Here is a 53,943-nt window from a genome sequence, read left to right as displayed (position 1 = left end):
GGTGGTGATCGGCTCCGCGATGGCGGTGGCCGCGCTGTCCATCGTGCAGAACATCGCGGTGCTGCGGATCGAGAGCCGCTCCACCGCCGCGATGCAGGTCGGCGTCTGGACCAGACTGCTGTCGCTGCCCGCGCCGTTCTTCGCCGGCTACTCCACCGGCGAGCTGGGCACCACGGTGCTCGGCGTCAGCGCCGCCCAGGAAACCCTCTCCGGGATGATGACCACGGCGACCCTCGGGCTGCTGACCGGTCTGGCCAACCTGGTGCTGGTCTTCTTCTACGACCTGCGGCTCGCCGGACTGGCCACCCTGCTGGTGCTGGTCGGTGTCGGCGTCGGCCTGGCCGCCGGACGGCTGGAGGTCCGCTGGCAGCGCAAGCTGTACGCGCACGAGCAGACCATGTCCGCCCGGGTCTTCCAACTGCTCACCGCCGTCCCCAAGTTGCGGGTCACCGCGGCCGAGGACCGGGTGTTCGGGGTGTGGGCCGCCGAACTCGGCAAGGGCCGCGGCCTGGCCGCCTCCTCGCGCCGGGTGCAGAACGCCGTCACCACCTTCAACGCGGGCTTCCCACTGGTCTGTTCGGTGGTCATCTTCGGCATCATCGCCGGCCCGCTGGACGGCGCGGTGCCGATCCCCGTCTTCCTCTCCTTCTTCACCGCCTTCAACCTGCTGATCGCCTCCAGCCTGCAGTTCACCTCGGCGGCGGTCACCGCGATGGGCGTGGTGCCGATGCTGGAGCGGCTGCGACCAATACTCGAGGAGAAGCCCGAGGTCGACGACAGCAAGGCCGACCCGGGCGACCTCTCCGGCCGGCTCGGCCTGAGCCACGTCACCTTCCGCTACGGCGAGGACGGCCCGGCGGCCCTCCAGGACGTCACGCTGAGCATCGAGCCCGGCGAGTTCGTGGCGGTCGTCGGCCCGTCCGGCAGCGGCAAGTCCACCGTGCTGCGGCTGCTGCTCGGCTTCGAGCGGCCGGAGAGCGGCACCGTGCTGTACGACGGCCAGGACCTCGGGGAGCTGGAGGTCTCCGCGGTGCGCCGCCAGTGCGGGGTGGTGCTCCAGAACGGCGCGCTGCTGGCCGGCGACATCAAGGCCAACATCGTCGGCTCGACCAACCACACCCTGGACGACGCCTGGGCGGCCGCCGAGATGGCCGGCATCGACAAGGACATCGCGGCCATGCCGATGGGCATGAACACCGTGCTCTCGGAGGGCACCAGCACCCTCAGCGGCGGCCAGCGGCAGCGCCTGATGATCGCCCGCGCACTGGTCTCCCGGCCCCGCATCGTCTTCTTCGACGAGGCGACGAGTGCGCTGGACAACCCGACCCAGCGGCTGGTCACCGAGTCCACCCGACGGCTCAACGCGACCCGGGTGGTGATCGCCCACCGGCTGTCGACGGTCGCCGAGGCTGACCGGATCATCGTGATGGACCAGGGCCGGGTGGTGCAGCAGGGCCGGTACGAGGAGCTGTTGGCGGACCGGGACGGGCTGTTCGCCCGCCTGGCACACCGGCAGATGTAGCTGGCGCTTCGCTTCGGGAGGGGACATGGACTACGCACTGCTGGTCTTCGGCCAGGAGACGGACTGGGACCGGATGACGCCCGAGGAGCGCGAGCAGCGCTTCACCGCCAACCGGGCCTTCGGGCGCGAGCTGGCCGAGGCCGGCGTGCGGATCGTCTACGGCGCGCGGCTGGCCAGACCGGCCGCCGCCGAGGGCGAGGCCCGGGCCGCGGCGGGCGTGCTGGAGGTCGGCGGCCTGTGGGTGATCGACGTGCCCTCCGAGGAGGAGGCGCTGAGCTGGGCGGCGAAACTGCCGGTCAGCGAATCGGGCCGGGTGGAGGTCCGTCGCTGCGACGGGCCTCCGCGCACCAACCGGCCGGTGGGAACGGAGAACTGAGGATCATGGAATACACCCTGCTCATTCACGGCGACGAGCGGGTCTGGGACGCGCTGAGCGAGGCCGAGGAAGCCGAACTCGACGCCGCGCACGCCCGGTTCGGCCGCGAGATGTACGAGGCCGGGGTCGCTGTGCGGTACGGCGGCGGGCTGCGGCGCGCGTGCAGTGCGCGCCTGGTGGTGCCGGGCGGCCCGTCGGAGACGCCGGTCTCCGACGGGCCGTACCGGGAGGGGCACGAGCACATCGGGGGGATCTGGGTCATCGACGTGGCCGACGAGGCAGAGGCGGTCGCCTGGGCCCGCCGGATGCCTGCGGCCCCGGGCGACCTCGTCGAGGTCCGGCCGGTGCGGGTGACCTGAGCCAGCCAACGGCGGCCTCTCGCGGGGAGCGAGAGGCCGCCGGAACGATTCGCTCAGGCGTCGGCGATCAAGTGGTCGAACTCGCCGGCCTTGGCGCCCTGGAGAAACGCTGCGAACTTGGGGGAGGTCATGCGGACGATGACGTCGCCCTCGTCAGACTCGCGGAACTCGATCAACCCATCGATGGCGCGTACCTCAACACAGTTGTCGCTTGAGGCCGAGTAGCTGGACTTCTGCCACGCTGAGCTAGACATGCTGGCCTGCCATTTCTTCCTTGATCGACTGCATGAGGTCACGTGACTTCTCCTCGGAGAGTGCCGTGGAGTCCATCATGGCAAGGAGGGCACGGAACCTTGCGAGATGGGCCGGGCTGTCGAACAGCTGCCCGCCATGCCCTGTGTCCATCTGCGCGGCGTCCAGCTCGGTGATCGGGCCTTCGGCATAGGTGAAGTTCTCGCACGGGCTGGGCACCGCACCGGCAGCGAACGGCACAACTCGCACTGAGATGCTGGGCTGCTCCGAGTCGGCGATGAGAGCGTCGATCTGCTCGATGTTGACCTTCGGATCAATGAACTGCATGCGCAGGGCTGCCTCGTGGATGAAGGCAGAGTATGGCGTCACTCCAGATCGGATGATGCGCTGTCGCTGCATTCGGAAGGCCGTCTTGAGATCGACCTCGTGACGCAGCGGCGGTGGGTAGGCCTGAGCGAACAACGCAGCCGTGTAGGACCCAGTCTGGATCAGGCCGGGGACGAAGGTGGTCCCGTAGACCGAGAGCCGACGGGCGTGACCCTCCAGTTCGGCGATGTCGAGGAAGTCTGTTGCCAGGGTTTCTCGGTACTCCTCCCACCACCCGGGCTTGCCTCGCTCGGTGATGATGTCGGCGAGCGCGTCGATCAGAGGCTGGTTCGAGCACATGCACGTCGTGGCGATCGTGTGCAACCGATCCACGCTGATCCCGATCTTCCCCGACTCCATCTGCGTCACCTGGGCCGGGTTCATGCCGACCGCCCGACCGAGCTGGCTACCGCCGAGGCCGACCTGCTCTCGCATCCTCCGCAGTTCTGTTCCCAGCCTGCGCTGACGAAGTGTGGGGTTCGTACGAGCCATGGTTCCTTCCGAGGCGAGGGTGGTCCCAGTCTGCCGCGCTGGCCTGACATGGGTCCATCTGAGGCCAGCCAGCCACGATCGAGGGAATATCAGGGTTCCATGGAAATTTTGTCATGGATCTGAGTTATCGTCGCTCTCAGATCGATCCGACGGATCGTCAGTAATGCCTGCATTCCGGGCAGTAGGCGCCTGCCGCCCCGGCACCGAAGAGCAACCAGCCCCACCTTGGCCTGGCTCACGGCGACGCCCGTCATCGCCTCTCCCACACCACCGCCTCACGGAGGTTCCCGTGTGCACCCGTAACACCCCCTCGCTCACCCTCTCGAAGCAGGCCCTGCGGGACGCCCTGACCCGCAACGGCTGGGACTCCGAGACCATCTTCAACGCCGAACTCGCCCTCGCCGAGCTCATCGTCAACGCCTGGCGCCACGGCGACACCACCGCCCCCGTCGTCTGGTTCTCGCTCCTCCACCACACCCTCCGCGTCACCGTCTCCGACGAGTCCGACGCCCTCCCCCACCAGCGCACCCCCGCCGACTTCGCCGAGACCGGCCGGGGTCTCCAGCTCGTGGAGGGCCTCACCCACCGCTGGGGCGTCGACCCCCAGAAGCACGGCAAAACCGTCTGGTACGAGCTGGACTTCGCCTCGTGACCCGCGAACCCGTCCCGCCGGACGACCCCCGGATGCGGGACTACACCGAGCCCCACATCACCGCCCTCCTCGGCGAACTGCACAGGCGCGGACTCCCGTACGGGCTTCTCTGGGGCTCCGCCGCGCCCGGCGAGACCACCCTCGACGGCCGCATCCTCGTCGACTTCGGCAACTCCCCCGTGAGCACCTTGCTCAACCTCCTCCACCTCCTCCGCGACCTCGACCGGAACGAGGCCTGGACCCCGTGAAGTTCTTCGTCGGCGCCGTCCTCGTCGCCCTCCTCGCGCTCGCGCTCGCCACCGTCGCCCTCGGCATCATCGCGACCCTCAAGATGCCCCACCCCGAGGAGCAGAACGAGCAGCACTGACACACACGAAGGCCCTCGCCCACCCAGGACGAGGGCCTCTTCGGGGCGTCATCACGCCTTCCACCTGGTACGGCGATTCACCCAACACCCAATCCTGCCAAGGCTCTTGCTCGGCTCATGACAGTCCGCCATCCTGTACTGCCACCCCTCACAGCCACCCCACGGCTGGGGCCGGCGTGTGAACCTCCTGCTCGTCCCCCACGAAGGAGCCAGCATGCGCAGATTCCTGATACGCGTCGCCACCCTCGCGGCAGCGGCCACCACCCTCGCCGTCCCCGCCGCGCCGACCACTGCGGTGGCCGCGCAGGGACTGTCGTTCCGCCCCCTGCAGTACAACACCAACGGCTACAACTGGGGCGGCTACGCCGCCACGGGCAGCGGCTTCACCTCGGTCTCGGCGTCCTGGACCGAGCCGAACGCGACCTGCAACTCCACCAACGACCTCTACGCCCCCTGGGTCGGCATCGACGGGTACGGCTCCTCCACCGTTGAGCAGACCGGGGTGGCGACCGACTGCTCCAGCGGCAGCCCGGTCCACCAGGCCTGGTACGAGATGTACCCGGCCAACCCGGTCTACCTGAGCCTCAGTTCGTACCCGGTGTCGGCCGGCGACCACATCACCGCCTCGGTGACCTACGCCGGGAGCAGCAGGTACACCCTGAAGCTGACCGACTCCACGCGAGGCTGGACCTACAGCACCACCAAGTCCCTCTCCGCGAAGCGGGCCAGCGCCGAGGTCATCATCGAGTCGCCGACCGGGTCCTATCCCAACTTCGGCACCCTGAGCTTCACCTCGGCCACCGTCAACGGCAAGTCCCTCGGCTCCTCCGGCCCGGTCGCCCTCGACCCCAGCGCCAACGGCACCTACGAGGCCCGCACCAGCGCACTCGGCTCCAGCGGCACCAGCTTCACCGAAACGTTCCTGCACCAGTAACCGCCCCGCATGGCGCGAGGAGCGGGAAGTCGGCGAGGCCGACTTCCCGCTCCTCGGCGCTTCATGGGGTGGCGACACTCGGACTTGAAGTGGGGTTCCGAGTCGGGCGGTTGTGGTGGTCGCCCCAGGCGAGCAGCGCGAGGAGGAGCGCGAAGGGCAGGAGGGTGCAGAGGATCGCCCTGCCCGGGCTATGGCGGGGTTCAGGAGGCATCGGTGAGGTCGAGTTCGGCCCAGACGGTCTTCGAGTTGGGGTGACGGGGGATGGTGCCCCATCGGTCGCAGAGCGCGTCGATGAGGGTGAGGCCCCGGCCGGACTGGGCGTTTGGCGCGTGGACGGTGGGGAGGGCGGGAAGCTTGTCGCCCCTGGGGTCGCTGATCTCGATGCGAAGGGTGGTGCCCCGGTGCGCGGTGGTGGTGATCGTGAGATGCAGCTCGAAGCCGCGCCCCGGAACGCGTCCGTGCGTGATCGCGTTCGCGGCGAGCTCCGCGACGATGAGGAGGGCGGAGTAGAACGACTCGGTGTGCGTGGAGTGCAGCCCCCAGACGGCGAGTTGGCGTCTGGCGATGCGCCGGCAGATCGCCGCACCCTTGGGAGTACCCGCGAGAGTGGTGGTGTGACTGCGGGGGCTGTCGAGAGGAATCTCGGTCGTCATGGGCAAAAGCGTGACGATGCGGACGTACGCTGACCATGCGTTCGGCGCGCACTCTGTGTGCATGTGCGAGTGCGGACAGCTTGCACCTCCTGGCGCGCCATTCGCGCCGCGACCCGCCGACTCCCCACGCGGAGTACCAGCCCGCCTGATTCAGCACCGCACTATGGCCGTCTCGCCGTCATCAAATGTCCGACGCGCCCATCAAAACTTCGCCGACGGCCCCCTACGAGACGCCTGTACGCGCGGCGAGCTCCCGCACGCCGGCCACCGTAACCGGCGCGTACAGCAGGTCCGCTGTGAGCGCCCGCAAGGCCGGGCGGCGCACTTCCTCCGGGGCGACCTGCTCGGTGAACCGCAGCGACGCGAACGTCTTGCGATGGTCGCCGAGGTGGTGCCACATGCGCGCACAGTCCGTGCCGTACCGGGCCTGGCGCTCGGCGGTCGGCAGCTGTCCCGGCGCGATCCGCGCCGCGTACGGCACGCCCTCGTCGGGGGTGCCCAGCGCCGTGTGAACGCCGATCCAGTACAGGTCCGCCTGCGCGCTGGTGGCGTCGACCGTGAACAGCGGGGTGCTCGGGCAAAGTTCGGCGCTGCTCAGGCGGTCGACCACTTCCGCCGCGCCCGCCATGAGATCGAGGGCGTCCCCTCGGCGCTGCCCGCACGCAGCCGTGTAGGCGCCCGTCATCAGCAGGGTCGCTGCCACGGCCCTGGACACGTCGTTTCGGTCCTGCGAGAGCGAGTCGGCGGTGCGCCGCAGGAGATCGACAGCGGCGGCCGGGCGTCCGGAACGCCGCATCGTGATCGCCAGAACCCGAGCCGCTTCCCCGTGCACCACCGGGTCGCCGCTGGCCTGGGCCGCGGCCAAAGCCCGGTCTGCGGCCGGCCACGCGACATCGCAGTGGGCCTTCAACGCAAGCTCCGTCGCCAGTACCCAGGCGCGGGCCACACACGCATGGGCCTCCTCGCGGGATCGACCGGATAGAGCCTCGCGGGTCGCCTGCGCCGAGCCCAGCAGGCCCGGCAGAGAGTCGCCGAGGTCCCGGTAGCGGGCCGCCGTGAACTGCGCGCGTGCCGAGGCCAGCGACGCCTTGAGCTGCTGCAACGATGTGGGCGCAGCCAGTTCGGGCTCGTACAGGGCTCCGACGATCCGGGCCGACGCGTCCGGGCGCGCGGCAGCCGCCGAGGCGGATGGAAGCACTGACACTCCGGCCGCCGCCATGCCGGCCACGAGCAGCTGCCTGCGGAGCATGACGTCCTCCTGATCCGGGGTCATATCTTGCGCCAGCGTAGCCGGTCGACCCAGCCCGACGGCGTCAAGCGGCAGGTCCAACGCCTGGGCGATCAGCAGAAGCGCCTGCCCGGTCGGGCGGAGCGCGCCCGCCTCAATCCGACTGATCGCAGACGCCGAGTAGCCACATGCCCGGCCCAGCTGGGTCTGAGTCATCCGCTGTGCACACCGAGCAGCCCTGAGGACCGTCCCAAGCCGATGTTGACGTGACACTGAGCAACCCTTCGAGCGCGCAGAGTGGCCAACATATCGACAAGACGGCACTCCCAGGGAGGGCGTGCACGAGGTGTGCGGGGCACGCACACGGCGTGCGGGAGCCCCCCGACGGCATCCACATCTGGGCCACAGCCGGGTTCTCTGAGTGATGCCCGGCCGGCGTACCTCTGCCACTCCATCCCGAGGGGAGACGCCATGAGCACCAGCCTGCTCGACAAGCCCGTCACCGAGACTGAGCCCACCACCACCCCGACGCCCAGTACCCTGCTGGAGCGGGCCGACGAGCCGAGCGCCCGCGCCTGCCCGGTCTGCGGATCGGGTGCGACCTACCAGACCATGGACGGCCGATGGGGCTGCACCGCGTGCGGCTCCACCTGGGCCTGACGCCGGGGAGGACCCGATGGCGGACTGCACGCAGTGTTCTGCTCCTGCAGTGATCGAGGATCTCGACGTGCAGCCGCCGCAGCCCTGGTGCCTCGGATGTGCGACCACCCTCGTGCGAGCCGGCGATCCGGTGATCAACTACCGCTCACTCGACGGCGAGCGCGAGTACCAGCGTGTCTTGGCCGGCGGCAGCACCCAGGTCCTGCCCTTCGGCTGACAGGCGCACCGAAGCGGCCCGCTCCCTGCGCGCAGGGAGCGGGCCGCTCTCGTACGGCTTTCCTACCGGTCCCGCGAGGCGGAAACGTGCGCCACCGCCGCGGCGACGAGCGCGATGCATCCCCCGACCACCATCACCACCGACGTCGACGAGGCGTCGACGACCACCCCGCCGGCCAGGGCGCCGATCGAGATGGTGGCCTGGAACGAGGCTGTGAAAACCGCGGTGGCCGCCTCCGGAGCGTGCGGTGCCGCGCGGACGAACCAGGTCTGGGCGCAGACCGGGACTGCCCCGTATGCGAGGCCCCACACCACGAGCAGCAGCGCCGCTCCCGGCCGCGTGGTCCCGAGGACGGGGAGCAGCAGCACGGACGCCGCGAGCAGCCCGATGGCGGTGGTGAACGTGGAACGCCACCGCCCGGCCCAGGCCCCGCCCGCGAAGTTGCCCACGACGCCCGCGATCCCGTACACGAGCAGGAAGACGGTGACGGCGTCCGGTCCGGCGTGCGTGACGTCCTCCAGGAACGGCGTGACGTAGGTGTACGTGCCGAAGTGGGCGGTCACGAGGAGGAGCGTGACCGCGAGGCCGGCACGGACCGCCCGCGTACGGAGCAGCCCGCGCAGGACGGCGAGGTGGGCGGGGGCCTGCGGCGGCAGCGGGGGCAGGGTCGCGGCGAGTGCGGCGAACACGGCGAGGCTCAGCACCGCCATGGCCGCGAAGGCCGCCCGCCACCCGGCCAGGTGGCCGAGGAGGACCCCGGTGGGCACGCCGAGGACCGACCCCAACGGAACCGCCGAGAAGATGACCGTGTTGGCCCGCCCCTGCCGCTCCGCGGCCACCAGGCGCGGGGCGAGCCCGGCCCCGATCGACCAGAACGCGCCGATGACGACCCCGAGCACGACCCGCGCCGCGAGCACCGCCCAGTAACCGGGGGCGAGCGCGTTGACGAGGTCGGCGAGCGCGAGGGCGAGCATGAGGCCGCAGAGCACGCCGCGCCGGTCGGCCCGCCGGACGGCGACCGTGACGACCGGGGCAGCGACGGCGGCGACGATGCCCGGCAGGGTCATCATCAGCCCGGCGGTGCCGTCCGGGATCCGGAAGGTGGCGCCGATCGGGGTGAGCAGGCCGATCGGCAGGAGCTCGGTGGTGACGATGGAGAAGATCCCCGTCATCACGGAGACGACGGCGAGCCAGCCGCGAACCGGGCCCCGGGCGGGCATACGGACGGCAGCGGACGACGTGGGGACAGAGGTGGTGGGCACGCGGCCAGTCCATCAGCGGCCCTGTCCCGGGGGCTGGCGCGATTGCGACCTCAACGTCCGGGCCGTTCTCGGCAGTGGGCGAGGGATCGCACATCGCCGGCTGACCCCGGCGAGAAGCATGCCGGGCGAGCTCGCTCAATACGTGGGCGGCTTCGATTGTGGTCGGCTGTTCGGTGGTCGACTCCGCTCCTCGTGCCGGGAGTTGGCCCTTCGGTCGGCCAGGCAAGGGGGGAGCGTGCTCTGCGAGGATGGCCGCATGCCTCGGTTCACCTCGTATGACGGAACGACGTTGTCCTATTCGGTTGCCGGAAGGGGACCCGCGCTGGTCTGTCTGGCCGGCGGGCCCGGGGCGGACGTGCGCGACCTCGGTCGTCTCGGTGGGCTGGACGGCTTCCGCACTCTGGTCATGCTGGATGCCCGTGCCGCAGGGCGGTCGGAGGTGCCGTCGGACCGTGCCAGTTGTGCTTTCACCGAGCAGGCCCGCGACCTGGAGGAGCTGCGGCGGCGGCTGGAGATCGAACGCCTGGATGTGGTCGCCCACTCGGCAGGCACTCTGACCGCCCAGGCGTTCGCGGCCGACCACCCGGAGAAGTTGGGCAAGCTCGTCCTGATCACTCCTGCCGGCCTGGTCTCCCGGGAGGTGGACGAAGTGGAGGTGGCGGCGATCCGGGCGCGACGTGCCGATGAGCCGGGCAGTGCCGAAGCGTTGGCGGCCGGGGCACAGCCTTGGAGCTACGGCGCGTGGTCGGACACGACGCGCAGGCACCACGAGGCCGAGGCCACCTATCCGCAGCCGCCGTCGTGGCTGCGTGACGCCTTCTACGTGCGCCCGGCCTCCGAGGCGGCCGCTGCGACCGAGGTCGCCCGTCGTGCTGCCGTACTCAGCCCGGTGCTGGTGGTCGCCGGTTCGGAGGACGGGGTGGCGGGCGTCAGGGCGGCTCGGCGCGTCGCGTCCTGCTACCCGGTCGGCCGCTTGGAGGTGCTCGCCGGCTGCGGGCACTGGCCCTGGATCGACGAACCGACGGCGTTCCGCGAGCTGGTCAGCGGCTTTCTGGACGGCTGAGGCTCCGGTCGGTCTCCGTCGACTCCCGCCCTCCTCGCTGGCCAGGAGGCTTTCAGGCCAGGTGGGCGGCGATCAGCGGGGCGCACGCGTCCGGGCGCTCCAGCAGCGGGAGGTGGCCGGTTTCAGGGAGGGTCTCCAGGTGGCAGTCGGGGACGGTGTCGCGCAGCAGTTCGGCGTTGCGGACGAAGGCGGGCATGTCCTCGTCGCCGAGGACGACCAGGGTGCGGGCGGCGATGCGGCGCAGGTCGTCCTCCGTGTGCTGGTGGGCGGTGAGGGCGTCCATGGCCCGGTTGCCCAGCTCGGCCCAACTGTGGCGGACGACCACCGCCCTGAGTGCGGCGCGGAGTTCGGGGTGGCGCTCGGTGCCGGTGAAGATGTCGGGCGGGGACTGCATCCACAGGTCGGCGAGCTGCTCGCCGGGGCCGGCGAAGCGGTAGAGCATCGACAGCTGCTTGTAGCGGACCCGGGCGGAGTCCTCGTTGGGGGTGCCGGCCAGGGTGGGGGCGGCGAGCACCAGGCGGTCGAGCGAACCGGGCTCTTGGATGGCGAGTTGCAGGGCGGACATCGAGCCGAAGGAGAGCGCGACCACCCTGCGGGCACCGTTCTCCTTCGCCACCTCAGCCAACTGCCCGGCCAACGCCGTGAGCGTCAGCCCCGGCCGGAACGGCGCGGAGCCACCGTGGCCGGGCAGGTCGACGCCGATGTGGGTCCAGCCGGGCAGGCGGTCCCACAGCGGCTGCCAGGTGGTGGAGTCCATCGTGTAGCCGTGGATCCACAGCACGGCCGGACCACTGCCCCGGCGGTGCAGGTGCAGGCCCTCAGGCACCGTTGCCTCCGTAGAAGTCCTCGCAGAAGGCCCGGAAGGCGAGCACCGGCTCGTCCCGGGCGTCGTAGCGCGGAGTCATGTCGTGGTCCAGGTGCTCCCAGACCACCTTGTCCTCGGCGAGCGCCTTCTCGCTGCCGCCCAGCAACACCGGCAGGGCGGCCCGCTGGTTCTCGCGCACGCCGATGGCGACCCGGGCGACGCAGCCGCCGTCGGCGGTCGGCACCGAGCCGGTGACGATCACCTGCCGCTCCGCCTCCGGGCCGAACTCGGTGACCACCACGTTGGGGCTGAACGCCTGGGCGTGGAAGCGCGGCTTGAAGTCCCACCGAACCCGTCCGGTCCGGACCGCCTCCCAGCGGATCTCCTCCAGCTTGCGGGCTTCCTGCCAGGGCGAGGTCTGCATCAGGAACTCGCCCTCGATGACCAGCTCGCCGTGCTCGCCGGTCCGCGTGGCCATCCCCCGGGTGCCGGGCACCCCGTGTACGGCCTTGAAGTGGTCCGGGTCGAAGGCGTTCTCCACCACGTACTCGCCCGCCACCGCGACCGGCAGGCTGACGGCCGCGACCAGCGGGTAGTCGTCCCGCCAGCCCTTGAACGCCTGCTCGAAGCCGCGGTCGCCGGCCGGGTCGTCCGACAGGCGGACGAACAGCGCGTCACCCCACTCCAGCACCCGGTGCTCGGCGACCGACCAGTGCTTGGACGGATCCCCCAGGGCGATCCGCTTGCCGTGGAAGGGGCAGACCACGCAGTCGCCCTCGCGCCGCCCGCCGTAGCCCAGGTGAGCACCGCGGTGCGGGCAGGAGGCGTCCAGGACGCGGATCCGCTCCCCCTCGCGGACGGCGATCAGGCGGCGCGGGCCGATCGCCAACGGGGTGATCCCGTCGCTCAGTTCGGATCGGAAGGCCAGCAGGTACCAGCCGTCGTGCACAGTCATCGGACTCACGTTCATCGGTTCGCCAACGCTTTGAGCAGGTCTTCGGCGGCCCGCTCCCCGCTCTCCAGGGCGCCCTGCACCCAGGGCAGCCGTTCACCCGCCACGGTCGCCTCGCCGGCGAAGAAGAGCGTGCCGTCCACCGGTTCCGCCCACTGCCGGGCGGCCTCCTCCAGCCCGGCCCGGGGCGCGGTGAACGCCCCGCCGGCGTACGGGTCCCGCCCCCAGTCGGCGAAGGCGAGGTCCAGCACGGCGGCGCCGGAAGTCCAGGGCAGCACGGTGGCCAGCAGCCCGGCCAGCGCCGTACGGTCGGCGGCGGCCGCGCGCAGTTCGGCGGCGGCCCCTGCCTTGGCGACCACCAGCACCTCGGGACGGCCGGCGGCGCAGCGGGTGAAGCCGGTGCGGCCGTCCACGTCGAAGACGATCACGGTGTCGGGCGCGGGCCGGTCCAGGGTGACCACCGCGCAGTAGCCGTCCCCGGCAGGCAGTCGGGCGGCCGCGGCGAGCTTGTTCTCGGGCAGCCCGGCGATCGCTCCGCCCGCGAGGACGGCCGGCGGGACGGTGAGCACGGCCGCGCGGGCGACGGCCGCCCCGGTGCCGGTCCGTACGGTGACCCGCCCGGGCTCGTACGCCAGCTCCCGGACGGGTTCTCCGAGCCGGACCTCCAAGCCCCCGGCCAGCCGCTCGGGCAGCCGGGCGAAGCCGCCCTCGACAGCGAACTCGCCCTCGCCGACGGTGTCCTGTCGGTGCGCCTCGGCGACGGCGGCGGCGCTCAGCTGCTCCGGCTCGGCGGCCCAGTTCTGCCGGAACCACTCGATGACGGCCGCGGCCTCGGGGCCGGTGCTGCCGTGGGCGCGCAGCCAGGTACCGACCGACAGGCCGGTGACGCCGGGGGCACGGTGCAGCATGGCCTCCAGCTGCCAGGGTGCGCGACGGCCTATACTCAGCGTGCCCATCGGCCGGTCGGCGCCGTCCTCGACGATCCGGGCGGTGACCCGGCGCGGTACGGCGGCGGTGCGGCCGGGGCCGAGCAGCTCGTGCACCGGGTTGTGCTCCCCGTGCACGACCTGGGCGCCGAGCTCCAGCGGCGGGCCGCCGTCGGCGGGCTGGAAGGTGTGGATCCGGCCGCCGAGCCGCTCCCGGGCCTCGTACACCACGACGTCCAGGCCCTGCCGACGCAGCAGTCGGGCGCAGTTCAGGCCGGACGCGCCGGCGCCCACCACGATCACGTCGTGCGTCGTCACCGTGTTCACAGCTCACCCCCGAGCTCGATCGGAAGCGCCCGCAGCCGGCGCGGGACGAGGCACTGGTCCCAGTTCGGGGCTCCGGCCGGGCCGCGCAGCGCCGGGAAGCGGCTCACCAGGCGCGGTAGCAGCAGTGCGGCGGTCTGGCGGACCAGCGGGGCGGCCAGGCAGAAGTGCGGGCCGCCGCCGAAGCCGAGGTGCGGGTTGGGGCTGCGGTCCAGGCGCAGCGCGTCCGGGTCGGCGAAGACCTCCGGGTCGCGGTTGGCGGCGGTGAGCACCGCGAGCACCCTGGCGCCGGGCGGCAGCACGCCGCCGCTGAGCTCGACCCGGTCGGTGGTGACCCGGGCGGTGAAGGGGATCGGCGCCTCCAGCCGCAGCAGTTCGTCCACCGCGAGGCGAGCGAGATCCTCGTCGGCCTCGGCAAGCCGGGCGACCGCGGCACGGTCGGGCAGCAGCAGGTGCAGCGCGTTGCCGATGAACTCGGCGAGCGGCTGCCAGCCGCCGATCACGGCCAGGTTGAGGATGCCGAGCGTCTCGGCGCGGCTGAGCCGGTCGTCGGCGGCCAGGGCGGTCAGCGGTACCCGGGCGCCCTCGGCCACCAGGCGGGCGGTGTGGCCGTCCAGGTAGTGGGTGAGCGCGGTCGCGGCGCTGCGGCCGAGGGCGGCGCGGGCTGGCGGCACCATCGGGTCGAGGTTGACGGACGCGGCCCGGGCGAGCGCCTCGAAGCGCTTCGACTCCCCTGCGGGCAGACCGAAGAGGCGGGCGTACACGGCCGTGGCGAGCGGCCGTCCGAGGTCCGCGACGGCGTCCATCCTCCCGCCCACGGGCAGCCGGTCGAGCAGCGCGTCCACGTCGGCGGCCAGCCCCTCGAAGAGGGAACGGACGGCCGCCGGCCCCAGGAGCAGCGCCCCCGGGGCCCGGAGCCGGTGGTGGTCCGGCGGGTCGGTGGTGAGCATGGACGGCGGCAGCGCGTCGTCCCGGGCCCGCTCCCGCTGGCCCTGTGCGGCGGAGAAGCGCGGGTCGCGCAGCACCGTCGCGCAGTCGGCGTGCGCGGTGACGAGCCAGAGCCGGGACGCGGCGTCGTGGTGGACCGGGTCGTTGGCCCGGAGCCACCGGTACGCCGGGTGCGGGTTCGCCCGCCCGGCCGGGGCGAACGGGTGGATCAGGTGCTCTGGCAGGCGCACCGACGCCGTCGTCATGGTCCAGCTCCGTTCATCGGATCACACGGTCAGCGGACCCTGGGTCCGCGCCAGCGGAAGGAGAAGGCGGTCAGCACCAGGCCGGCCAGCGACCAGGCCACCAGGACCATCGCGATGTGCCCCAGTTCCCAGTTCCCGGCCGGTTCCACGGCGGTGAAGGAGTCCGGCAGGAAGACCGAGCGGAAGCCCTGGGCCATCCACTTGACCGGGAAGAACGCGGCCACCGTCTGCATCCAGGCGGGCAGTTGGCCGAACGGGAAGAACACGCCGGAGATGAACTGCAGCACCATGAAGACCGGGGTGACGATCGCCGCCGCCGACCGGCTGTTGGGGATCAGCGCCGAGTACGCGGCGCCGGCCATCGCGCAGGCGACGGTGCCGAGCGCGAGGTCCCAGCCGAGGGTGAACCAGCGCTCCGGGGTGCTGGGCAGCGGCAGTCCGAACAGTGCCAGCGCGATGCCGATCAGCAGCACCGCCTCCAGCACGGTGGTGACGATGACCCGCACCAGCTTGCCGATGAAGTACGCCGACTTGGGCATCGGGGTCATCGCGAGCCGACGGACGGTACCGGTGTCGCGCTCGATCGCGATGTTGATCGCCAGGCCGGAGAAGGCGGTGCTCATCACGCCGGCCGCGATGATGCCGGCCATGAAGACCTGCTTGAGGTCGGTGTCGGTGCCGGCCACCTTGCCCGAGAAGATCGAGCCGAAGACGACCAGCAGGATCACCGGGAACATCAGGGTGAAGACCAGCGACTGCTTGTTCCGGAAGAACGCCCGCAGCTCCACCTTGGAGCGGGCCGCGCCGGCCCGCCAGATGCCGGGCATCCGGGCGGCGCGCCGGGGCGCCTCGGCGGTCCCGCCGACGGGGGCGGTCGCGGTGGGTTGGGTGAGGGTCATCGCTTGCCCGCCTCGTGGGTGATGCTCCGGCTGGTGTCGGCGCCGCGGTCGGTGCCACGGTCGGTGCCGCGGTCGGTGCCGCGGTCGGTGCCGCGGTCGGTGCCGTCGGCGTGCTCCCGGATCAGGTCCAGATAGATGTCCTCCAGGGTGGGCCGGTGCACCCGCAGTTCGGGCAGTTCGCCGACCCCCAGCTGGTGCGCCCACGGGACCAGCGCCGCGAGCAGCGCGGTCGGGGCGTGCGTGGCGATCCCGAGCAGACCGTCCGCGCCCACCGGGGCCGGCTCGGCCCCGCGTGGCAACGACGGCAGTGTGCGGCCGGCCAGCTCCGGCGGAATCCGGAAGGAGACCGTGGTCGGAGTCTGCGAACGGCCGCCGAACTCGGCCAGCGGCCCGTACTGGACCACTCGGCCGGCGACGATCACCGCGGCGCGCTGGGCCAGCGCCTCGGCCTCGTCGAGGTAGTGCGTGGTGAGCACGGTGGTGCGACCGCGCTCGGAGAAGTAGCGGACCAGGTCCCAGGCCTCCCGGCGAGCCACCGGGTCCAACCCGGTGGTGGGTTCGTCCAGGAAGATCAGGTCCGGGTCGCCGACGATGCCCACCGCGACGTCGAGGCGGCGGGCCTGGCCCCCGGAGAGGTCCGTGCTCTGCTTCTTCTCGTGCTTGCCCAGCCCGACCATGTCGATGGCCTGGCCGACGGGCAGCGGGTTCGGGTAGAACGCCGCGAAGTGCTCGACCACCTCACGGACGGTCAGGTCCGAGTAGGCGCCGGTGGTCTGCGGGACCACCCCGATCCTGGCGCGCCACTCGCGCCGGTCCTCGGCCGGGTCACAGCCGAGGACCCGCACGTCACCGCCGGTTCGCTGGCGGACACCCTCCAGGATTTCGACGGTCGTCGTCTTGCCCGCGCCGTTCGGCCCGAGCAGGGCGAAGACCTCACCCCGGTAGATGTCCAGATCCAGACCCTGGACCGCGTGCCAGTCGCCGTAGCTCTTGCGCAGGCCGCGGACTGAGACGGGGTGCTCCCCGACGGCAGTCGCCACTGTGGATCGCTCCTTGGTGGGGTATTCAGGTCGACCTGACACTCAGGTCGACCGGCCGGGCGCCTTGCCCGGCAGCGGGTTTCCCGGCTGGATCAGGTGCAGCAGCAGCAGGGGCAGCAGCAGGAGTTGCCACCGGCCGCGATGTCCGACAGGTCGCCCTCGCTCAGCTCGGCGGTGTCGATCTGCGGGGTCTCCGGGATGTGGAACTCGTAACGGCCGGTCGCCAGACCGATCTCGAACAGCTCGACCTGCACCTCGAGGTTGCCCTCCTGCTCGCCCTCGGCGGCAGTCTGGACGATGACGATCTCGGCGTCGGCCGGGAGCTCCAGGCCGGCCTCGGCGAGGGCGGCGCGGGCGTCGGTACGCAGGCGGGCCGCGTACTCCTCGCTCGACCAGGCGCTGATCAGGGCGCGGGTGTAGCCGTTGACGAACTCGGCCCGCTTCCTCTGGTCCAAAGCCATGTGACTTTTCCTTTTCTCTGGTTTCCGGTTTGCCGGCGGTGCTTCGCTTTGCTTCCCGGCGCCGCCGACAAATGAAGAATGACACGGCCGCAATTGGCCGCCAAGACCTCACTTCCGGTGCCCGGACTAAGTATTGAGCACGTGCGGCAGGTGCGGTAGATTTCAGCCGTCACGCGCCCATGAATACGCATCAGAATACGTATCGGAATACGCATCCGAATACGTACCGGGAAATGCGTACGTACGCATTCGGCGGGCGCGTACGTATTCCGGAAGTCCCGGGGAGCTACCGAGAGGAATCACGGGGGTGGTCCGCACCGTGCCTACGCACACCGTCCCGCCAGGCCCTGCCGACGACGTCGACATGGCGCTGATGAGGGAGTCGCCGCTCGACTTCATCACCGGCCTGGCCCGCACCTACGGAGACGTCACCCGTCACCGGGCCGACGGCGACACCGTCTACCTGCTCAACCGCCCCGAGTACGCCAGGCACGTACTGAAGGACAACGGCGCCAACTACACCAAGGAGGGCACCCCGGACGACGCCATGCTGCGCCCGCTCCTCGGCAACGGGCTGCTGACCAGCAACGGCGCCGACTGGGCCCGCCAACGGCACCTCACCGCGCCCGCGTTCCGCCCCAGCGCGGTGCGCACCTTCGACCGGATCGTCACCGACGCCACCGCCGGGATGCTGGAGCGCTGGCGCCCGTCCGTCGAGTCCGGCGCCCCACTGGAGGTGGACCAGCACCTCACCGCACTGACCCTGGGCATCCTCACCCACGCCATCCTCGGCGCCGACATCGACGGCATCGGCGAGGGCTTCGGCCGCGCGGTGGACGCCGTCAACCGCTGCATCGGCCACTACGTACCGAACCCGGACCCCGACCCGGCCGACACCGCCCGCCGGTACGCCGGCTTCGGCCGCGCCCGGGTCTTCCTCGACACCGTCACCCGCACCCTGATCGCCTCCCGGCGCGCGGGCGGCAGCGGCGGGGCCGGCGGCAACCTGCTGGACACCATGATGTCCGGCGACCACCTGGTCTCCGACGAGGATCTGCGCGACCAGGTGCTGACCATCGTGATGGCCGGCCACGAGACCACCGCCAAGTCCCTGACCTGGACGCTCTACCTGCTCGACCGCCACCCCGAGGAACTGGCCAAGGTCCGCGAGGAGGTCGACCGCGTGCTCGACGGCCGCCCGCCGACCGCCGCCGACCTCCAGGACCTCCCGGCCTGCCGGCGGGCGATCCAGGAGGCGATGCGGCTCTACCCGCCGGTCTGGCTGATCTCCCGCCGGGCCGCCGGCCCCGACGTCATCGGCGGGTACGAGGTCGAGCCCGGCACCCTGGTCTGCGTCAGCCAGTGGGTGCTGCACCGCCACCCCGACTACTGGGACCGGCCGGACGCGTACCGCCCGGACCGCTTCGACGGCGCCGACCTCCCCAGCCACCTCTACCTGCCGTTCGGCGGCGGCGACCGGATCTGCGTCGGGCAGCACTTCGCGATGCTGGAGGCGGTCCTGGTGCTCGCCTCCCTGCTCCAGTCGGTCCGGCTGGAACTGGTCGAAGGCTTCGCGGTCGAACCCGAGGCCCTGGTCACCCTCCGCCCCAAGCACGGCATGACGATGATCGCGAGGCCTCGATGAGCACAGTCGTACGTCCTGTCGGCGGGTCCTACGACCCCGCCCGCACCACCGGCGGCGGCCTGACCGCCGAGCTCGACCGGCTGGAGGCGCAGGCCGCGCTCTCCTTCCCCGAGGAGCTGCGCCTCCTGCGCGAGCTGGGCATGGGCGGCGGCACCGTGCTCGAGCTCGGCGCCGGGCCGGGCGCGGTGACCCGACGGCTGCGCGCCGCGCTGCCCGCCGACACCACCCTGATCGCCGCCGACATCGACGGCGAACTGCTCGCCCACGCGGCCGGCCCCGACGTGACCCTGCTGGTCGCCGACGGCGCCGACCTGCCGCTGCCGGACGCCTGCGTGGACTTCGTCCTGCTCCGCTACGTCCTCCAGCACGTCGCCGACCCGGTCGCGGTGCTCGCCGAGGTCCGCCGGGTACTGCGCCCCGGGGGCCGGGTCGCCTGCACCGAGGTCGACTCCGCGCTGTGGGGCGCCGCCGAGCCCTCGTACCCCGAACTCGCGGGCGTGCACGCCAAGATGGCCGCCGCCCAGCGCGCCGACGGCGGTGACCGCTCGATCGGGCGCCGACTCCCCCGGCTGCTGCGCGCGGCCGGCTTCGAGGAGGTCGCGCTGCGCCCGTTCGCCACCACCAACGACGACCACCCCACCGACGCCTTCGCCCCGCAGTTGGGCCCGCAGCGGCTGGAGCCGCTGGTGGCCCGGGGCCTCCTCTCCCTGGCCGAGCTCGCCCTCGCCGCGGACCGCTGGAACCGCTTCCGGTCGGACCCCGACGCCTGGGTGATGCTGCTCGGCCTCACCGCCGCCGCGACCGCACCCGCGGGCCGCGGACCGCAGGAAGCCGCAACCGCGACCGCGACTGCGGCCGACCCCGCAACCGCCTGACGCCAGCACCCCTCCCGGAAAGGAACACCTTCATGCACCCCAAGGTGAAGATCTTCATCACCATCTTCTGCTACATCAGCGCCGTCGCCGGCCTGGTCACCGCCGTGATGGACGCCAGCCAGAAGCCCGCCGACACCACCTCCGCGGTGGTCGCCGGCGTGCTGGGCGTGGCCTTCCTGCTGGGCGGCCTGGCGCTGACCCGGAAGCCGCGCTACTGACGGTGGTGTCGACGCCCGGCGACTTAGCAGCGACGACGGGTCGGGGGGTAAGGCTTCACAAGCCTTACCCCCCGACCCGTTTCGTCTCGGATCCCGCTGATCCGGTCCCGCCTACCGGCTCTTGCGCAGCGGGTTGATCACCCCGAACGCCCCGGTCAGCGTGGACGGGTCGACGAAGGAGCCACCCGGCCCGTGGGTCCGGCGGAAGTTGTCGACCAGCCCGGCGAACGACGGGTCCACCGTCACCCGGTACGCGGCCAGCATGTTGACCCGCTCCGGCGTGGAGAGCTCCTGCTCGGCACGCATCTGGTGGCTGCGCGACAGGTGGTACATGCCCTCGACGGTGTAGCCGGCGTCCAGCCAGCCCTGCCACAGCGCGTCGCGGTCCGCCTCCTGCCCGGCGAAGTACTCCAGGGCGCGCGGCCGCGGCTCGGTCGGGGCCGCGACGGCCGGCACCGGCTCGGACCGCAGCTCGACCCGGCGCCCGCACAGGTAGAGCACCGAAACACCCTTGCGGACACAGAAGTTGAGCGCCTGCGCGGCCTGGTCGACGACCGCCTCGGCCTTGTCGTTGAGCGAGGTGTTGCACAGGATCGGCACCCCGGTCGCGACCCGGAAGGCGTTCAGCGCCCGGTGCAGCGGCGGGTTGGACCGGGCGGTGACGGTCTGGTGCCGGGCCGAACCGTCCAGGTGGACGATCGCGGGCACCAACTCCCGTACCTCCGGCCGGACCTGGACCGCCTCCAGCATGTACGGCGACTCACGGTCGGAGGCGAACCACTCGCCCGCGTGCTCGGCCATCACCATCGGCGCGACCGGCCGCCACCACTGGCGCCGCTTGTACTCGTTCAGCAGGTCCTTGACCTTCTGCGAGCGCGGGTCGCCGAGCAGACTGCGGTGGCCCAGCGCGCGCGGCCCGAGCTCGGCCCGGCCGTCCACCCAGGCGATCACGCCGTCCGAGACGTCGGCGACGAAGCGCTCGTCCTCGAAGTCCGCCACCGAGACGATCCACGGCGCGAACTCGGCCAGCGCCTCCTCGACGTCCAGGACGTCCCGGCCGTAGTACGGCGAGACGATCCGCAGTTCGGCCTCCTCCAGCGCGCCGGCCCCGTACAGGCCGAGCAGGCCGAGGCCGATGCCCTGGCCGGAGTCGTTGGCACACGGCGGGGTGGCCAGGCCCTTGAAGCCGAAGCGGTCCATCAGCAGGGTGTTGGTCGGGCAGTTGAGCGCGTAGCCGCCGGTGGTGGCGAGGTGGGTGTCCTCGGCGCGGATGCCGCCGACCTCCAGCAGCCGCTCCACGTTGCGGATCGCGACGCCCTCGCAGCAGCGCTGGACGACCTTCATCACCGCGCTGCGCAGGTGGTCCTCGTGGCTGAGGGTGCCGTCCAGCTCCACGTCCGCGAGCTGCTGCTCGGCGGCGTCCACCACCGAGCGCACCAGGTCGTGCGCGGCCTTCCAGGGCTGGGTCGCGGAGCCGCCGAAGAAGGTGACGTCGGCGATCGCGGCCTCGGCGTCGAACTCGATCGCGGCGGTCGAGGCCGAGGCGAGCGCCATCAGCGAGCCGGGCTCCAGCCCGAACACGGTCTCGGCCGCGGTGTACAGCGGGCCGGGCGACTCCACCGGCTCGAAGGTGATCCGGCCCTGCTTCACCACGCAGCCGGCGTACCAGTAGGTGTTGGGGCGGCTCTCCTGGGCATAGTCGGGCAGCGCGTCGATCCCCAGGCCGATGATCTGCCCGGTGCGGAACAGCGGAACGTCCCGCAGCACCCCGCTGAACAGGTGCGCCAGGCTGTGCAGCGGGAACTCCTCCGCGCCGGCCGGCTTCGGCACCGGCTGCGCCTTCGGCAGGCCCGGCGTGCCCCAGGCGGCGGTGACATCGTCGAGGGTCAGCCCCTCCTCGGCCAGCAGCGCCGACAGGAAGGCCTCGGCCCGGCCCTCGGTGTAGAGCGGCCAGAAATGGTGCTTCTGCCCGCTGACCCGCTCCAGTTCCCAGACCCGGACCAGTTCGACGTCGGCCCCTTCACGGCGCCACAGCGCGACATTCTGGTCGTGCCGGACCGAGAAGACCGCACCCGGCCCCGGCGGCGTGAGATAGGCGGAAAGGAAATGCTCGGCCACGGTTACCTCTTTTTCCTCGGTCTGCCAGGTTCTGTCAGGACGAGGTATTTCCGGCCCGTGCGCGGGGGGGATCTCCCGCACCCCGCCAGGGCCGGCCGCCTGCCCCCGGCGCCAGCGACTACCCGGTCATTCGACCACGCGTGCGGACGCCCGGTACATACTGAAATCCCCGTTTACGCACGTCCCGGCCGCCCGCATACGCATGCGCAGCGGGGCCGGGAGCGGGGGCGGGCCACGGGTTCCGACGGTGTTTTTGACAAGACCGACAACAACTGTCACGATCCTCACCATGGCACGCCCGAGGAAGTTCGACACCGAGGCCGCGATCGACGCGGCCATGAACACCTTCTGGACCAAGGGGTACACCGCGACCTCGACCGACGACCTGGCCGAGAGCACCGGCATGCTGCGCGGCAGCCTCTACAACGCCTTCGGCGGCAAACGGCAGCTGTTCGAGCTGGCGCTGCGCCGTTACCGGGAGGGCGGCGCGGCCGGCGACCGCTCCATGCCGGACGACCGGCCGCCACTGGAACGCATCCGACAGCTGCTGCGCACCGGGGTGGACCAGGCCGCGACCGACCACCGCGGCTGCCTCGCGGTCAACACCGTCACCGAACTCGCCCTCCGTGAGCCCGAGTTGGCCGACCTGGCCCGTCAGGCCTTCGCCCCCCTGGAGGCCCGGCTGACCGAGGCGATCGAGGCCGGCCGACTCCGCGGCGAGATCCGTCAGGACCGCGCCCCGAGCCTGCTCGCCCGCCAGGTGATGGCCGCCTTCCACGGCCTGCTGCTGCAGGCCAAGGCCGGCTTCGAGCCCGAGTCGCTGCACGCGACCATCGACGCCGTCGTCGACGACCTGCGCCCCTGAACCCGCGCCCCTGAACCCGCGCCGCCCCTGAACTTCCCGCCCGGCAGCACCCTCGGCGCTTTTTCGTGCCCAAGTTTTTGGCACTTTTACCAATAACTGTCCTCACCGGAGGCCGCACCCGATGTCCGTCCCGCCCCGTCCGTCCCGCCCGCTCCGCCTACCCCTCCTGCCCGTCGTCCTGGCGGCCTTCTTCATGTACGGCTTCGACGGCAACGTCGTGAACGTCGCCCTGCCAGCCATCCGCACCGACCTCGGCGCCGGCCAGGCCGCGCTGGAACTGGTCGTCGCCGGCTACGTGTTCAGCTACGCCACCGGGCTCGTCCTCGGCGGGCGGCTCGGCGACATCCTCGGCCACCGGCGGATGTTCCTGTCCGGGATGGCCGCCTTCACCCTGGCCTCCGTGCTCTGCGGGCTGGCCCAGTCCCCCGCCCAGCTGGTGCTCGCCCGGATGTTCCAGGGCCTCACCGCCGCCGCCATGGTGCCCCAGGTGCTCGCCCTGATCACCACCGTCGTCCCCGCCGAGGGCCGACCGCGCGCCCTGGCCTGGTTCGGCGTCACCGGCGGACTCAGCGGCGTCTGCGGCCAGTTGCTGGGCGGGGTCCTGCTCGACGGCGACCTCTTCGGCCTCGGCTGGCGCGCCGTCTTCCTGGTCAACCTGCCTGTCGGCCTGATCGTCCTCGCCGTCGCCGCCGCCGTCCTGCCGCGCACCACCACCGGGCGCCGCCCCGCCCTGGACGGCATCGGCGTGCTCGCCGTCTCCGGCTCGCTGGCCCTGGCGCTCGTCCCGCTCGTCCTCGGCCGGGAGGCCGGCTGGCCGCTCTGGGCCTGGGCGATGCTCGCCGCCGCCGTCCCCGCCTTCCTGGCCGCCCTGCGCTGGGAGAGCCGCCTCGCCGCCCGCGGCGGGCAGCCGCTGCTCGACCCGGAGCTGTTCCGCGGCCGGGTCTTCCGGACCGGACTGGCCGTCAACGCCGCCTTCATGGCCTTCTTCGCCGGCTTCGTCTTCGTCATCAGCCTCACCGTGCAGACCGGCTTCGGCTACAGCCCGCTGCGCTCCGGCCTGGTCTTCACCCCCATGGCCGTCCTGGCCATGGCCTCCTCGCTGACCGGCAAGCGCCTGCTCCCCCGGTACGGGCTGCGCGTCCCGGTCGCCGGCGGGGTGATCACCGCCCTGAGCCTCCTGCTGACCGCACTCGCCCTGGAGACCGGCGGCGAACGGCACGCCCTCCCCGTCCTGCTGGCCACCATGGGCCTGATGGGCATCGGCAACGGCCTCGTGCTGCCCTCCCTGATCGGCGCCCCGATGGCCGGCATCACGCCCGAGCGCGCCGGCACCGCCTCCGGCACCCTCTCCACCACCCAGCAGTTCGCCGCCGTCACCGGCGTCGCCACCATCGGCGGCACCTACTTCGCCGTCCTCGACCACCACACCCACGCCACCGCCGCGGCCGCCGCCACCTGGCTCGCCCTCGCCGCCGTCCTCGCCATGATCGCCCTCACCGTCCGCCTCTCCCGCGCCACCAAGGCGCCGGTCCCCACCCCGGCCCCGGCCGCGGCCCAGCGCACCCCCACCCTCGCCGCCGAGAGCTGACCGCGAACGGATCGGGCCCTGGTCGGCGGCTGTGCCACCGACCAGGGCCCGATCCGTTGACGGGGACGCACGACAGGTGCGGGACCTCAGGCCCGCGCGCCCGCCTTCGCGTCGTGCTCGGCGAAGAACTCGTCGGCGATCGCCCGCGTGCGCGGCAGCCCGGCGACCGGCTCGCCGACGACCCGGCCCGCGAGCTCGCCGGCCAGCCGGGCCACGTCCTCCCGCAGCTCGGCCTCGGCCAGCACCCGGTCGGCCTCCAGCTGGACCTTGGCCTCCGCCAGCATCCGGTCCCGCAGCTCCTGCCCCTCGACCCGCAGCTGCGCGATCAGCGCCGCCCCCTCCTCGGTGGCGGTCTGCCGGATCAGCGCCGCCTCGTGCCGGGCCGCGGTGAGTTCCGCCTGGAACTCCTCGTACACGCGCTGGGCCTCCGCCCGCGCCTCCTCAGCCCGCTCGACACCACCCTCGGTGGCATCCCGGCGCTCGGCCAGGGTCTTCTCGATGCGCGGGAGCAGCAGCGCCCCGAGAACCCCGAATATCAGAAAGAAACAGACGAGTCCGACGACAAGCTGAGGCATATCAGGCTTCAAAGGTCCCATGTGCTCAAGATAGTTGAGTCACCGTCGCCCAACTCTGCCGGGTGCCCCGCTGCCCCGGACACGACGAAGGGGCGCCCTCCCCGAAGGGAGAACACCCAGGTCGGACACGGGCCCATCGTGTGGGCCACCAGGGACTCGAACCCTGAACCTACGGATTGAAAGATCCACTGCTGCGGCTGAGTGACAAGGGGGCGGCTCCCCGAGGATGTTCACGATGTGATGAGTCGACTCCTCTTAACTTCTTCTGACACTCGACTGTGTCGCCCAGCAGGCGGTTGCCTGCGTCCGCCGCCGATGGAGGTCATTGGATGAATCTTCGGCCCTGGGTCGCAGCGTCGCTGGCGGGTGCGGCTGTCGCCCTTGCCTCTCCGTCTGCGGGCGTCGCTGCGCAGACATCCACATGGCACGCATCCGGCGCCCCGTGGCCCCGGGAAGAGGACGGGCACGGGGACGGACACCGGGGCGGGGGCGGGTACCGGGACGGGTACGGGGGCGGGGAGGGGGAGGGGGAGGGGGAGGGGGAGGGGGGCTACCTTCGCCACAATCCCTGGCGCCACTGCTTCAGTCCCCGCCGTGTCGTGCTCATCGACCGAAACTTCAGGGCGATTCTGACCAACAGCCGGCGCGGGCCGGAGGCTCTCGTCCTCCAGGGGTCCCCGTCATCCTCGTCCGCGCCACCGGAAGCACCATGGGACAACTTCACTGTTTCGACGTATCTGAACGTGAACTATCCCACCCAGACCAGCAACCAGTACGAGTTCAAGATTCATGGATTCTTCAGGGAGCACCCGGTCTTCGAAGTGAAGGCCTTCGACCGCCACGAGCGGGTCTTCCCCTTCCCGGCCGCCCACTGCATCGACGGCTGGGACGACGACCACCACGACGGCGACCGCGGTGACCATGCTCGTCCGCACGATGGTGAAGCTGCCGACGGGGGCGGCCCGTCCGGCGCCCCGTCGCCCCAGGAGTCCGGCGCCCCGTCGCCCCCGGAAGGGGACCAGCATCAGAACGGCCATCCTGCGCCGGAGGCTCTCACCCCCGGAAGTACCGACCTCCCTCTTCCGCCTGATGGGGAGGCTGTCGGCAGGAGCGCTGGTCGTCTGAGCGCGAAGCGCATCGGAATCGCGGCCGGCAGCTCGCTGATGCTTCTCGGCGTGCTGGCTACGGCCTGGCTCCACCGACGTCGTCGGCAGCGTGCCACTCAGCCGGAACAGGAACCGGCAGTACCTTCGACCCCTGACGTCACACCGCATCAGGAGCCTGATGCGCCGCCTGCCCCGCCGTACCAATAGCGAACGGCCGGCCTCCCGGGGAGGCCGGCCAGACGAGAACGTAGTCCTCCCGGCGGAACCGGTCAGGAGGAACTACTGCTTTCGGTAGGGTCCGGCGTGGCCGAGGAACTACTGCTCTCGGTGGGCTCCGGCGTGGCCGAGGAGCTCGGGCGGGGGTCGTGGGGGCAGATCCAGGCAGGGTTCTTGACCCCGTAGCTCAGGCCCCACTCCCTGTCGCAGCCGCCCCAGTACGCTCCCACCCAGCCGCAGTAGGGGCCGCCGTAGCTGTGACAGCGGCGCAGGGAATCCTGCGGGCCCGGATTCGTGGAGAGTGGCCAGGACGATTCGGCCTTGCTCCACGAGGTGCCGGAGACGCTGACCATGCGGACCCGCGCGGCATCGGAACCGTGGGACATCCGGTCCATGAAGAAGAGGGGCAGGCCGAAGGCTGAGACGGAAGCCGCCACCGTTGCGGCAACGAGAGCGCAGCGGGTCAGGCGCATGACTGTTCCTCCTGGCTTTGTGGTCTGTGGCGGGTGCGGACGAACTCTGTGCACGAGCGCCGCCGCTGTGAGCGCCGGAGTTGAACGTATGGTCTGGAAAACTCGCCGGCAGCCAGCGAACCGCCAATCAGGCGGCCTTGCTCCGGTTCTTCACTCGAAGGGTCTCGTCCCTTGGGACGCCGCGGTAGTCGGCGGAACCGTCGGGCTCACGTCGGGCTCACCCGCACCCGGGAAAGCGAAAACGCCCCGACCGGCAAAACCGAGTCAGGGCGCTACGTCGCACCCATGAGGGTCGGGCCTGTCAATGGGCAGGTGGGTATGTCCCGGGGTGTGGTGGTCCGGGTGTTTCTCGAGGGGGTTCCCGGTAGCTGCTCGGGGTGACCGTCGTGCGGGAGGGGTCCAGTTGGAGCGCCCGCAGGCCGCGAGGAATCGAGCGGGCGAGGACGAACGAGCTGGACGCCGACGAGCGGCGGTCGACACTGGCGGGCGGGAATCCGCGAACACGTATGTGGGGACGGGACAATGGGTTGGCGTCCCCCGGGGATCGGTCGTCGTGTGGTGTCACACGCACCGCCGACAGTTCCATCTCCTGTCGCATCATGTTGTTGAGGACCAGACGGCGTCCCTCAACAAACAAACGAGCGACTAGCGATGACGCTACGTCGCTTACGTCGCTGAAGCAGCTTGGATGCCCGTTGATGACTCCGGCGCCCGCCCCCGCCGGCCTCGAAAACGGCTGCGGCCCCGTCTCTCGGTGCTTCGAGAAACGGGCCACGCCACATAGAGCCCGGAGGTGTGACTCTGGATCAGGGGGCGAGCAGGTTGCGGACCGCGTCGCTGACCTCGGGCAGCTCGGTCGGCAGGGCCCACTGGTGGGCGTCGTGTTCGGTGAGGACGAGCGGTTCGGTCTTCTCCACGGTGACGGCGAAGTTGAACTGGCGGGTCGTCCCGCCGCGGCTGTTCTGGTAGTCGAAGTGTCCGACGTAGGCCGTGACCTGGTCGATGGTCAGGCCGGTCTCCTCGGCGGTCTCCCGGTACAGGGCCTCCAGGATCGTCTCCCCGGGCTCGACCGTTCCGGAGGGGATCTCCCACATCCCGCCCATGTAGTCGTCGGGGTTTCGTCGCGCGAGCAGGACCCGGCCGCCGTGGTTGATCACGGCGGCAGCGACGAAGCCGGTGATGCCGGCGGCTTCGGCGCCGGCCGCCAGGCCGGCCACGAACTCGGGGGAGGTGACGGTCACTGCAGCTCCTTGTGGTGGTCGCTGATCTTGATGGCCGCGCGGACGTACTGCTCGGCCAGTTCGAGATCCTGCTCACGATGCCAGACCGGGAGCTTGATCGTGTGCGCGTGGGCGTGCTCGGCGACGGGGAAGTCCCCGGGCCGGTACCGGCGGTGGGAGTGTGGGTGGCCAGAGAAGAGCGAGGCGGGGTGCTGGTACAGCGGGAGCTGATTCATGGGGCAGGTGGAGCCGGGCCGGTCGAACTCGGTGGCGCCCTCGGCGGTCAGCGCCTTGTGGAACCTCTCGATCGGCAGGCCGCCGAGCTCGTCGGGCCGGTAGGTGAGCGTCACCCCGTACCAGGACGGGATCACCCCGTCGGGCATCTCGGTGACCTCCAGACCGGGGATCCGGGCGAGCTGGTCGGTGAGGTAGCGGGCGATCTCGGCGCGTCCGGCGAGGTAGCTGTCGAGGCGGGCGAGCTGGTCGTGGGCGTTGGCGACGGCGACGATCTCGGTCATGTCGGCGGGCTTGCCCCACAGGTGGGTGACCATGATCGCGCGGGTGCGGGGGGTGATCAGCTCCTCGATCCGGCTGGGGTCGATGTTGCCGTCCGGTCCGGTCTCGCACAGCACGGGCACCGCCCGGAGGTGGAACAGCGGGGAGGCGGTGGCGTGGAAGGTCCAGGCCGGGACAATGACCTCGTCGCCGGGCTTGATCCTCGCGGCCCAGTAGGTGGCGTGCAGGGCGGCGGTGCCGGAGCTGGTGGTGACCGCGTGCCGGACGCCGAAGTAGTTCTGCAGGCCGTCCTCCAACTCGGCGACGATGCCGGACCGGCCGGGGATGGAGATCGACTCCTCCAGCTGGGCGGCGACCTTGCCGCGGGTGGTGTCGTCGATCGGCGGCCAGCTGAAGTGGGGGCCGCTGGCGGTGACGGCGGGCTCGCCGCCGAGGAGGGCGAGGGGGCTGGTCACAGCATCTCCTTCGGGTCGATGTAGCGCCCCGCTGCCTTGGACTCGTAGCAGGAGGCGATGAATGCGGCGTGCGCGAGGTGCTGGTCGGGGCCGGAGGTGTTAGGGCGTTCGCCGTCCAGGACCCGGCAGAAGTGGTCGATCTGGGCGGTCGCCGCCGAGGCTGGGGCATGAGGGCGGGTCAGCTCCTCCACGACCGTGCCGTGCAGGTCGAGCCGTTGCAGGTGGCCCTTGGTCAGTAGGACCGAGCCGCGGGTGCCAACGACGTGCAGCTTCTCGGTCTTCGGGGCCATCCAGCGCGACAGCAGCACCGAGCCGTACAGGTCGGTGTCGTAGCCGAGTTGGATGACTGCGGTGTCCTCGGCGTCGTAGCCGCCGCCGGGCACGGCGGTGGCGGAGAAGTCGGCCATGACCCGGTTGGGGAGGCCGAAGTACCACAGCAGCAGGTCGACGAGGTGGTAGCCCATGTCGATGATGCAGCCGCCCCCGGCCTGCCGGACGTCCCCGCGCCAGCCGGCGCCGGGGTCGTCGGTGTGGAAGGTGTACTGGGCGTCCAGCAGGAACGGGGTGCCGATCTGGTCGAGGAACGGCACGACCGAGGTGCAGATCGGGTTGAACCTGCGCTGGAGGGTGACCATCAGCTCCACCTGCCCGGCCTGGCAGACCTGGGCGAGCTCGCGGGCCTCGGTCAGCGTGGTGGCGAACGGCTTCTCCTTCATCACGTGCACGCCCCGCAAGGCGCATTCCTCGACCACGGCCCGGCCGGCGTGGTGCGGGACCGCGACGATGACGAAGTCCGGGGTCACCGCGTCCAGCAGGTCGCAGGTCCGGGTGAAGGCGGGCACCTTCAGCGATTCCTGCCGTTCGCGCAGGATGTTGGGATTGCTGTCGCAGATGGCGACGAGCTCGGCCCGGTGGGAGCCGAGCAGGCCGGGCAGGTGGTCTTCGGTCGCCTGGTGCCCGAGGCCGATGACTGCAGCGCGACGCTTCATGGGCAGACTCCTTCCGCTTCGTGAAGGAACTTGGTGGGTGTGCATCGAGTACAGCCCAACTCACCGTCACCGAACAGGTATTGTCTGTAGTCCCGGGGTTGTCCTGCCCTCGCCGGCAGTAGGCTCACCGTCACTGTCGATGATGGGATTGACCCTGTGGACGACCTGATCCGGCATCCGCTCGTCTTCGCCCGCGAACTGCGCGGCTGGTCCCAGGGTGACCTCGCCTCTGTCCTGGACCGGGTGGCCCGCCGCCACGGCCTGCGCTCCGGTGCCGACAAGACGGCCGTGAGCCGGTGGGAGCACTGGCGCAAGACGCCGAACGCGGAATCCCAGCTCATGATCGCCGAAGCGTTCGGCGTCCCGGCCTCGGACATGGAGGCGTACGGCTGGCCCTACTGGCTGCCCGGACGCGACGAGCCGCTGCCGCTGGGTTCCTCCTACACCGTTCAAGCACTCCACGACGCACAGAGAGCCTCCATGGACCGCCGCAGCTTCATGACCTTCAGCGCGATCTCGCTGGCCGGCCTCGCCGCCCAGTGGGCCCGGGTCGAGCCCGAACGTGTCACCTCCGCCCTGGATGGAAAGCAGGTGGACGCCGAGCTCGTGGACTGGCTGGAGGACACCAACAGGGGGCTGGCGGCCCTGCCCGCCCAACAGCGCCAGCACACGATCCGCCTGATGGACACCCACCTCGCCACCGTCACCGACCTGATCAAGGCCGGTCGCTACAGCGAGGCCAACGGACGCCGCCTGCACCTGCTGGCCGCATCGCTCGCCACTGCCTGCGGCTGGCACCGGTTCGATCTGGGCCAGCACTGGGCCGCGGGCAAGCTCTGGGAAGCCGCCCTGCAGTCCGCGCACGCTGCCGGTGACCGCGACCACGGCGCCGGCGTGCTGTCCGACTTCGCCTACCAGGCCAACTGGCTCGGCGAGCCGAACGTCTCCGTCGACCAGCTCGGATACGCCCTCTCCGGCACCTGGCACCCCACCGCCCGGTCCCTGCTGTTCCTCCGCCGGGCCAGGGCCCATGCCGCCCTCGGCGACCGCACCGCCTGCTACCGCGACCTGTCCGAGGCCGAATCCGCCCTGGCCGCCGACCCGGCCGACCCGGCCCCCACCTGGTGCGCGTGGATGAGCCCCGCCGACCTCGCGGTCGACTCCGGCCAGTGCCTGCTGGACCTCGGCCGCACCAGCGAGGCCCACGCCCGGATCACCGAGGGCTTGTCCCTGCTGCCCTGCACCAGGGACAAGACGCGCGGGATCTTCCTGACCTACCAGGCCCAGGGCTACCTGAAGTCCAACGACGTCGAACAGGCCCTCGCCGCCACCAGCGAGTCCCTGGACCTGGCTACCCGCTTCGCGGCCCCCCGCTGCATCAGCCTCGTCCGCGAGCTCGCACCGGCCTTCAGGCCCTACCGCCAGGTCGACGGTGTCCCGGAGTTCCTGGAACGGTTGAAGGCCGGCTGAGGCCCGGGGGCCGAGACGGGTCGATCGCCCGGCCGGGCGTCACGCGGTTGGGCAGACGTCCACCCACGCGAGTGCATTCCTCCGACTCCCTCGCCCTCACAGCCCACCTGGCCTATCCACTCGCCGGGACCAGCAACGTCGCCTACCTCCCCTTCGAGAGCGCATCCCGCGCCGAGGCATTCGCCTGGTTCACCGGCGACGAATCGATCGCCCTCCACGAAGACCTTCAGCTCCTCCGGCATCACTCCTCCCGGGAGAGAAGGATTCTCGCAATGCACCGCGACGCCTGGAAGCTCCAATTCCTGCCCGGCCGGGAAGCTTGGCCGCCCGGATCCGACGAGAAGTTCGCGCAACTGGTTGACGCCGTCCGGTCTGATCTCCTTCCGCTCCGCGCCGAAATGCGCGAGTGGGAGGTCGCTCTACCCCCACTACCGAAACACCTCGCGTTCCTCGATGAGGAACTCGGTTCCATCAGCAACACCCAGGAAGGACCGCTTTGAAGGGCTCCACGTACCACCGCTGCGCTGAGCTGCTGGAGAAGGTCGCCGACGACAAGTCAGCCCTGCCCGATATCGAGGAGACCCCTCAGTGCCCACCGCGTCCGCCAGCAGGCGGAGCGCGAGAAGTGGGGACCGGCCTGGCATGACACCGGCCGGGTATTCACCGACGAGGACGGCGGCTGGCTGCACCCGGGCAAGGTCACCGACATGTTCGAGCGGCTTGTGGCCCTCTCCCGCCTTCCGCCGATCCGCCTGCACGACCTCCGCCACGTCGCGGCGACACTTCTCCTCACGGCCGGCGCGGATCTCAAGGTGGTCCAGGAACTGCTCGGCCACTCCTCCATCACCATCACGGCGGACATCTACGCCAGCGTCCTGCCTGAGCTGGCCTTCGCCCAGGCCGAGGCCGCCGCCGCGCTCGTCCCCCGGGCGAGGTCACCGAAGGACGCCCAGTCCGCCACCTGACGAGGCACTGATTCGCCGTCCGCTCACGCATCGCTCACGCAGACGGCCTGAGAACGCAGCAGCACCCCGGCTACTCGAATTAGCCGGGGTGCTGCGCTGCAGGTCAGAGGGGGTGCAGCTCCCTCATCACACGTGGGCCACCAGGGGCTCGAACCCTGAACCTACGGATTAAAAGTCCGCAGCTCTGCCAATTGAGCTAGTGGCCCGCGGCCCTTGGTCCCGGCTGGACCCCGGGGTGATCCCGGGTGGGGAGGGCCACGGCGATCCTACCCGGTGGGGCCCGGGGCTCCGCCAGTGGATCGGGTGGACGCGCCGGGTTCGTGGGACGGGGCTTGAGGCGGGGTGTAGTGGGCGGCGCGGACCCGGCGCAGCCACGCTTCGGCGGGGCGCCGGTCGGGGGCGTCCGGCAGGACGCCCGGGCGGTCGAGGCGTTCGGCGGCGTCGGCGAGCAGGGCTTCGGCGGTCTCGGGGCGGTCGGCGATGCGTTCGCCGAGGTCACGGACGCGCTCGGGGTCGGGCAGCCGGACCAGGTGGTGGCCGGTCTCGTGCAGCCGGACGGCCTGTTCGACCAGCCGGACCAGATGCCGGGCGTGCTTGGCGGCCCGGCGGCGGGCGACCGGGTCGCTGGTGTCGCGGGTCAGCAGCTTGCGGAACTGCTGGTCGGCGTACCCGAGATAGGCCTTGCGGACGGCCGGCCCGCTGAGGAAGGTCGAGCGGATCCCGACCAGTTCGCGACCGAGCGGGGTGGTGGTCTCGTACAGGTCCTCCGGCAGCCAGACGAGTTCGGAGGCGGTCGGGTTGCAGGACAGCGCCAGCCGGCACCACTTGGCGGCCTCGTGCAGGGTGACGTCCGGCGCGGTGGTGACGTGCGACTCGGCCGGGCGGTTCAGGCCGTGCAACTCCTCGGTGGGGGTGGCGAACAGGCCCAGCCGGTCGAGGTCGGAGCCGGCGTGAGCGAGGCCGTACGCGGTGGAGCCGACGATGCCGGACAGCAGGACGGCGCCGGGGGCGGAGAGCATGCGAAGGCTCCTCTCGAACGGACGGGCGGTACCGCCCGGGGTGTGCGAGCGGGTACCGCATCCTCTCCGGAGCGGGCCGCGCCGGGCGAGCGAATTCCGGTCCGGGGTCCGCCCGGCCGCCGATACTGGCCCCATGGAGCACGATCCGGAGCGCGGACCCCGCGCGGAGAACCAGCCGGTGGGCCTCGGGAAGTTGCGGGCCTGGTGGTCGCACCGGCAGTGGCTGGACCGCCCGCGCACCGGAGCGTCCGCCGCCGAGGTGCTGGCCGCCACCGGCTGGGCCCGCTCGGTGGGCGGCGCGGCCCCGTACCTGGGCCTGTTCGCCCGGGCCGGGCTCGGGCGGGCGGCGGTGGACGCGGCGGTGGCCGCCCTGGAGGTGCACGAGCTGCCGTCCGCGCGCGGCTGTACGTATGTGCTGCCGGCCGCCGACTTCGCGCTCGGCCTGGCGGTCGGCGCGGCCGCCCCGGCGGGTGAACTGGCCGCCGCGGAGAAGCACCTGGGGGTCGGCCGGGATGAGGTCGAGCAGCTCTGCCTGGCCGTCGAGCGGGTGCTGACCGAGGACGTGCCGCTGGACCCGACCACGATCCGGGAGGCGGTCGGCGACGCCGTCCGGCCGCTCGGCGAGGCGGGCCGCAAGCGCGGTGTGGCGACCACCCTGCCGCTCGCCCTCGGGCTGATGCAGTCGCGCGGCCGGATCCGCCGGGTGCCGGTCAACGGCCGCCTGGACCAGCAGCGTTACGGCTATGTCGGCTGGGACCAACCGGTCCGCGGGGACGCCGTCGACCTCGCCCACCGCTACTTCTCCTGGGCCGGCCCGGCCACCCTCAAGCACTTCCGCTGGTTCTCCGGCTTCTCCGCCGCCACCGCCAGACGGGCCGTCGCCGAGGCCGGGCTGGTCCCGCTCGCGCCCGGCTCGGAACTCCTGCTGCCGCCCGAACTCGCCGAGGAGTTCGCCGGGTTCGAGGTGCCGACCGAACCGCACTACACCCTGCTGGCCGGCATCGACGGCATCCATCTGCTGCACCGCGACCTGCCCCGGCTGCTCGACCCGACCGACGCCGCCCGCCGGCTGCCGGCCGGCAAGGCCGGACGCACCTTCGGCGGTGAGGCCGACCCGCAGACCCACCTGGTGCTCGACCGCGGCCGGATCGTCGGCCTGTGGGAGTACGACACCGAGCGCGCCGAGATCGTCCATCAGCTGTTCGTCCCGCCCGACGAGGCGCTGCGCGGGGCGCTGGCCCGGACCGAGGCCTTCGTCCGGGACGAACTCGGCGACGCCCGCGGCTTCAGCCTGGACTCGCCGAGGAGCCGCGCGCCGAAGATCGCGGCGCTGCGGGCGACGTCGCCGGGTGTCCGCGGCTGACTCTCCAGGTAGCGTACGGACCATGTCGACCACCAGCACCGACGAAGTCCTGATCGTCACCGGCGCCGGCCGCGGCATCGGCGCCGCCACCGCCCTGCTGGCCGCCCGCCGCGGCTACCGGGTCTGCGTCAACTACCGTGCGGACGAGGCCTCGGCCACCGCCGTGGTGGACGCGATCCGGGCCGAGGGCGGCACCGCTCTCGCCGTCCGGGCCGACGTCAGCCGCACCGCCGAGGTGGAGCGGCTGTTCGCCACCGTGGACACCGAACTCGGCGAGCTCACCGGGCTGGTGAACAACGCGGGCACGCTGGAGAAGCAGTGCCGGCTGGAGGAGATCGACGAGGACCGGCTGAACCGGATCTGGGCCGCCAACATCACCGGCCCGTTCCTGTGCGCCGCCCAGGCCGTCCGCCGGATGTCCACCCGGTACGGCGGGCGCGGCGGCGCGATCGTCAACGTCGGCTCGGCCGCCTCCCGGATCGGCTCGCCGAACGAGTACGTCGACTACGCGGCCGCCAAGGGCGCGGTGGACTCGATGACCCGCGGACTCGCGCTGGAGGTCGCGGCCGAGGGCATCCGGGTCAACACCGTCCGCCCGGGCCTGATCCACACCGACATCCACGCACTCGGCGGCGAGCCGGGCCGGGTCGACCGGGTCGCGCCCGGCCTGCCGATGCAGCGCGGCGGACGACCGGAGGAGGTCGCCGAGGCGATCCTCTTCCTGCTCTCCCCGGCCGCCTCGTACACTACGGGCGCGTTCCTGGAGGTCTCCGGCGGGCGCTGAGGTCCCCGCCGGAGGCGCTGCGGTCCCCGGCGGCCGCCTCCGGCGCTGCGGTCCCCGGGGCGGGGCTTCAGCGGACCGCCCCCTCCGGTTTCCTTCCGCCGATCCGTCCGCGCCCGTACGGTGGAGGCCATGACCGACGCCTTCATCGACATCGCCGGTGTGCGCAACTTCCGTGACGCGGGCGGGATCGGCGCCCTCCGCCGGGGTGTGCTGTACCGCTCCGGGTCCTTCCACACGCTCACCGAGGAGGGCGCCCGGCAGCTCAAGGACCTCGGCCTGCGGACGGTGATCGACCTGCGCAGCCCGTTCGAGCTGGAGGTCTGGCCGGACCAGCGGCACGGCCTCGACCACGAGTCCCTCAACCTGCCGACCCTGCCCGCCAACCGCGAGGACGTCGACCGGCCCTGGCCCGAGGACCAGGCCACCCTCTACACCTTCATGCCGGAGACCGCCGGGCCCTCGCTCACCGCGGTCATCCGCCGCCTGGCCGCCCCGGAGGCGCTGCCGGTGGTCGTGCACTGCGCGGTCGGCAAGGACCGCACCGGCCTCACCGTCGCCGTCCTGCAGTCCCTGCTGGGCGCCTCCGACGCCGACATCACCGCCGACTTCCTGCGCTCCAACGCCGGCCTCGGCCTGGACAAGGGCCCCGTCCCGTACATCGACGAGACCGGCACCGAGCGGGTCTCCCGCCCGATCAGCGCCGAACTCATCACCTCCTCCCTCGGCTGGATCCGCACCCACCACGGCACCGTCCCGGCCTACCTCCGCGCCCACGGCGTCACCGAGGCCGAACTGGACGCCCTGCACGCCAACCTCTCGGCCTGACCGCGGCGAGGACTCCGCTACTGGCGCTCGAAGCGCCACCACTGGGTCGGCGCGTCGACGTCCTCCCACTGCTGGACGCCCGCGTCCGGCTCCGCCGAGACGGTCAGCGGCTTGCCGCTGATGAAGCTGGTGACGGTGTACGTCCCCGGCGCGTCGACGTGGGCCTCCAGCAGCCACTCCTGGGCGCCGAAGGCGTTGGCGGACCACTGCTGGATCGGGACGCCGTCGTCCGGGGAGGCGCCGGTGACGTCCAGGCGCTTGCCGCTGGCGGCGTTCTCGATGTGGAACAGCGCGCCGCCCGGGTGGACGGCGGTGAGCTGCCAGAGCTGGGCGTCGGAGCCGTCGTCCGCGCCCACCCGGATGCGGGCGCCGCTGCGTCGGGAGGCCCCGGCGACCTCCAGCAGCAGGCCGCCGCCGACGCTGCGGATCCGGTAGCGGCCGTCGGTGATCGCGGGGTCGGCGGCGCTGTCAGTCGCGCGGCCGGTCGCTCGGTCAGTCGCTCGGTCAGTCATGTCCGAAGTCTCCCATCGGGCGCCGACAGGCGGCCTCGTGTCCGAATACAGCCGCCAGCACCGCCACCACGGCGCCCACCTGGGCCGGCGCCGAGACCTCGGTGCCCAGCGGGACGGTCGCCGCGACCGCGGCCGCGCCGAGCAGCCGGGGCAGGTTGGGGCCAAGGTCGAAGAAGCGGCGCACGGCCGTGTTCACCACCAGGTACAGCGCGATGCCCCCGGCCAGCGCGCAGGCCTGCGGGCCGGTCATCGCGGCGCCGGGGTGGGCGGCCGCCGATTTCACCCCGGCGGCGAACAGCAGCACGCCGAGCAGCAGCCCGAAGTGGCCGAGGTAGTAGACGGTGACGGCGGCCCGGTTGCGGTCGGCGGAGGGCAGCGCGGCCATGTGGTGCTCGGCGCGCGCATCGTCGTCGTGCCCGAAGTACGCCCACCAGAGCCCGACGCAGGCGGCCAGGCTGAGCAGCGCGACCGCGATCAGCTCGGGCCCGAGCCCGGTCGTCCCGGTGCCGGCCCCGATGGCGATCACCGACTCGCCGAAGGCGATGATCACGATCAGCCCGTGGCGCTCCACGAAATGGTCCGCGCGCAGCCGGAACTCGGGCAGCCGGTCCACCTTCGGGGTGACGAACTGCATCGCGAAGGCCGCTACCCAGAGGACGAGTTGGACCGTCCCGGCGAGGTAGCCGCCGACCACCACCAGCGCGGTGACGACCAGGTTGGACGCGCCCATCCGCAGCACCGCGACGGGCGTCACCCCGGCGGCGATGAACATCCCGGTGTGCAGGGCGACCACCAGCAGGTACGCCCAGCCGAAGGCGGCACCGCCGCCCTCGAAGGCGTGCGGCACGGACAGCGCGATCACCAGGAAGGCGCCCATCGCGAGCATCAGCAGCCCGCGCCGCCCGTGGGTGTGCGGCGGCATCGCGTTGGTCAGCCAGATGAAGGCGTCGTACATCCACCAGATCACCCCGAGCATCACCAGCACCTGGGCGAAGCCGTCGGGGGTGAGGTGGTGGACCAGGCGGCCGGTGAGCTGGGTGATGGTGAAGACGAAGACGAGGTCCAGGAAGAGTTCCAGCGGCGCCACCTTCAGGGCCGGCTCGGCGGCTTCATGGGGTTCACGGGCCTCGGGTGCCCCATGGACACCGTGAGCATCAGGGGAAACGGGGGACACGGTCACCGCGCGAGTATCCGTCACCGGGGCTGAGCGCCGGGGCGTTTCCGGTGGACGGGCTCCGCCGCCTATGCTGCGGCGAATGTCCACCGAGCAGAGCCCAGAGCCGAACCCCGCGCAGAACCCAGAGCAGACCGGCGGTCAGATTCCGTCGCAGCGTCAGCAACCCACCCTCCTCTCCGCGGTGGCCGAGCTGGAGGCGGTGGTCGAGGCCGGGGACGACGAGAACTTCGGCCCGGCCCTGGGCCTGGTCGGCGGGCTGTTCGGCCCGGCCGAGCCGGCCGAGCGGCAGGCCGCCGGACCCCGACTGGCCGCGCTGCTGCCGGACGCCCCGCCGTTCCCCCGGGCGCACCTGGCGATGGTGGTGGGCGCCTGCGTGGAGTACGGCGCCGACCCGGTGGCCTGCGCCGGCCCGGTGCTGGCCGGCCTGCGCGGGGCGCTGACCGGCGCACAGCGGCTGGTCGAGCGCTGGGCGCAGACCGGCGGCGGCCCGCTGCCGGACTGGGAGGAGGACGATCCGGCGCAGGCGCACGCCCGGATCGAGGACCCGGCGCACCTCGACGAGTGGCACGCGCACCTGGCCGTGGTCGCCTGGTGGACGCTGCACCTGTGGCAGCGGGCCGCCTGGGCGGTCTACTCCCACGCTCCGGTCCGGGCCGAGGCCCGTGCCTCCGGCGTCACCGAGGTGCTGCTGGAGCTGGCCGGCCGGTACGAGGGCGAGCAGCACGACCTCAAGGGCCTCACCTACCTGGCGCAGATGCTCGACGACGAGCCGCTGCTGGTGCTCGACCGCACCACCGGCACCGGCTACCTGCTGCGGATGAGCGGCCTGAGCGACACCTTCCAGCTGCACACCCTGCTCGCCGACGTGCTGATCGGCGGCGGCCACCTGCCCGGCGCCCCGCAGGACCCGGAGGTGGTGGCGCTGGCCCGGAGCGAGTTCCTGGACGGCCGCCGGCTGATCGCGACCGGTGCCTTCAACCTGATCGCGCCGAACGGCTCCTGGCTCTGGAACGAGGGGACACCCGCCGACATCCCGGTGCTGGACGGCGTGCGCACCCTGGCGCTGGAGCCGCTGCCGTACGAGCGCAGCTGGTCGGCGGGGCGGTTCATCCAGGAGGTCCCGGGCGACCTGCGGCTGGAGCGGGTGCTCGACCCGGCGGAGGCGGCGCGACTGCTGGCCCGGATGGTGCCGGGGATGTCCGTGGTGGGGGCGTTCGGGTAGGACGCCTCGGACGGCCGCGCCGTTCGCCGGGTTATGGTCGGAATCCGATGCACGCCCCAAGGAGTGGAGTCGACGATGGCGAAGGTCCCGAACGCGCTCACGGCCGCCGCGCCCGCCGCGCTGACCGCGGCGAGCGGTCTGGTCGGCGGTTACGGCGTCGCCCGCTGGAGCGGTCGGCGTGAGCTGGGCGGCGCGGTGCTGGCGGTGGCCGGTGCCGGCGCGGCCGCGCAGTGGCGCCGGAGCGCGGGCACGGCCACCGCGGCGGCGCTGACCGGCCTGTACGTGGCGGCCTTCGGCGGCTCGCACCCGCTGGCGAAGCGGATCGGCGCCTGGCCGTCCGTCTTCGCCGTCACCGGTGTGGTCGCGGCCGCCTCCACGGCCGCGACGGTGCTGGCCGCCCGCAAGCGGTAGCTCAGGAGGGCACGGAGGGCACCACCGCCGTGCCGAACCGGGCCTCGAAGGCGGCCCGGTTCACCGAGACCGGTGAGCGGTCCCAGACCGCGAACACCACCTGGTCGAAGGCGGCCCCGTACCGCTTCAGCGCGCCCTCGAAGGCCTCGGCGACCTCCGCCGGGTCGTTGCGGAACACCCCGCAGCCCCAGGCGCCGAGCACCAGGGCGCGGACCTCGTGCCGGGCCGCCGCCGCGAGCACCCGGACGGCCCGCTCGGCGAGCACGCCGCGGACGTCCGTCCCGGGCGAACGCCGTTCCAGCTGACCGGCGTTGGGCGCGGGCGAGGTCAGGAAGGTGACCGGGTACGGCCGGGCCAGCAGGGCGCCGCGGCCGTCCCGGATCACCGGGACCCCCGGCGAGACGATCACCCGGTGGCTGTACCGCAGGTCGGTCGAGGCCCGGTGCGCCTCGTAGTAGTCGGGCGCCTCCAGCAGGCAGGAGTACAGCAGCGCGCTGCGGCACAGGTCCTCCTCCTGGGCGCGGGCGCCGCGCAGGTAGCCGCCGCCGGGATTGCGCGCGGAGGCGAAGTTCAGCACCCCGACCGGCCCGGCCCCCGCCGCGACCAGCCGCCCAGCGGCCTGGACGCTCCCCTCGGCCGTCACCTCGATCCGCCCGGCCGCCGGCCCCGGCCCCGGGTCGGCGGAGACGAGCAGCCTGTCCAGCGCCTGCGGCGCGTACGACACCGTGCCGGCCTTCGCCGCCGTCAACTGCTCCCCCACCTGCACGAGTTCGCCCCCGGTCGTCCGGAAGCTCCCCCGCTCGGCGATCTCCTCGTTCACCCGCGCCACGTCATGCAGTCTGCTGCTCATGGTCGTGACGCTACGGGACTACCGCCGTGCCGCGCCACAGGTTATTCTCACTCCCAGAACAACACCTCGGGGGGCGCACACGCAGAGGTGTTGGGGGGGTATCGGGGGAACGCGAAGGGCCCGCTCCGGGGGACGGAGCGGGCCCTTCGTTCGTTCAGGTCAGTCAGCCCGACCGGCGGTCAACCACCGGCCGTACGACGTCAGTTCTTCCAGCGCGGCTTGCGGTCGTCGCGGTTGAAGCCGCCACGGTCACGGTCGCCGAAGCCACCGCGGTCACGGTTGAAGCCACCGCGGTCGGCCTGCGGACGGCCGCCGGAGCGGTGGTCGTCGCGGCGCGAGAACGGACGGCTGCTGCCGCCGCGCTCGTCGCGGTCCCGGCCGAAGGACGGGCGGTCACCGAAGGAGCGGGCCGGACGGTCGCCGAAGGAGCGGCCGCCGCGGTCGTCACGGTCCCGGTTGAAGCCACCGGAACGACGGTCGTCGCGGTCGAAACCGCCCGAGCGACGGTCGTCACGGTCGCGGCCGGCGAAGCCGCCCGAACGACGGTCGTCACGGTCCCGGTTGAAACCGCCCGAGCGACGGTCGTCGCGGTCGAAGCCACCGGAGCGACGGTCGTCACGGTCGCGGCCGGCGAAGCCGCCCGAACGACGGTCGTCACGGTCCCGGTTGAAACCGCCCGAGCGACGCTCGTCGCGGTCGAAACCGCCCGAGCGACGGTCGTCACGGTCGCGGCCGGCGAAGCCGCCCGAACGACGGTCGTCACGGTCCCGGTTGAAGCCGCCCGAGCGACGGTCGTCCCGGTCCCGGTCGCGGTCCCGGTCACGCGCGAAGGCCGGACGCTCGGTGCGCGCCTCGCGGTACGACGGGGCGCGCTCCTCCGTCTGCGGCGCGGCCGCGGCGGGGGCGGCCTCAGCGGCGGCCGGGGTCTCGGCGGCGGCCTGCTCGCCCGCCACGTCGGCGGCCGGGGCCTCGTCCTCGATGCCCAGCTCGGCCCGCTCGCGCGCCGCACGGGCGGCCAGGCGGTCGGCCTCCTCACGCAGCTCGGTGGCGCGGCGCTGCGCGCGCTCCAGCTGTCGGGTCATGTCGGCGAGCTCGCGCTCGGCGGCACCCGCGATGTTGGCGGCGCTCTCGGCCTGCACCTCGGTGAGCGAGCGGGCGCCGGTGATCTTGGCGACCTCGGCGTCGAAGGCGTGGTCGAGGATGTGACGCGAGGCGTCGACGCCCGCGTCCTCCATCAGGCGGAAGACGCCACGGCGCTGGTGCGGCAGCACCAGGGTGACGACGGCGCCGGAGCGCCCGGCGCGCGCGGTGCGACCGGAGCGGTGCAGGTAGTCCTTGTGGTCGCCGGCCGGGTCCACGTTGAGGACCAGGTCGATGCCGTCGACGTGGATGCCGCGGGCGGCGACGTCGGTGGCGACGACGACGTTGACGTAGCCGTCCTTGAAGTCGCCGAGGACGCGGGTGCGGGCGCCCTGGGTCATGCCGCCGTGCAGCGCGTCGGCCTTCACGCCGGCCTCGATGAGCTGCTCGGCGACGCGGTCGGCGCCCATCTGGGTGCGGACGAAGATGATCGTGCGGCCCTTGCGGGCGGCGATCGCGTTGGTGATCGGCGCCTTGTCCTTGGGCTTCACCACGAGGATGTGGTGGGTCATGGTGGTGACCGCGCCGGCCGACGGGTCGACCTCGTGGGTGACCGGGCTCTTCAGGTAGCGCTTGACCAGGGTGTCGATCTCGTTCTCCAGGGTGGCGGAGAACAGCAGGCGCTGGCCACCGGCCGGCACCTGGTCGAGGATCTCGGTGACCTCGGGCAGGAAGCCCATGTCGGCCATCTGGTCGGCCTCGTCGAGCACGACGGTCCGGACGTCGGCCAGCTTGGCCGAGCCGCGGTTGATCAGGTCACGCAGGCGGCCCGGGGTGGCGACCAGGATGTCGACGCCGCGCTCCAGCGCGTAGATCTGGTTCGACATCGAGGTGCCGCCGCAGACGACCTTGAGCTTGAGCCCGAGCACCGAGCCGAACGGCTCCAGGGCGTCGGCCACCTGCATGGCCAGCTCACGGGTCGGAACGAGGATCAGGCCGCGCGGGTGCTTGGGCTTGGTGCGCTCGCCGTCGGCGAGGCGGGTCAGCAGCGGCAGGCCGAAGCTGAGGGTCTTGCCGGAGCCGGTACGGCCGCGGCCCAGCACGTCCTTGCCGGCCAGGGCGTCCGGGATGGTCGCGGCCTGGATCGGGAACGGGGTGGTGACGCCGCGCTTGGCGAGGGCGCGCACGACGTCGTCGTGCAGGCCCAGGTCGCCGAAGGTCACGGTGGGCTCGGCGGGCTCGACGATCTCCTCGGCCTCGACGGCGTCGGTGTTCAGCTCGACGTCGGCGGCGTCGGTGGTGGGAGCGGTGGTGTCGGTGACATCGGCGGCGGACTCGCTCGCGGGCATGGCGAAGCGGGCGTCGTCAACGAGAGACATGCAAAACCTTCCGGAAGTGGCACGCGCCAAAGTCCGGGGTTCTGTTTCACAACCGCCTCTATGCGGTCAGCCACGGATCGCCGGAACGCGCCAAGGGCGCCGATGGGAATGGGGCGCCAGTCAAATGAATCAAACGAACGATCTACCACCATAGAGGACCCCCGGGATCGGAGGCAAATGCCCTGGCCAGCCACCTACTGTCCACCCGCACGAGAGCTCGGGGCCGAGGAACCGGAGCTTCCCGAGCCGGAGCTTCCCGAGGAGGGCTGCGGGGCCGGCGGGACAGTCGCGGCGGGCGTGGTGCGCTCCGGCTCTGGGGAGCCGGACGGGCGGCTGCTCGGGGTGGCCGACGGGGTCCCGGCCGGGCCGCCGGAGCGGCCCTCGGCGGTGCCACCCGTACCGCCGGGGCCCGCGGTGCCGCCGGTACCGGTCGAGGTGCCGCCGCTCGGGTGCGGCGCGGGGCTCTGATTCCCGCCCCCCGTGGAGCTGTTGGCGCCCGGCGCGCTCTCGGGAGCGCCCGCCCCCGGCACCGGGACCACGCCGGCGACCGCGCCGTTCGCACCGGGCGCGACCTCGCCCGCCACGGCGGCCGTGGCCCCCACGGGCGCGTTCTCCGCCTGCAGGCCCCCCTGGCGTTCCGGGCGCCCCGAGACACCCCCGGGGTGACCGGCGGTCGGCAAGACCGAGGACCCGCCCGTCACGCCCGGCTTGCCCACCGGACCGGCCTGCCCGACCGGCGCCACCCCGCCGTGCTTCTCCTCCGCCGCCGGACCGACCGCCATGCAGCCGGTCAGCCCCAGCCCGGCCACCGTCAGCACCGCCGCCGCCCGCACCGCGCGCGACCGCCGGACCGCCGGCTCCCGCGTCTCCCGCACCGGCGCGGCCACCCGCACCCCGACCGCACGCACCGCCCGCACCGAAGCCACCGAGCTCCCTCTCTGCCACCCCACCCGGGCCGCCCACTGGCGCGCGGCCGCTTTCGGTGCCCAACGCGCGCCGGGTGCGGCGGGACACGGGCTGTGGGGCAGTTCCCGGCACCTCCCGATCACCCCCGGGCCGGGGGCCGGGCCGGACCCGCTCAGCCCCAGAGCGCCGAGGCCAGCTCCGCGCCCGCGTACACCGCGGTCAGACCGGCCGCCAGGCTGCCGACCACGTTCGCCACCGCGTACCGCACGGCGCCGGACTCGGCCAGCCGCAGGGTCTCGTACGAGAAGGTCGAGTAGGTGGTCAGCGCCCCGCAGAAGCCCGTCCCGACCAGCAGCTGGACATGCGAGGAGGCCGCCCCGGCCGCCACCGCGCCGGTCAGCGTGCCGAGTACCAGGCAGCCGAACACGTTCACCGTGAAGGTGCCCCACGGGAACACCGAGTCGTGCCGGGACTGCACCGCCCGGTCGGTCAGGTACCGCAGCGGCGCGCCGACCGCCGCACCCGCCACCACCAGCAGCCAGTTCACCCCGCTCCCCCGCCCCGGTCGGCCCTACGGCCCGTGTACCGGACGACCTCGCAGTGGTCCAGCACCACCAGCCCCTCGGCCACCAGCTCCTCCAGCTGCGGCAGGAACGCCCGCACCCGCTCCTCCTCGTCCACGATCACCACCGCCACCGGCAGGTCCTCACTCAGCGACAGCAGCCGCGCCGTGTGCACCAGCGACGAGGCGCCGAACCCCTCGATCCCCCGGAACACGCTCGCCCCGGCCAGCCCGGCCGCCCGCGCCCGGTGCACGACCTCGCTGTACAGCGGGCGGTGGTGCCACATGTCGCTCTCGCCCACCAGCACGGTCAGCCGCAGCGCCGGCCCGCTCAGCCGGCTCACCGGGCACCCCCGGCACGGACCGGACGGCGGATCAGACGCCGGGTCAGCACCGCCGCCGCCCACACCGCGCCGAGCGCGAGCAGCAGGGTCAGCCCCAGGTACGCCAGCCCGGGCCCGAGCCGCCCCGCCTCCAACAGCCGGCGGATGTCCACCGAGTAGGTCGAGAAGGTGGTGAACCCGCCCAGCACCCCGGTGCCGAAGAACGGCCGCAGCAGCGGGTGCGCAGGCCGCCCCTCGGTGATCACCACCAGGAACACCCCGATCACCGCGCAGCCGACCACGTTGATCAGCAGCGTCGTCCACGGGAACGCCGTCGGCCCGGTCACCCAGCCGAGCCCGGCCGCGTACCGGGCCAGCGCCCCGATCGCGCCGCCCACCGCGACCACCGCCACCGCCGGCCCCTGCCCGCGCAGCACCGGCGGACGACGGCGCACCGCCGCCGCGGCCGGCGGACCGGTCCGCGCCGGCCCCTCCGCGGTGTCGTCCAACGCATCCTCCGAGGTCGCCATAGCCCCATCAAACACCGGTGTCCGCTGCCTGGCACACCGTCACCCCAGACCCGACAATGATCCGGTGGAGATGACCCGGGAAGAGTTCGAGACGCTGGTCAGCGACGCCCTGGACCAGATTCCCCCGCAGCTCGCCGCCATGATGGACAACGTCGCGGTCTTCGTCGAGGACGAACCCGACCCCGGCGACCCCGAGCTCCTCGGCCTCTACGAGGGCACCCCGCTCACCGAGCGCGGCGAGTGGTACGCCGGCGTGCTGCCCGACCGCATCCTGATCTACCGCGGGCCCACCCTGCGCCACTGCGAGACCCGCGAGCAGGTGGTCGAGGAGGTCCGCACCACCGTCATCCACGAGGTCGCCCACCACTTCGGCTTCGACGACCACGAGCTCGGCGAACTCGGCTGGTCCTGACCCCCGCCGGGGCCCCGCCCCCCACCCGGCCCAAACCCGTTTTGGCGATCCGCCCGGCATCCCATATGCTTCTCGACGTCCCCGAACGCTGGAAACAGCGGGACAGGCCGCAAGCCCTCATCGTCTAGTGGCCCAGGACGCCGCCCTTTCAAGGCGGTAGCACGGGTTCGAATCCCGTTGGGGGCACGCAGTACCGTAGTAAAGTGCAGTGCCGCAAGACCTTAGTGGTTCGCCACTACAAGGTCCCGTGGAGCAGTTGGTTAGCTCGCCACCCTGTCAAGGTGGAGGTCGCGGGTTCAAGTCCCGTCGGGATCGCTCGTCTCGCAAGAGACGGTGCAGTACGGCCAGGTAGCTCAGTTGGTACGAGCGTCCGCCTGAAAAGCGGAAGGTCGCCGGTTCGACCCCGGCCCTGGCCACATCGTCTGACCAGGCACGATGCCCTCGAAGCAGCTCGCTTCGAGGGCATTTTCGTGTCGTTTGACGCCAACGGGACGGCGGACGGTCAGGACCTCCGCGTCTTTGCCGCAACTCCACCGCCCCCACCGTCACGCCGCGTCGGCGTGACGGTGGGGCACGAAGCGCATCGTCGTCCTTCCGTCCAGGGGGGCCAGCCGGATGTCGAGGTCCGCCTCCAACGCCTCGGCGAGCCGCGCCAGCAGGGGAAGGGTCGGGGTCGTGTCCCCCAGTTCCACGCGGGAGATGCCAGGCTGCGTCATGCCGGCCCGCCGGGCGAGTTCGGTCTGGGAGATCCCCAGTTGCCTTCGCCTGTCCCGCAGAGCGGCCGACAGCTGCTGCCCGTAGTCCACGGCTTCCTCCCGACTATGCGGCGCGAGCGGCGAAGCTGACTGCCGTGCCCGAGGTCGCCAGATGGACGTCCACGGACACCTCCAGAGCCGCGGCAATCCGGAGAAGCAGGTCGGACGTGACCGGGAGGACTCCACCAACCTCGATGTGTTCCACCTCATCAGCGGTGCTACCGAGGCGAACCGCCAGCTCGTCCTCGCTCAGACCCAGCTGGATACGCCGGTCGTAGACCAGCTGACCGAGCGCCATTGCCAGACGAATCTGCTCTCGCTCGGCGATGATCGAGGGGGGCTCGAACTCCCCGTGGATCGCGCGCTTGTCCCGAGCCAGCTGCCAGCGTGCGTGGTTCACCGTTCCTCCTCCGCCGTGTTGCGACTGTAGAGCTCATGAGCTTCCGGATGCCCCGTCTCGCACACCAGCTTGGCAGCCTTGGCTCGCTTGACCTCCGCTTCCTCACGCATTCGGGACTTGCGAAAGACAGTGAGCAGAACGATGCGGCGTCCAGGCGCCAGCCAGTAGCTGATCCGCACCGCGTTCCCGCTCAGACCGAGGCGCAGTTCCCGCACCCCATCACCCAGGTTCCGCGAGTGCGGCTCGTCGAGCGTGGTTGGGTACTCGGCAAGGAGATCAGCCTTCTCCTCGACTTGCCGATAGTGCTGCGGGGTGAGACTGGCAAGCCAGAGACGCACCTCCGGTTCCAGCTCAATGGAGTAGCGCTCACCCATACCAGCCACTGTATATCACGCAGATGGTATGAGCCGTCGGTTCGTTTCGAGCGCCCCGAGCATGCAGGTGGCGTCAGCCTCGCAGGGCCCGGTCGTCGAGCCGGCGCAGCAGGCCGGGCAGGTGCCGGTGCTGGTCGCGGAGCGCGGCCAGCCGCTGCCGGAACTCAAGGCCGCGTCCGACGTGGTCACAGGCGTCTCGGAGCTCGACCAGGAGGGCCACGGCGACGTCGTAGCGGGCCGTCTGCTTACGCGCGACATGGTTCTCGACCTCGCGCCAGATCGCTTCCTCGTTGGTAGCCAGGGCGGTCAGCTTCTTGGCCCGTGCCTCGAATCGAACCCGCTCGGCACCCTGCTGGCGCTCGGTAGCCAGCGTGTGCGCAGCGTCCAGCAACTCGGCGGCGGAGCGCTGCCCCGGCACGGTCGCGACGGGCGGCTCGCCGCGCAGGCGGCGCAAGAGTTCGGCTCCCAGCTGAGGCTCACCCCCCAGCGCGAGACGCAGCAGGAGGCCGTCCTTCTCCTTCTCGGGAAGCGCGGCGATCAGCGGTGCCAGCTCCTTCTTTCCGGGCCTCCTCCGAGGCTCTGGAGCGGGCGGGCTGGCTTGGGCGGCGACCGCGAGCAGGTCAGCGTCGACACGCAGGAAGTCCGCGAGCGCTCGCTGCGGTGCGGTGAGCCGGTCGAGCCCAGCCGGGACCGGGGGCTCGACTACTTCCTGGTAAGCCTCCTCGTCGTCGTCCTGCAGCGCCCAGGCGCCGATGGCGGACAGCCACGCGAGGTACAGGGCGCGGTGATCCCCGGAGACCAGCTCGGCCCGTACCCCGGCGATGGCACCGAGCGAGTCCTCGGCGCCCTCCTCCCAGTCCCCACCCTCGTCCTCGCTGCGTAGGTCCAGGACGAGGTGGGTCTTGGTCGTCCATGCCTCGACGCAATCGTCGAAGCAGTACGGCTCCAGCGCCCGCAGCGTGAGCTGCCCCTTGGGCACGCGCAGGATCACCTGGTGGGTGCCCCAGTTGGTCAGGTAGAGGTGAGCGTCGTAGTACTGCTCCACCATCCGCCTCGGAGCACCGCGGAAGTTGCCCCACTGATATTCGTTGGTGAAGCTGGTCGCGGTGATCCGGGCTCGGGTGGACAGCGCCCGCAGTTGCTCCTGCTCGTCGCTGGTCAGCGGCCGGTCGATCGCCAGGAACTCGTAGTACTGGTACTCACTCATCGCTGCGACCATAGCGGGACCCCCGACCCCTGATGATGAAATCCGCCAAGCCCGAGGCAGACAGGAAGCGCTGATGGAACCCGAGCAGCCGCGCACCGTCGAGCAGATCCGAGGTCTCGTCAGCTGGATCGGCCCGGGACGCAAGCTCACCCAGACGGGCAAGGTCACCCTCGCGGATGCGCGGGCCCTGGTCACTCTCCTGGAGACCGGCGACACCATCGACCCGGCCATCGGCGACAGGACCTTCAGGACCAAGTCCAGCCAGGAGCTGTATCACTTGAACCTGCTGGTGGAATGGGCCAAGGCGGCCCGGCTGCTGCGGGTCGCGAGCGGCCGTCTGGTGCCCGTCAAGAAGAACGCGCGCCTACTGGAGGACCCCGAGCGCGTCCTCGACGCGCTGTTCGAGGCCCTGCCACGCATCGGCGAGGCGGTGCTGCCTTCCGGGTGGCTCGGCTCGATGTTCGCGGAAGAGTACCCGGCCGGGCTGCGCGCGGTACTGACGAGCCTCTACGCCGCCGACCTCCCGGTGCCGGAGCAGAAGCTGCGGACTGCGGTGTGGGAGACACTGTCCGGGTTTTTCGTCCTCGACGACCTTCCCGAGGACCGTCTTCGCCTCCTGCGTCAGAGCAACGACCGCGACGTGGACCGCCTCCTCGCTGCGCTCAGGGGCCTCGGGGCCGCCCAGCAGACCGGCAAGTCCGTCACTCTCACCTCGGCCGGCCATCAAGCCATGGCCCGGCTCCGCGGGGAGCTACGCGCTGGTGACCCGGTCTACGAACTCCGCGTCCAGCTCTCCGACGTGGATCGGCCTTCGGTCTGGCGTCTCGTCCAGGTACCGGCAGGCATCCGCCTCGACAGGCTGCACCAGGTCATCCAGGCCGCCATGGGCTGGCAGAACTGTCACCTGCACGCGTTCAGCGCGAACGGCGTCCAGTACGGACGCCGCTCCGGTGAACTGGACTTCGCGGACGAGACCACCGCTGTCCTGGACATCCTGGTCAAGGAAGGTGGACACCTCGATTACGACTACGACTTCGGCGACTCGTGGGAGCACCGCATCACCGTCGAACGCCGGATGACAGCCGAGGCCGACCACCACTATCCCGCCTGCGTGGACGGCGCCGGAGCCTGCCCACCTGAGGACTGCGGAGGCCCGGGCGGGTACGAGGACCTCAAGCGAACCCTCCTGGACTCCACCGACCCGGAGCACGAGGACCTGCTTCGCTGGCTCGGTCTCAAGACAGCAGCCGACTTCGACCCGGCCCACTTCGACCTGCACGAGATCAACCAGCAACTGCGCACCCTCGACTGACGAGCACGGTCTGATCCCGAGACTCCGGGTGACGCCAACGCTGACGCCAACCGCCGTACACGACGACGTCCGAAGCCGCACTTCTACGGACGGCGGAAGCGCTCAGATCAGGACACTCCAACGCCCCGGCTTGGCCTGAAAAGCGGAAGGTCGCCGGTTCGACCCCGGCCCTGGCCACATAGCCTGACCAGGCACGATGCCCTCGAAGCAGTTCGCTTCGGGGGCATCTTCGTGCCGTTTGACGCCAACGGAACGGCGGACGGTCACCATCCTTCCGCCCGACAGCGAGTACCAACAGCTCTGGACCGAGGGCCACTGACACGCTGCCCTCGCTACCGATTCAACGCGCCCAGCGTGCTGAGCTCCTACCCCGAGTCAGGGAGCTCCGAGGTGACTTCACCTCCACGGCGCGGCGCACATCGCCCTGTCCGAGCGCTTGGGGCGATCCCCCTCTGGTCACCGGCCGGCCAGCAACGCGCTCGCCAGCGCAGTGGCGGTGCTCGGCCCCTTGCCGTGACGCGGTCGCGCTCCGGACAGTGACGGCATGCGCTTGGGACCGCGTTCCTGGCGGGCCTTCTCGATGACCGTCGTCCCGGTCTCCGCCTCCAGCACGGGGGCGTAGCCGGCGGCCCGAAGCGCGGCAAGGGTTGCTTCGGGCTCGGCCGTGCTGATCAGCACGGTCGGCGCGATCCGTCGCAACCCGAGCCTGGACAGCGCACGGGCCGCGGCGAGCTCCGACACCAGTGCCTCGTCATCGGAGCGGATGCAGCAGGCGGAGCGCACCACTCGCATCCTGCCGTGGGTCCGCGCGGTGTCCTTGATCAGGTACTCCAGGGGCTGCGGAAGCGGCCGCCCGCCCTCGGAGACGTCGGCCAGCCGAGCCAGCAGGTCGGCGGCGTCCAGTCCGGAGTCCAACGCCCGGCGGACCGCCGCAGGGGTGATCCGCCACACCACGGCATGGCCCTCCGACTCCCGGTCCGCACAGGCGGCCAGCAGGTCGGTCAGCTCCGATGCGGCAGCTCCGGCGACCACGGCCGTAAGGTCCGCCTGGAACCGGACGGTGGTCTGCGGCGCGGGCAGCAGCGCGTCCAGGGCTGTGGACAGCTGCCGAACCGCGTCGTCCAGAGCAGGACGGTCACGCAGCGCCGGCCCGGCGCCCGGAACGGCGGGGAAGTGGCGGTGTGCACCCGCCCTCAGGAGCCCGAGCACGGCGTGCCCGAGCGGAGTCAGCGCTCCGTGGGCGACGACCCCGAACAGCTCCGCCTCCGCCAGGGTCGCCTCGACCCGCTCAGCCTCCCACGCACCTTGGGCGAGGGCGGCCGGGCGGAACCAGGCCGCCGTGGCGATGAGGCCGGCGAGAGCGGTCGCCCGAGCGCGAGCGGACTTGCCGGTGGGGACTCCGTGCCCGGCCGGGAGGGTGGCCAGAGCCTCCAGCACGGCATGGCGCAGATCGACAGCCTCGCCGTCCTCCGGCGTGACCAGCGCGACCGGGGTGTCATTCTCGTCCGGCCAATAGCTGAACACCTCGGGCACCACCGCCCAGGTGGCGACGAGCGGCAGCAGCCGCTGAGCGGGTGGAGCCGCCAGCCACTCGTCGTACCGCTCGGTGGGCAGCATCCGGGCAGGTGGCTGGGATTCCGGCCGACGCGCGCGGCCCCGTCCTCTCGTCGGGGCCTCCGCTTCCTCGGCGCAAGGGGTGATCAGGTCCGCGTTGTTCGCCAGGTCGAGCCACAGCCGGGCTTGTTCCTCCGGCATGCCGACCGCCTTCGCCAGCCGACGGGTGTCCCGGACTGCGATTCCGCCCGCCTTGCGCACAGCGAGCGGCTGCACGGCCACCTGGCGGAGCATCAGCTCGACCCGGGAGGCCGCCTCGGTCAACGCCGCCTGCGCCTGGCTCTCGACTGCACCAGCCGGAATCTCCACCGTGCCCTCGACCGGGGGCGGGGCAGACTGGTAGCTCGGCGCGCGGTCGTGGTCGCGCAACGCGTCCGCCACCTCGCGCGGCAGTTCCGCCAGGTCCTCATCCACCGGAAGGACCAGGCCGCGGGCGGCCAGCCAGTCCGTGCCGGGATCTCCCGAGCCGCCTTCCCGGAAGGTGAACTTGCCTCCGGAACCCGGGTAGAAACCGCCGTACCGGGAGACGAAGCAGTGTGTGCGCAGCAGTGGCGGGCCCGGGACCAGTTTGTCCAACAGGTCCAAGGCCGCGGGCGGCGCCTCGGCGGCCATGGCTCGCACGCGCTTCGCGTCCCTGAGCACGTCCACGATCTGCCGCTGCGCCTCGTCTCGAGTCCGCGCCTTCGCGAGCCCCAGCCCCTGCGCGATGCGGTGAATCTCCGGAGCGTTGAAGGCCTCGGTGAGCAGTTGTTCGGCGGGCCGACCGTAACCGCCGCCTTCGCCCGCCTGGCGGTGGACCAGGATCGGAACGATGACCCTGCTTCCGGACGAGGGCAGTACCAGGGCCCGCTCGGTCAGCCGGGACAGCGCGGCCTCGGCCGCGGACCGACCCGCGCCGTCGAGTTGCAGGAATCGGAAGAGCTGGTCCCGGGTCACGGACCGGTCAGCGGGGTCGACCGCAGGCGCGTCGAGCCGTGGTGAACGGCCTCCGTAGCCCATGAACAGGTGATGAGCAGGCGGAACGGCCGGCAGCGGACCGTGCAACCGTTCGGCCAAGGTTGCCACAGCGACCAGCAGTTGAAGGTCCCCGAGGCTGATCTCGCTCAGCCCCAGGGCCGTGGAGGCGTCCGTCAACAGGTGGCCGGCCAGGTCGGTCAGGCTCGCCACCCTGGCCGCGTAGGGAAGTTCGCGCTGCTCCAGCAGTTCGGTCAGCTGCGAGGGAGTACGGTCGGCCAGCCAGATCGCGAGGCTTCGTTCGGCTTTCACCACACCTAGCGTAGTGAGCCGCCAGCGGGGACGGGACCAGAGGTTTGAAGCCAGCGGCCCTTCCATCGATCTCGACTGCCCGGCTTGGCCTGAAAAGCGGAAGGTCACCGGTTCGACCCTGGCCCTGGCCACATCGCCTGACCAGGCACGATGCCCTCGAAGCAGTTCGCTTCGGGGGCATTTTCGTGCCGTTTGACGCCAACGGCACAGCGGACGGTCGTTGCTCTGCTCCGGCCCGCCTTCACCAGCGGCTAGGCAAAGACCTCGATGGTGCACTTGGCCGCACCGCTGCGCTGGATTCGGGCATCGCTGGTGACGAGCGGCACGCCGAGGGTCTCGGCGAGCGCCACATACTGGGCGTCATATGCACTGATGTTGTCGTGCAGTTCTCGCACCCGCTGCCAGAGGATCAGCGTCTCGTGTCGTGTGATGGCGAGTGCCTGGTAGTCGGCTATGGCCTTCACCGCTTCCTTCTCCGCGAGCTTGCCGCCCCGCACCATGCCGAAGAGAGCCGACACGAGTTCGTAGTCGAGCAGGCCAGGGGCGGCAAGCGCATCCACCCCGCGGAGTCGGTCGCGGACGGCGTGGCCGGCGGGGCCGTGGTCGGTGAGCACCCGCACCAGCGCAGAGCAGTCAATGACAACGCTTGAATTCACCGACGCTCCCGCCCGTCATCGATCGCGGCGAGGATGTCAGAGGTACTGACGTCGGTACGGGTCTCCCGGTCAAGGCGGGCCATCATCTCGGCCAACGTCGGCGTGGCCGCCTCGCGGGTGACGAGGTCGAGCAGGTACGCCTGGAGACTCTTCCCTGCCTTGGCCGCCTTGAGCTTGAGGGTTTCGAGAATCGGGTCCGGGACTTCACGAATCGTGATCGCAGCCATGCAGGCATTTTAGCTGCAACGCTTGCGAAATGCCTGCACTTGATATTCCAGCCGCTTGGTCGCGGCCCAGGGGCCACCGGTGTCCCTCGGCGAGCCCCACACGCGGGCAGGACGGGCGTCAGCCCCGCAGGGCCCGGCCGTCGAGCCGGCGCAGCAGACCGGGCAGGTACCGGTACCGATCGCGGAGCGCGGCCACTCGCTGCCGGAACTGAAGGCCGCGTCCGACGTGGTCACAGGCGTCGCGGAGCCCGACCAGGAGGGCCACGGCGGTGTCGTAGCGGGCCGCCTGCTTACACGCGACGTGGTTCTCGACCTCGCGCCAGATCGCTTCCTCGTCGGCAGCCAGAGCGGTCAGCTTCGTCGCGCGCGCCTCGGCCCGAACCCGCTCGGCACACTGCCGGCGCTCGGTGGCCAGCGCGTGCGCGGCGTCCAGCAGTTCGGCGGCGGAGCGCTGCCCCGGCACCGTCGCGACGGGCGGCT

At 71.8% G+C, this 53,943-nt stretch carries 58 protein-coding genes, 4 tRNA genes and 2 pseudogenes (1 of these 64 only partly in view); 29 read left to right on the top strand and 35 right to left on the bottom strand.

What is annotated here, in order from left to right:
• The 3 genes in view from ACH4E7_RS31410 to ACH4E7_RS31400 are tightly spaced (at most 25 nt apart) and all read left to right on the top strand, a layout consistent with a single transcriptional unit that may run on beyond the window.
• On the top strand, positions 1-1,522 hold the 3' portion of the coding sequence (locus ACH4E7_RS31410; protein WP_396252548.1) for an NHLP bacteriocin export ABC transporter permease/ATPase subunit. The gene continues 1,430 nt to the left of window position 1, outside the view; 1,522 of the gene's 2,952 nt are visible here — the last part of the coding sequence; its start codon lies off the left edge, out of view; it ends in the stop codon at positions 1,520-1,522.
• Positions 1,523-1,547: 25 nt separating this feature from the next.
• A complete protein-coding gene (locus ACH4E7_RS31405) occupies positions 1,548-1,898 on the top strand; it encodes a YciI family protein (protein WP_396252547.1) in 351 nt (116 codons plus the stop codon).
• Between the two features lie 5 nt (positions 1,899-1,903).
• Positions 1,904-2,257: a YciI family protein gene (locus ACH4E7_RS31400; protein ID WP_396252546.1), complete on the top strand. Its 354-nt coding sequence runs from the start codon at positions 1,904-1,906 to the stop codon at positions 2,255-2,257.
• 53 nt (positions 2,258-2,310) lie between these two features.
• Here the strand turns inward: ACH4E7_RS31400 and ACH4E7_RS31395 are convergent, their stop codons facing one another.
• Both ACH4E7_RS31395 and ACH4E7_RS31390 read right to left on the bottom strand, forming a co-directional pair.
• Entirely contained in the window at positions 2,311-2,511 is a 201-nt protein-coding gene (locus ACH4E7_RS31395; protein ID WP_396252545.1) for a DUF397 domain-containing protein, read from the bottom strand.
• A complete protein-coding gene (locus ACH4E7_RS31390; RefSeq protein WP_396252544.1) occupies positions 2,504-3,367 on the bottom strand; it encodes a helix-turn-helix domain-containing protein in 864 nt (287 codons plus the stop codon). Before ACH4E7_RS31390 ends, ACH4E7_RS31395 begins: the two co-directional genes overlap by 8 nt.
• Positions 3,368-3,656: 289 nt before the next feature.
• Here ACH4E7_RS31390 and ACH4E7_RS31385 point away from each other — a divergent pair, with 289 nt between their 5' ends.
• The 4 genes from ACH4E7_RS31385 (at position 3,657) to ACH4E7_RS31370 (ending at position 5,320) form a co-directional block, all read left to right on the top strand.
• Positions 3,657-4,019 (top strand): ATP-binding protein, encoded by a 363-nt coding sequence (locus ACH4E7_RS31385; protein WP_396252543.1) that lies wholly within the window; start codon positions 3,657-3,659, stop codon positions 4,017-4,019.
• Positions 4,016-4,267 carry a hypothetical protein gene (locus ACH4E7_RS31380; RefSeq protein WP_396252542.1) on the top strand — a complete coding sequence of 84 codons (252 nt, stop codon included), beginning with the start codon at positions 4,016-4,018 and terminating at the stop codon, positions 4,265-4,267. The genes ACH4E7_RS31385 and ACH4E7_RS31380 overlap by 4 nt, the downstream gene beginning before the upstream one ends.
• Complete coding sequence (locus tag ACH4E7_RS31375) at positions 4,264-4,386, top strand: hypothetical protein (protein WP_396252541.1); 123 nt, start codon at positions 4,264-4,266, stop codon at positions 4,384-4,386. The genes ACH4E7_RS31380 and ACH4E7_RS31375 overlap by 4 nt, the downstream gene beginning before the upstream one ends.
• A 214-nt stretch (positions 4,387-4,600) precedes the next feature.
• Positions 4,601-5,320: a G1 family glutamic endopeptidase gene (locus ACH4E7_RS31370; protein ID WP_396252540.1), complete on the top strand. Its 720-nt coding sequence runs from the start codon at positions 4,601-4,603 to the stop codon at positions 5,318-5,320.
• Positions 5,321-5,520: 200 nt separating this feature from the next.
• On the opposite strand, the gene ACH4E7_RS31365 is transcribed toward ACH4E7_RS31370, so the two are convergent.
• Both ACH4E7_RS31365 and ACH4E7_RS31360 read right to left on the bottom strand, forming a co-directional pair.
• Positions 5,521-5,973 carry an ATP-binding protein gene (locus ACH4E7_RS31365; protein WP_396252539.1) on the bottom strand — a complete coding sequence of 151 codons (453 nt, stop codon included), beginning with the start codon at positions 5,971-5,973 and terminating at the stop codon, positions 5,521-5,523.
• Between the two features lie 223 nt (positions 5,974-6,196).
• A complete protein-coding gene (locus tag ACH4E7_RS31360) occupies positions 6,197-7,417 on the bottom strand; it encodes a helix-turn-helix domain-containing protein (RefSeq protein WP_396252538.1) in 1,221 nt (406 codons plus the stop codon).
• A gap of 255 nt (positions 7,418-7,672) precedes the next feature.
• Here ACH4E7_RS31360 and ACH4E7_RS31355 point away from each other — a divergent pair, with 255 nt between their 5' ends.
• Together ACH4E7_RS31355 and ACH4E7_RS31350 are read left to right on the top strand one after the other, a co-directional pair.
• Complete coding sequence (locus ACH4E7_RS31355) at positions 7,673-7,861, top strand: hypothetical protein (protein ID WP_396252537.1); 189 nt, start codon at positions 7,673-7,675, stop codon at positions 7,859-7,861.
• A gap of 49 nt (positions 7,862-7,910) precedes the next feature.
• Positions 7,911-8,078 (top strand): hypothetical protein, encoded by a 168-nt coding sequence (locus ACH4E7_RS31350; RefSeq protein WP_396252536.1) that lies wholly within the window; start codon positions 7,911-7,913, stop codon positions 8,076-8,078.
• A gap of 62 nt (positions 8,079-8,140) precedes the next feature.
• On the opposite strand, the gene ACH4E7_RS31345 is transcribed toward ACH4E7_RS31350, so the two are convergent.
• Entirely contained in the window at positions 8,141-9,298 is a 1,158-nt protein-coding gene (locus ACH4E7_RS31345) for an MFS transporter (protein ID WP_396252535.1), read from the bottom strand.
• Here ACH4E7_RS31345 and ACH4E7_RS31340 point away from each other — a divergent pair.
• On the top strand, positions 9,231-10,403 hold the full coding sequence (locus tag ACH4E7_RS31340) for an alpha/beta fold hydrolase (protein WP_396252534.1): 1,173 nt from the start codon (positions 9,231-9,233) through the stop codon (positions 10,401-10,403). The two genes, ACH4E7_RS31345 and ACH4E7_RS31340, sit on opposite strands and share 68 nt — an antisense overlap.
• A gap of 52 nt (positions 10,404-10,455) precedes the next feature.
• On the opposite strand, the gene ACH4E7_RS31335 is transcribed toward ACH4E7_RS31340, so the two are convergent.
• From ACH4E7_RS31335 to ACH4E7_RS31305, 7 genes are all read right to left on the bottom strand, one after another.
• On the bottom strand, positions 10,456-11,229 hold the full coding sequence (locus tag ACH4E7_RS31335) for an alpha/beta fold hydrolase (RefSeq protein WP_396252533.1): 774 nt from the start codon (positions 11,227-11,229) through the stop codon (positions 10,456-10,458).
• Positions 11,222-12,163: a Rieske 2Fe-2S domain-containing protein gene (locus ACH4E7_RS31330; protein WP_396252532.1), complete on the bottom strand. Its 942-nt coding sequence runs from the start codon at positions 12,161-12,163 to the stop codon at positions 11,222-11,224. Before ACH4E7_RS31330 ends, ACH4E7_RS31335 begins: the two co-directional genes overlap by 8 nt.
• An 11-nt stretch (positions 12,164-12,174) precedes the next feature.
• The gene (locus tag ACH4E7_RS31325) at positions 12,175-13,404 is read right to left on the bottom strand and encodes a flavin monoamine oxidase family protein (RefSeq protein ID WP_396252531.1); all 1,230 of its coding nucleotides are present in this window, start codon (positions 13,402-13,404) and stop codon (positions 12,175-12,177) included.
• A gap of 5 nt (positions 13,405-13,409) precedes the next feature.
• A complete protein-coding gene (locus tag ACH4E7_RS31320; RefSeq protein ID WP_396252530.1) occupies positions 13,410-14,603 on the bottom strand; it encodes a cytochrome P450 in 1,194 nt (397 codons plus the stop codon).
• A 29-nt stretch (positions 14,604-14,632) separates the two neighbouring features.
• Positions 14,633-15,502 (bottom strand): ABC transporter permease, encoded by an 870-nt coding sequence (locus tag ACH4E7_RS31315; RefSeq protein ID WP_396252529.1) that lies wholly within the window; start codon positions 15,500-15,502, stop codon positions 14,633-14,635.
• Positions 15,499-16,542: an ABC transporter ATP-binding protein gene (locus ACH4E7_RS31310; RefSeq protein WP_396252528.1), complete on the bottom strand. Its 1,044-nt coding sequence runs from the start codon at positions 16,540-16,542 to the stop codon at positions 15,499-15,501. The genes ACH4E7_RS31315 and ACH4E7_RS31310 overlap by 4 nt, the downstream gene beginning before the upstream one ends.
• Positions 16,543-16,634: 92 nt before the next feature.
• Positions 16,635-17,003 carry a hypothetical protein gene (locus ACH4E7_RS31305; RefSeq protein WP_360497842.1) on the bottom strand — a complete coding sequence of 123 codons (369 nt, stop codon included), beginning with the start codon at positions 17,001-17,003 and terminating at the stop codon, positions 16,635-16,637.
• Between the two features lie 319 nt (positions 17,004-17,322).
• Here ACH4E7_RS31305 and ACH4E7_RS31300 point away from each other — a divergent pair, with 319 nt between their 5' ends.
• From ACH4E7_RS31300 to ACH4E7_RS31290, 3 genes are read left to right on the top strand one after another with little or no spacing between them, the layout of a single operon-like run.
• Positions 17,323-18,648, top strand: coding sequence for a cytochrome P450 (locus ACH4E7_RS31300; RefSeq protein WP_396252527.1), 1,326 nt, complete (start codon positions 17,323-17,325; stop codon positions 18,646-18,648).
• Positions 18,645-19,523: a class I SAM-dependent methyltransferase gene (locus ACH4E7_RS31295; protein WP_396252526.1), complete on the top strand. Its 879-nt coding sequence runs from the start codon at positions 18,645-18,647 to the stop codon at positions 19,521-19,523. The genes ACH4E7_RS31300 and ACH4E7_RS31295 overlap by 4 nt, the downstream gene beginning before the upstream one ends.
• 32 nt (positions 19,524-19,555) lie before the next feature.
• Positions 19,556-19,741, top strand: coding sequence for a hypothetical protein (locus ACH4E7_RS31290; RefSeq protein ID WP_030289436.1), 186 nt, complete (start codon positions 19,556-19,558; stop codon positions 19,739-19,741).
• Positions 19,742-19,852: 111 nt separating this feature from the next.
• Here the strand turns inward: ACH4E7_RS31290 and ACH4E7_RS31285 are convergent, their stop codons facing one another.
• Positions 19,853-21,859: a carbamoyltransferase C-terminal domain-containing protein gene (locus ACH4E7_RS31285; protein WP_396252525.1), complete on the bottom strand. Its 2,007-nt coding sequence runs from the start codon at positions 21,857-21,859 to the stop codon at positions 19,853-19,855.
• Positions 21,860-22,148: 289 nt separating this feature from the next.
• Here ACH4E7_RS31285 and ACH4E7_RS31280 point away from each other — a divergent pair, with 289 nt between their 5' ends.
• The gene (locus ACH4E7_RS31280; RefSeq protein WP_396252524.1) at positions 22,149-22,724 is read left to right on the top strand and encodes a TetR/AcrR family transcriptional regulator; all 576 of its coding nucleotides are present in this window, start codon (positions 22,149-22,151) and stop codon (positions 22,722-22,724) included.
• A gap of 121 nt (positions 22,725-22,845) precedes the next feature.
• The gene (locus tag ACH4E7_RS31275) at positions 22,846-24,312 is read left to right on the top strand and encodes an MFS transporter (RefSeq protein WP_396252523.1); all 1,467 of its coding nucleotides are present in this window, start codon (positions 22,846-22,848) and stop codon (positions 24,310-24,312) included.
• 86 nt (positions 24,313-24,398) lie between these two features.
• Here the strand turns inward: ACH4E7_RS31275 and ACH4E7_RS31270 are convergent, their stop codons facing one another.
• Positions 24,399-24,887 carry a hypothetical protein gene (locus tag ACH4E7_RS31270; protein ID WP_396252522.1) on the bottom strand — a complete coding sequence of 163 codons (489 nt, stop codon included), beginning with the start codon at positions 24,885-24,887 and terminating at the stop codon, positions 24,399-24,401.
• Positions 24,888-25,486: 599 nt separating this feature from the next.
• On the opposite strand from ACH4E7_RS31270, the gene ACH4E7_RS31265 reads away from it, so the two are divergent.
• On the top strand, positions 25,487-26,200 hold the full coding sequence (locus tag ACH4E7_RS31265) for a hypothetical protein (RefSeq protein WP_396252521.1): 714 nt from the start codon (positions 25,487-25,489) through the stop codon (positions 26,198-26,200).
• A 1,288-nt stretch (positions 26,201-27,488) separates the two neighbouring features.
• On the opposite strand, the gene ACH4E7_RS31260 is transcribed toward ACH4E7_RS31265, so the two are convergent.
• From ACH4E7_RS31260 to ACH4E7_RS31250, 3 genes are read right to left on the bottom strand one after another with little or no spacing between them, the layout of a single operon-like run.
• Positions 27,489-27,923 carry an NUDIX domain-containing protein gene (locus ACH4E7_RS31260; RefSeq protein WP_396252520.1) on the bottom strand — a complete coding sequence of 145 codons (435 nt, stop codon included), beginning with the start codon at positions 27,921-27,923 and terminating at the stop codon, positions 27,489-27,491.
• Positions 27,920-28,873 (bottom strand): DegT/DnrJ/EryC1/StrS family aminotransferase, encoded by a 954-nt coding sequence (locus ACH4E7_RS31255; RefSeq protein WP_396252519.1) that lies wholly within the window; start codon positions 28,871-28,873, stop codon positions 27,920-27,922. The genes ACH4E7_RS31260 and ACH4E7_RS31255 overlap by 4 nt, the downstream gene beginning before the upstream one ends.
• Positions 28,870-29,862, bottom strand: coding sequence for a Gfo/Idh/MocA family protein (locus ACH4E7_RS31250; protein ID WP_396252518.1), 993 nt, complete (start codon positions 29,860-29,862; stop codon positions 28,870-28,872). The genes ACH4E7_RS31255 and ACH4E7_RS31250 overlap by 4 nt, the downstream gene beginning before the upstream one ends.
• Positions 29,863-30,018: 156 nt before the next feature.
• Here ACH4E7_RS31250 and ACH4E7_RS31245 point away from each other — a divergent pair, with 156 nt between their 5' ends.
• The 3 genes and pseudogenes from ACH4E7_RS31245 to ACH4E7_RS31235 all read left to right on the top strand — a co-directional run.
• Positions 30,019-31,332, top strand: coding sequence for a helix-turn-helix transcriptional regulator (locus ACH4E7_RS31245; RefSeq protein ID WP_396252517.1), 1,314 nt, complete (start codon positions 30,019-30,021; stop codon positions 31,330-31,332).
• Positions 31,333-31,403: 71 nt separating this feature from the next.
• The gene (locus ACH4E7_RS31240) at positions 31,404-31,832 is read left to right on the top strand and encodes a hypothetical protein (protein ID WP_396252516.1); all 429 of its coding nucleotides are present in this window, start codon (positions 31,404-31,406) and stop codon (positions 31,830-31,832) included.
• Between the two features lie 84 nt (positions 31,833-31,916).
• Positions 31,917-32,297: pseudogene (locus tag ACH4E7_RS31235) on the top strand (tyrosine-type recombinase/integrase); the annotation flags it as partial.
• 133 nt (positions 32,298-32,430) lie between these two features.
• Here the strand turns inward: ACH4E7_RS31235 and ACH4E7_RS31230 are convergent.
• Both ACH4E7_RS31230 and ACH4E7_RS31225 read right to left on the bottom strand, forming a co-directional pair.
• A tRNA-Lys gene (locus tag ACH4E7_RS31230) sits at positions 32,431-32,503 on the bottom strand.
• 60 nt (positions 32,504-32,563) lie between these two features.
• Positions 32,564-33,316: a DNA polymerase beta superfamily protein gene (locus ACH4E7_RS31225; RefSeq protein WP_396252515.1), complete on the bottom strand. Its 753-nt coding sequence runs from the start codon at positions 33,314-33,316 to the stop codon at positions 32,564-32,566.
• 133 nt (positions 33,317-33,449) lie between these two features.
• Between ACH4E7_RS31225 and ACH4E7_RS31220 the strand changes: the two genes are divergently transcribed.
• From ACH4E7_RS31220 to ACH4E7_RS31210, 3 genes are all read left to right on the top strand, one after another.
• Entirely contained in the window at positions 33,450-34,679 is a 1,230-nt protein-coding gene (locus tag ACH4E7_RS31220) for a DNA glycosylase AlkZ-like family protein (protein ID WP_396252514.1), read from the top strand.
• A gap of 22 nt (positions 34,680-34,701) precedes the next feature.
• Positions 34,702-35,463: an SDR family oxidoreductase gene (locus ACH4E7_RS31215; RefSeq protein WP_396252513.1), complete on the top strand. Its 762-nt coding sequence runs from the start codon at positions 34,702-34,704 to the stop codon at positions 35,461-35,463.
• Positions 35,464-35,592: 129 nt separating this feature from the next.
• Positions 35,593-36,288: a tyrosine-protein phosphatase gene (locus ACH4E7_RS31210; protein ID WP_396252512.1), complete on the top strand. Its 696-nt coding sequence runs from the start codon at positions 35,593-35,595 to the stop codon at positions 36,286-36,288.
• Between the two features lie 17 nt (positions 36,289-36,305).
• Here the strand turns inward: ACH4E7_RS31210 and ACH4E7_RS31205 are convergent, their stop codons facing one another.
• On the bottom strand, positions 36,306-36,800 hold the full coding sequence (locus ACH4E7_RS31205; RefSeq protein WP_396252511.1) for an RICIN domain-containing protein: 495 nt from the start codon (positions 36,798-36,800) through the stop codon (positions 36,306-36,308).
• Complete coding sequence (locus ACH4E7_RS31200) at positions 36,793-37,980, bottom strand: low temperature requirement protein A (RefSeq protein WP_396252510.1); 1,188 nt, start codon at positions 37,978-37,980, stop codon at positions 36,793-36,795. Before ACH4E7_RS31200 ends, ACH4E7_RS31205 begins: the two co-directional genes overlap by 8 nt.
• 76 nt (positions 37,981-38,056) lie before the next feature.
• On the opposite strand from ACH4E7_RS31200, the gene ACH4E7_RS31195 reads away from it, so the two are divergent.
• Both ACH4E7_RS31195 and ACH4E7_RS31190 read left to right on the top strand, forming a co-directional pair.
• On the top strand, positions 38,057-39,199 hold the full coding sequence (locus ACH4E7_RS31195) for a hypothetical protein (RefSeq protein ID WP_396252509.1): 1,143 nt from the start codon (positions 38,057-38,059) through the stop codon (positions 39,197-39,199).
• Between the two features lie 75 nt (positions 39,200-39,274).
• Positions 39,275-39,610 (top strand): hypothetical protein, encoded by a 336-nt coding sequence (locus tag ACH4E7_RS31190; RefSeq protein WP_355673638.1) that lies wholly within the window; start codon positions 39,275-39,277, stop codon positions 39,608-39,610.
• Position 39,611: 1 nt separating this feature from the next.
• On the opposite strand, the gene ACH4E7_RS31185 is transcribed toward ACH4E7_RS31190, so the two are convergent.
• The 6 genes from ACH4E7_RS31185 to crcB (ACH4E7_RS31160) form a co-directional block, all read right to left on the bottom strand.
• Complete coding sequence (locus ACH4E7_RS31185) at positions 39,612-40,460, bottom strand: TIGR02452 family protein (RefSeq protein WP_396252508.1); 849 nt, start codon at positions 40,458-40,460, stop codon at positions 39,612-39,614.
• A gap of 200 nt (positions 40,461-40,660) precedes the next feature.
• A complete protein-coding gene (locus ACH4E7_RS31180; RefSeq protein ID WP_396252507.1) occupies positions 40,661-42,919 on the bottom strand; it encodes a DEAD/DEAH box helicase in 2,259 nt (752 codons plus the stop codon).
• A 194-nt stretch (positions 42,920-43,113) separates the two neighbouring features.
• Entirely contained in the window at positions 43,114-43,845 is a 732-nt protein-coding gene (locus tag ACH4E7_RS31175; RefSeq protein ID WP_396252506.1) for a hypothetical protein, read from the bottom strand.
• 152 nt (positions 43,846-43,997) lie between these two features.
• Positions 43,998-44,372, bottom strand: a complete 375-nt coding sequence (crcB, locus tag ACH4E7_RS31170) for a fluoride efflux transporter CrcB (RefSeq protein WP_396252505.1) — start codon at positions 44,370-44,372, stop codon at positions 43,998-44,000.
• Entirely contained in the window at positions 44,369-44,731 is a 363-nt protein-coding gene (locus ACH4E7_RS31165) for a DUF190 domain-containing protein (protein WP_396252504.1), read from the bottom strand. The genes crcB (ACH4E7_RS31170) and ACH4E7_RS31165 overlap by 4 nt, the downstream gene beginning before the upstream one ends.
• Complete coding sequence (gene crcB / locus ACH4E7_RS31160) at positions 44,728-45,240, bottom strand: fluoride efflux transporter CrcB (RefSeq protein ID WP_396252503.1); 513 nt, start codon at positions 45,238-45,240, stop codon at positions 44,728-44,730. Before crcB (ACH4E7_RS31160) ends, ACH4E7_RS31165 begins: the two co-directional genes overlap by 4 nt.
• 70 nt (positions 45,241-45,310) lie before the next feature.
• On the opposite strand from crcB (ACH4E7_RS31160), the gene ACH4E7_RS31155 reads away from it, so the two are divergent.
• From ACH4E7_RS31155 to ACH4E7_RS31140, 4 genes are all read left to right on the top strand, one after another.
• Positions 45,311-45,652 (top strand): metallopeptidase family protein, encoded by a 342-nt coding sequence (locus tag ACH4E7_RS31155; RefSeq protein ID WP_396252502.1) that lies wholly within the window; start codon positions 45,311-45,313, stop codon positions 45,650-45,652.
• 113 nt (positions 45,653-45,765) lie between these two features.
• Positions 45,766-45,838: transfer RNA gene (locus tag ACH4E7_RS31150), tRNA-Glu, on the top strand.
• Between the two features lie 55 nt (positions 45,839-45,893).
• Positions 45,894-45,967: transfer RNA gene (locus tag ACH4E7_RS31145), tRNA-Asp, on the top strand.
• Between the two features lie 27 nt (positions 45,968-45,994).
• Positions 45,995-46,068, top strand: a tRNA-Phe gene (locus ACH4E7_RS31140).
• A 129-nt stretch (positions 46,069-46,197) separates the two neighbouring features.
• Here ACH4E7_RS31140 and ACH4E7_RS31135 read toward each other — a convergent pair.
• The 4 genes from ACH4E7_RS31135 to ACH4E7_RS31120 form a co-directional block, all read right to left on the bottom strand.
• Positions 46,198-46,458 carry a helix-turn-helix domain-containing protein gene (locus tag ACH4E7_RS31135; protein ID WP_327068229.1) on the bottom strand — a complete coding sequence of 87 codons (261 nt, stop codon included), beginning with the start codon at positions 46,456-46,458 and terminating at the stop codon, positions 46,198-46,200.
• A gap of 13 nt (positions 46,459-46,471) precedes the next feature.
• Positions 46,472-46,807, bottom strand: coding sequence for a helix-turn-helix domain-containing protein (locus tag ACH4E7_RS31130; protein ID WP_396252501.1), 336 nt, complete (start codon positions 46,805-46,807; stop codon positions 46,472-46,474).
• Positions 46,804-47,181 (bottom strand): type II toxin-antitoxin system RelE/ParE family toxin, encoded by a 378-nt coding sequence (locus ACH4E7_RS31125; RefSeq protein ID WP_396252500.1) that lies wholly within the window; start codon positions 47,179-47,181, stop codon positions 46,804-46,806. Before ACH4E7_RS31125 ends, ACH4E7_RS31130 begins: the two co-directional genes overlap by 4 nt.
• 73 nt (positions 47,182-47,254) lie before the next feature.
• Positions 47,255-48,388, bottom strand: a complete 1,134-nt coding sequence (locus tag ACH4E7_RS31120; RefSeq protein ID WP_360461061.1) for a hypothetical protein — start codon at positions 48,386-48,388, stop codon at positions 47,255-47,257.
• Between the two features lie 73 nt (positions 48,389-48,461).
• Between ACH4E7_RS31120 and ACH4E7_RS31115 the strand changes: the two genes are divergently transcribed.
• Positions 48,462-49,700: a plasmid pRiA4b ORF-3 family protein gene (locus tag ACH4E7_RS31115; protein WP_396252499.1), complete on the top strand. Its 1,239-nt coding sequence runs from the start codon at positions 48,462-48,464 to the stop codon at positions 49,698-49,700.
• A gap of 456 nt (positions 49,701-50,156) precedes the next feature.
• Here ACH4E7_RS31115 and ACH4E7_RS31110 read toward each other — a convergent pair whose 3' ends face one another.
• The 4 genes and pseudogenes from ACH4E7_RS31110 to ACH4E7_RS31095 all read right to left on the bottom strand — a co-directional run.
• Positions 50,157-52,580, bottom strand: a complete 2,424-nt coding sequence (locus ACH4E7_RS31110; RefSeq protein WP_396252498.1) for a helicase-associated domain-containing protein — start codon at positions 52,578-52,580, stop codon at positions 50,157-50,159.
• Between the two features lie 251 nt (positions 52,581-52,831).
• The gene (locus ACH4E7_RS31105; RefSeq protein ID WP_396252497.1) at positions 52,832-53,236 is read right to left on the bottom strand and encodes a type II toxin-antitoxin system VapC family toxin; all 405 of its coding nucleotides are present in this window, start codon (positions 53,234-53,236) and stop codon (positions 52,832-52,834) included.
• Positions 53,233-53,463 (bottom strand): FitA-like ribbon-helix-helix domain-containing protein, encoded by a 231-nt coding sequence (locus tag ACH4E7_RS31100; RefSeq protein ID WP_396252496.1) that lies wholly within the window; start codon positions 53,461-53,463, stop codon positions 53,233-53,235. Before ACH4E7_RS31100 ends, ACH4E7_RS31105 begins: the two co-directional genes overlap by 4 nt.
• Before the next feature lie 118 nt (positions 53,464-53,581).
• Positions 53,582-53,943: pseudogene (locus ACH4E7_RS31095) on the bottom strand (hypothetical protein); the annotation flags it as partial.

Origin of the sequence: Kitasatospora sp. NPDC018058 (assembly GCF_044327205.1) — a bacterium.
Lineage (GTDB): Bacteria > Actinomycetota > Actinomycetes > Streptomycetales > Streptomycetaceae > Kitasatospora.
Note: the sequence above shows the minus strand (reverse complement) of the source record. Positions and strands in the feature narration are given on the sequence as shown.

Excerpts from the sequence above, each read along its gene's own strand:
- ACH4E7_RS31400 (WP_396252546.1), top strand. The coding sequence starts at position 1,904 with ATGGAATACACCCTGCTCATTCACGGCGACGAGCGGGTCTGGGACGCG.
- ACH4E7_RS31225 (WP_396252515.1), bottom strand. The coding sequence starts at position 33,316 with ATGCTCTCCGCCCCCGGCGCCGTCCTGCTGTCCGGCATCGTCGGCTCC.
- ACH4E7_RS31270 (WP_396252522.1), bottom strand. The coding sequence starts at position 24,887 with ATGCCTCAGCTTGTCGTCGGACTCGTCTGTTTCTTTCTGATATTCGGG.
- ACH4E7_RS31220 (WP_396252514.1), top strand. The coding sequence starts at position 33,450 with ATGGAGCACGATCCGGAGCGCGGACCCCGCGCGGAGAACCAGCCGGTG.
- ACH4E7_RS31120 (WP_360461061.1), bottom strand. The coding sequence starts at position 48,388 with ATGAGTGAGTACCAGTACTACGAGTTCCTGGCGATCGACCGGCCGCTG.
- ACH4E7_RS31195 (WP_396252509.1), top strand. The coding sequence starts at position 38,057 with ATGTCCACCGAGCAGAGCCCAGAGCCGAACCCCGCGCAGAACCCAGAG.
- ACH4E7_RS31315 (WP_396252529.1), bottom strand. The coding sequence starts at position 15,502 with ATGACCCTCACCCAACCCACCGCGACCGCCCCCGTCGGCGGGACCGCC.
- ACH4E7_RS31205 (WP_396252511.1), bottom strand. The coding sequence starts at position 36,800 with ATGACTGACCGAGCGACTGACCGAGCGACCGGCCGCGCGACTGACAGC.
- crcB (WP_396252503.1), bottom strand. The coding sequence starts at position 45,240 with ATGGCGACCTCGGAGGATGCGTTGGACGACACCGCGGAGGGGCCGGCG.
- ACH4E7_RS31390 (WP_396252544.1), bottom strand. The coding sequence starts at position 3,367 with ATGGCTCGTACGAACCCCACACTTCGTCAGCGCAGGCTGGGAACAGAA.
- ACH4E7_RS31185 (WP_396252508.1), bottom strand. The coding sequence starts at position 40,460 with ATGAGCAGCAGACTGCATGACGTGGCGCGGGTGAACGAGGAGATCGCC.
- ACH4E7_RS31290 (WP_030289436.1), top strand. The coding sequence starts at position 19,556 with ATGCACCCCAAGGTGAAGATCTTCATCACCATCTTCTGCTACATCAGC.
- ACH4E7_RS31340 (WP_396252534.1), top strand. The coding sequence starts at position 9,231 with ATGGAGAAGATCCCCGTCATCACGGAGACGACGGCGAGCCAGCCGCGA.
- ACH4E7_RS31405 (WP_396252547.1), top strand. The coding sequence starts at position 1,548 with ATGGACTACGCACTGCTGGTCTTCGGCCAGGAGACGGACTGGGACCGG.
- ACH4E7_RS31395 (WP_396252545.1), bottom strand. The coding sequence starts at position 2,511 with ATGTCTAGCTCAGCGTGGCAGAAGTCCAGCTACTCGGCCTCAAGCGAC.
- ACH4E7_RS31190 (WP_355673638.1), top strand. The coding sequence starts at position 39,275 with ATGGCGAAGGTCCCGAACGCGCTCACGGCCGCCGCGCCCGCCGCGCTG.
- ACH4E7_RS31370 (WP_396252540.1), top strand. The coding sequence starts at position 4,601 with ATGCGCAGATTCCTGATACGCGTCGCCACCCTCGCGGCAGCGGCCACC.
- ACH4E7_RS31100 (WP_396252496.1), bottom strand. The coding sequence starts at position 53,463 with ATGGCTGCGATCACGATTCGTGAAGTCCCGGACCCGATTCTCGAAACC.
- ACH4E7_RS31295 (WP_396252526.1), top strand. The coding sequence starts at position 18,645 with ATGAGCACAGTCGTACGTCCTGTCGGCGGGTCCTACGACCCCGCCCGC.
- ACH4E7_RS31125 (WP_396252500.1), bottom strand. The coding sequence starts at position 47,181 with ATGGGTGAGCGCTACTCCATTGAGCTGGAACCGGAGGTGCGTCTCTGG.
- ACH4E7_RS31330 (WP_396252532.1), bottom strand. The coding sequence starts at position 12,163 with ATGACTGTGCACGACGGCTGGTACCTGCTGGCCTTCCGATCCGAACTG.
- ACH4E7_RS31360 (WP_396252538.1), bottom strand. The coding sequence starts at position 7,417 with ATGACTCAGACCCAGCTGGGCCGGGCATGTGGCTACTCGGCGTCTGCG.
- ACH4E7_RS31115 (WP_396252499.1), top strand. The coding sequence starts at position 48,462 with ATGGAACCCGAGCAGCCGCGCACCGTCGAGCAGATCCGAGGTCTCGTC.
- ACH4E7_RS31305 (WP_360497842.1), bottom strand. The coding sequence starts at position 17,003 with ATGGCTTTGGACCAGAGGAAGCGGGCCGAGTTCGTCAACGGCTACACC.
- ACH4E7_RS31365 (WP_396252539.1), bottom strand. The coding sequence starts at position 5,973 with ATGACGACCGAGATTCCTCTCGACAGCCCCCGCAGTCACACCACCACT.
- ACH4E7_RS31215 (WP_396252513.1), top strand. The coding sequence starts at position 34,702 with ATGTCGACCACCAGCACCGACGAAGTCCTGATCGTCACCGGCGCCGGC.
- ACH4E7_RS31210 (WP_396252512.1), top strand. The coding sequence starts at position 35,593 with ATGACCGACGCCTTCATCGACATCGCCGGTGTGCGCAACTTCCGTGAC.
- ACH4E7_RS31155 (WP_396252502.1), top strand. The coding sequence starts at position 45,311 with ATGACCCGGGAAGAGTTCGAGACGCTGGTCAGCGACGCCCTGGACCAG.
- ACH4E7_RS31355 (WP_396252537.1), top strand. The coding sequence starts at position 7,673 with ATGAGCACCAGCCTGCTCGACAAGCCCGTCACCGAGACTGAGCCCACC.
- ACH4E7_RS31180 (WP_396252507.1), bottom strand. The coding sequence starts at position 42,919 with ATGTCTCTCGTTGACGACGCCCGCTTCGCCATGCCCGCGAGCGAGTCC.
- ACH4E7_RS31280 (WP_396252524.1), top strand. The coding sequence starts at position 22,149 with ATGGCACGCCCGAGGAAGTTCGACACCGAGGCCGCGATCGACGCGGCC.
- ACH4E7_RS31275 (WP_396252523.1), top strand. The coding sequence starts at position 22,846 with ATGTCCGTCCCGCCCCGTCCGTCCCGCCCGCTCCGCCTACCCCTCCTG.
- ACH4E7_RS31250 (WP_396252518.1), bottom strand. The coding sequence starts at position 29,862 with ATGAAGCGTCGCGCTGCAGTCATCGGCCTCGGGCACCAGGCGACCGAA.
- ACH4E7_RS31345 (WP_396252535.1), bottom strand. The coding sequence starts at position 9,298 with ATGCCCGCCCGGGGCCCGGTTCGCGGCTGGCTCGCCGTCGTCTCCGTG.
- ACH4E7_RS31320 (WP_396252530.1), bottom strand. The coding sequence starts at position 14,603 with ATGACGACGGCGTCGGTGCGCCTGCCAGAGCACCTGATCCACCCGTTC.